Genomic DNA, 54,595 nt, shown 5'->3' with positions numbered 1-54,595 from the left:
TATTGCATGACAACCTGTGAAAACGAGAAAAGCCGGCGCATTTTACCGGCCTCGCGCGACCGGCCGCTTTACGAGGTTTCACAAATCGGGGACACAGGTTAACGAGGCTTGCACGTGACTTCATAGTTTTCGCGGCTTGGATCCCTAGAATTCACTCGTGTTCTGGCCGGCAGAAGGCGGCGCCGTATTTCATGAAAATTCGACGAGGCCCTGCGCATACTGCTTGCCATAGTGTCCTGTATTACGAGCGAAAGCGTCATATGCACATCCAATTCCGGTCCGATCCGATCCCGCAGCAAGTGTTGACCAAAGCGTATCCCTTGGAGTCGCTCTGGTCTTCCAAGGTGGCGGCCGTGCCGTATGACACTTGCGTGACGTGCGTCATTCCCTGCCTGAACGAGGCCGAGAACCTGCGCATCCTCCTGCCCTTGCTGCGCAGCCGGCTGTCCGCCTTGTGCACCAGCTGGGAAATCATCGTGGCCGACGACGGCAGCACGGACGGCACCGAAGCGCTGATGGCCGAATGGACGCAGCACGAAGGATTCCGCTACGTGCAGCTGTCGCGCAATTTCGGCAAGGAAGCCGCGCTGAGCGCAGGCCTGGAAGCGGCGACGGGCAATGCCGTGATCTGCCTGGATGCCGATCTGCAGCATCCTCCCGCCTTGATCGAGCAAATGCTGGCGCGGTGGGCCGCGGGCGCTGAAATGGTCTATGCCGTGCGTGAATCCCGCGCCGACGAATCCTGGGTGAAGCGCGCTGGCGCGCGCTGGTTCTACAAGTTGCTGAGCAGCGCGCGCGGCGTGGACGTGCCCGCCCACGCGGGTGATTTCCGCTTGATGGACCGCGGCGTCGTGGACGCGCTGATCGCCTTGCCCGAACGCACCCGCTTCATGAAGGGCCTGTACGCCTGGGTCGGCTTCAAGGGCGAGGCATTGCCCTACACCCCCGACGAACGCCTGCACGGCGATAGCCGGTTCAGCGGCCTGCGCCTGTTCCGCCTGGCGCTGGACGGCCTGACCGCGTTCACGACCTGGCCCTTGCGGCTGGTCAGCCTGGTCGGTGCGGCCTTCGCCGTGCTGGCCATGTCGTATGCCGCCTATCTGGTCGGTGAATATCTGATGTCGGGCAACGCCGTCTCTGGCTGGACCACGATCGTCACGGCCGTGCTCTTCTTTGCCGGCGTCAACCTGATTTCGCTGGGTGTGGTGGGCGAGTATGTCGCCCGCATCTTCGACGAGGTGAAGGGCCGGCCGCTATACGTCGTGCGCCGGCGCCAGGGCAAGGCCGCTCGCGCAGGTAAGGCGACGGGCTGACCATGGCCAGCGGCACCCTGTCCCCCGCGCGTTCCGATTGGAACCCGCGGGCGGGGCGACTATTGCTGGCCGTTGGCCTGTGGCTGGCGTTGCTGGCGTGGATCCGCCCCTTGACCCTGCCTGACGAAGGCCGCTACGCGGGCGTCGCATGGGACATGCTGCGCAGCGGATCGCACGCCGTGCCCTTGCTGGACGGCATGCCGTACTTCCACAAACCACCGCTGTATTACTGGCTGGCGGAACTGTCCTTTTCGGTGTTCGGTGTCCATCCCTGGGCGGCGCGCTTGCCGTCGTGGCTGGCGGCATGGGGATCTGCCGCCGGGCTCTACTATTTTGTGCGCCGCTACCGCGACGGCGCTGCGGCCGCGTTGACCGTACTGATCCTGTCGACCATCCCGTTTTTCTACGGCGGCGCGCAATTCGCGAACCTGGACATGCTGGTGGCCGGCATGATCTCCCTGTGCGTGCTGGCCTCGGTGGACACGGTGCTGCGCGCCGAGCGCGGCCAGCCTTATCGCGGGATGTCTTTGGCCGCCTCGGCGCTGGCCGGATTGGCGGTGCTGGCCAAGGGGCTGATCGGACTGGTGCTGCCCGGCGCGATCTTGCTGATCTGGTTTGCCTGGCGCCGACGCTGGCGCGGCCTGGCCGCGTTGCTGTGGCTGCCGGCGTTATTGGTCTTCGCAGTCGTTGCCGTGCCGTGGTTCGTGCTGATGCAGCTGCGGTTCCCGGGCTTCTACGATTACTTCTTCGTGTACCAGCACTTCCAGCGCTTTGCGGCCAGTGGCTTTAACAACGCGCAGCCGTTCTGGTTCTACCTGCCCGTCGTGGCCGGCCTGAGCCTGCCCTGGTCCTTGTGGGCCGGCGGCATCATGCGGCGCACGTTCTGGCAGGAAGGGCACGCGCGTGATCTGCGCCGCCTGGCGCTGGTCTGGTTCGCCGTGGTGCTGGTGTTCTTTTCGTTGCCACAGTCCAAGCTGGTCGGCTATGTGCTGCCCGCGCTCGCGCCGCTGGCGTTCCTGTTAGCCGAAGTGATTCTTGGCGCGTGGCGCGAACCCGGCGACCCGGTATCGCCGCGGTTGGTGCGCACGAGCGCGGCTGTCGCCGCCGGCATCTGCGTAGTGGCGGTGGGAGTGGCGGCCAACAACGTGCGGGGCAGCGCCGCGCCGATGGCCGAGGTGGTCCGGGCGCAGGCGGGGCCAGCCGACACGTTCGTCGCCCTGCATACCTATCCGTTCGACCTGGCGCTGTACGCCCGCGCCCCGCACCCCATGTGGGTCGTGGACGACTGGCTGGACCAGGAGGTGCCGGTGCGCGACAACTGGCGCAAGGAACTTTATGACGCGGCAACGTTCGATCCCGCTCGGGGCAAGGAACTGCTGATTGGTTCCGCCGAGTTCAGCGCCCGGCTTTGCGCGGCGCCCGACGGGTCCCGCTATTGGGTGTGGGGCACGAATTCGGACGGGCCGGTGTACGCGCCGTTGCGCGGCCTGGAGCCCGCGGCCAGCAGCGTGAAGTACGTGATGTGGCGGGTGGACGTGAACGAGGCTTTCAGACAGCGGGCTTGTGGCGGAACGCCCAAAGTCGGCTAGCGGCGAAGGTGGCGAACGCCAGCCCGATCAGGATCAAGGCAAGCAGCAGGTCGTAGGGAAGGGTGGTGATGTGCAGCAACAACGCGTAGGCGGATTCGTTGATCACGAAACCAATGGCTGAAATCAAGAAGAAACGACGGGCTGCTACGGTCCAGGGTGTGCGGGAATGTCGGAAGGTAAGCCGGTAGTGTCCGGAGAACGAAACCACGAAGGCGATCAGCCAGCCGACCAGGTTGGCCGCCAGTGGCGGCAGGCCGAACCCCTCGACGCAGCCCACGGCAACGGCCCAGTGGGTCGCGGCGGCAGCGCAGCCGACGGCGACGAAAAGGCTGATCTGTTGGAGCAAGGCACGCATGGAAGTCGTGGTGAAATGGAAATTCGAGGTGACGCAATGAGCAAACGTATCGTCGTCTGCGGTGACGATTTTGGCATGAATGCCGACATCGATGAAGGCATGATCGCGCTGGCCGCCATGGGCCGCGTCAGCGCTGTCAGCTGCCTGTCGCTGGGGCCCACGTTTGTGTCGAACGCCCGCCGCCTGGCCGTGCATGACGTGGACGTCGGCCTCCATGTGAATTTTTCCGAATCGCTTGGCGCGGATGCCGAACCGATGCCCTCGCTTGGCGCGCTGATCTTGCGCGCCTACGCTGGCCGGCTGGACCGCGCCTGGATCGATGCGCAACTGACCCGCCAATTCGATGCCTTCGAAGCCGCGTTCGGACGCGCGCCCGATTATGTGGATGGCCATCAGCATGTGCATCAGCTGCCCGGCATCCGTGAACAGGTGCTGGCGCAATTGAAACGCCGCTACGGCGACCACCGGCCTTGGCTGCGTCAGACGGCGCCCGGCGCGCTGTGCGGCATACCGTTGAAGGAATCGATCAAGGCACGCATCATCGGTGCCCTGGGTGCGGCGGCGCTGGCTCGCCAGGCCCGCCGCGATGGGCTGCGCACCAACCGCCGGCTGCTGGGCGTGTACGGGTTCGACGGCGGCAAGCGGCGCTATGCGGACCTGTTGCAGAACTGGCTGTTCAATGCGCATGACGGCGACCTGCTCATGTGCCACCCCGCCATGGATTGCAAGGAAGGCAGTCCGATGTCGCGCCAGCGGCGCGCCGAATTCGATGTATTGGCCAGTGCCAAGCTGGGCGACTGGATGCGCGCCAACGGCGTGCGCATCGCGCGCTTGCCGGCAGTGGCTCGCTGATGTCCCATCCTGGCGCGGCTTATTCGCGCGTCAGGCTTTCCAGCAACCACGCGCCCGCGGGGCCCAGCGCACGCCGCGTGGACCATACGACGTCGACCCGGATATGGCGCGGCCAGCCGGGCGCGTTCAGTTCCACCAATTGATCGCGTCCGAAGCGCTGGATCATCCAGCGCGGTAGCTCGGCCCACCCGAATCCCAGGCTGGCCATTTCCAGCAGCATCAGATAGCCCGGCGCCGACCACGTCGAGTGCGGCGGCGCGGCGTCCTTGTCGTCCAGCTCGTAGGTGCTCAGGCGCAATTCGCGTTCGGCCTTGAGCTCGTCGCCCGTGACCCGCTTACGGCCCGCCAGCGGATGGTTGCGCCCCACGCATAGGACGATTTCGGAAAGCTCGGTCAGCGTCGCGTGCGCCACGTCGGGCGGGTAGGTGTCCTGCGCCGCCATCAGTCCCACATGCGCGCGGCCTTGCTGCACCAGCGCCACCACGTCCTCGTATTCCGCGATCAGGCATTCGAAGCGCAGCGCCGGGTAGCGCTGGTCGATCTGGCTGAGCATGTTTTCGAAGGTCTCGGACTGGAACGTGTCCGACAGCACAACCGTCAGGCGGGGCTCCAGCCCTTCGGCCAGCTGGCTGGCGCTGCGGTTGAAGCGGTCATTCGCGGCCAGCACCTGCAAGGCCTGGCCCAGCAGCACCTGGCCAGCCTCGGTCAATGCGGGCTGGCGTTGGCTGCGGTCGAACAGCGCAACGTTCAGATCCACTTCCAGGTTGGCGATGGTTTCGCTGATGGTGGACTGGCTTTTGCCCAATTTTCGGGCGGCGGCGGAAAACGAGCCTTCGGAGGCGACCTGGGCGAACGCCGCCAGGGATTCTAGGGAGTGGCGCATGGGCAGTGGGACTGGGTATCGGTTTTTCCGATGGATATGATCTTTATCGTACCGGAAATATCGTCGAAAATCGTCTCCATTCTGTAGCAACCGACCTCAGGTGGGTCATGACGCAAGCCACTAAAACCCTTAAAGAACGTTTCTTTCACGCTTTCCTGTTCGAAATCCTCGCCATCGGCCTGTGCGCGCCCGCTGCCGCCTGGGCCATGGGCAAATCTCTGTTTGAAATGGGGGTGCTGACCGCGGTCATCGCTTGGATCGCGCTGGTCTGGAACATGATCTACAACGCCGGTTTCGACCGCGTCGAGAACCGCTTCGGCTGGACCCGCAACCTGCGCGTGCGCATCGTGCACGCCTTCGGGTTCGAACTGGGCCTGATCCTGATCGTGATCCCGCTGGCGGCCTGGTGGCTCAGCATCAGCCTGTGGGAAGCCTTCGTGCTGGATATCGCCCTGGTGCTGTTCTATCTGCCCTACGCGTTCCTGTACAACCTGGCCTACGACCGGTCGCGCCCGCGCGTCATGCAGTGGCTGAACCGGGGCAAGGCGGGCGCCGTGCCCCCGGTTGCGGTCCCGGCCGCTACGCGTCAATAACCTTGCGGGTGAACATCTCCAGGTAGTCCATCAGCGAATCCGCGCCCTTGATGGCGGCGGATTCGTTGCCCGTGGCAATGCCCTGCGCCATGAGCATGTGGCGGCGGGCGCCTTCGGCGATATCGCCTTCGTGCTGATAGGCGTACCAGAAGCGCCGGCACTGGATGATCAGAGGTTCCACGGCATTCACGGCAGACGCATTGCGGCACGCCTCGTGGCAGACGTAGTCCAGCAACTGGTCGGCATGCATGTATTCATCCAGGTTGCCGCCTTCCGAGGCGCGGATCATCTGCGCCGCGCAGTCCACGATCTGGGTGCGTTGCGCAGGCGTGGCGCGCCGCGCCGCGCTGGCGGCGATCAATTGCTCCAGCGCGCGGCGGGTTTGGATCAGGTCCATGTGGTCCGCCAGCTGGATCATCGACACGCGCAAGCCCCGCCGGGGCTCCTGGCGGATCAGCCCGGCCGCCACCATGCGCAGCAGCGCCTCGCGCAGCGGCGTGCGCCCCAGGCCGGTCTTTTCCACCAGATCCGCTTCCACGACCGCGCTGCCAGGCTGCAACTGCAGCGTGGCGATCATGCTCTCGATCTGGTCGTAGGCGACGTCCGCGGCGCGTCGTTTGGGTTCTGCTCCTGCCATCAATTATTGTTTTCCTTCGTTTTGCGCCACTGCGTGTAGGCCAGCCATTCGCCGACGAACCCGCGTCGGAAGAACGACACGCACAACACGAAAATCAGCCCGATGACGATCGTGACCACGTCGCCCAGGGTGGCAAGGTAATTCTGCAAGCTCACAACCAGCGTCGCGCCGACCACGGGGCCCCACACCGTGCCGATGCCGCCCAGGAGCGTCATCAGCAGCACTTCGGTGGAGGTGGCCAGCGACACGTCGTTCAGCGCCACCAGTTGAAGCACCAGCGCCTTGAGCGAACCGGCCAGACCGGCGACCGAGGCGGACAGCACGAAGGCCAGCAGCTTGCACCGATCCGTATCGTAACCTAGCGAAATCGCGCGCGGCGCGTTGTCCCGGATGGTCTTGAGCACCTGGCCAAAGGGCGAATGGATCACCCGGTAGACGAACAGGAAGCCCAGCACGAACACCCCCAGCGCGAAGTAATACATGTTCGTGTCCACGCTCAGGTCCACCAGGCCCAGGAACTTGCCGCGGGGGATGCCCTGCATGCCGTCCTCGCCCCGCGTCCAGCCTACCTGCACCGCCATGAAGTACGCCACCTGCGACAGCGCCAGCGTGATCATCGCGAAATAGATGCCGGTGCGCCGGATGGCCAGCCAGCCGATCGCATAGCCGATGGCGGCGGCCATGGCCACGCCGCAAAGCATGGCGATTTCGGGCGGCAGGCCGCGCGCGCCGAACAGGATCATCATTTCGCCGGCGGCGTATCCGGCCCAGCCGAAGAACGCCGCGTGGCCGAACGACACCAGGCCCGTGAAACCCGTCAGCAGGTTGAAGGCCAGCGCAAACAGCGCAAAGCACAGCACCTTCATCACGAACACGGGGTAGACGATCTGGGGAAAGAAGGGCACCAGCAGCGCGGGCACAAGAAGCAACGCCAGGATGCGGATCGAAAGGGGAATGCGCGGCACCTTATTTCTCCTTGCCGAACAGGCCGGCCGGGCGCATCAGCAACACGATGGCCATCACGATGAACACGACCACGGTGGACGCTTCGGGATAGAACACTTTGGTCAGGCCCTCCAGCAGGCCCAGCGCCAGGCCGGTGACGATGGCGCCCATGATGGAGCCCAGCCCGCCGATCACCACCACGGCGAACACGATGTTCAGCAGGTTCGAGCCCATCAGCGGATTGATCTGCATGACGGGCGCCGCCAGCACGCCGGCCACACCCGCCAGCGCCACGCCGAAGCCGTAGGTCAGCGTGATCATCACCGGCACGTTCACGCCGAAGGCCTGCAGCAGCTTCGGATTTTCCGTGCCGGCGCGCAGCATCGCGCCCAGCCGGGTGCGTTCGAACAGGTACCAGGTCGCGATGCACAGCGTCAGCGACGCCACCACCACGAAACCTCGGTACGCCGGCAGGAACATGAAGCCCAGGTCGAACCCGCCCTGCAGGATCTCGGGCGGCTCGTAGCCCACCCCCGAGATGCCGTAGAAGTAGCGGAACCCGCCCTCCATCATCAGCGCGATGCCGAACGTCAGCAGCAACCCGTACAGGTGGTCCAGGTGATACAGCCGTTTAAGCAGCGTTTTCTCGATCACGACGCCGACCGCACCCACCAGTAGCGGCGCGAGGATCAGCGCGGCCCAGAAGTTGATCTGCACGCCGGGCCCCAGCAGCTGCGGCAGCTGCGTGAAGCCGATCCACGCCAGGAACGCCGCCATCATGAACTGGGCGCCATGCGTGAAGTTGACGATGTTGAGCAGGCCGAAAATGATGGCCAGGCCCATGCTCAGGATGGCGTAGAAGCAGCCGTTGATCAGCCCCACCAGCAGTTGGGCGAGCAGGGCGGGAAGGGAGATGTCGAACATGATGGGCGGCGGGCGGCGTGGGTGGCGTTACGCCTTGTTCAACGGGCAGGCGGCCTGGGGCTTGGGGAAAACGTCTTCGCCCTTGAGTACCGATTTCACGTTGTAGTAGTCCCACGGGGCCTTGGATTGCGCCGGCGTCTTCACCTGCAACAGCAGCATGTCGTGCACCAGGGCGCCGTCCGCACGCAGTTTCCCGTTGCGGATCACGGCGTCGTTGATGGTCATCTCGCGCAGCTTGGCCATCACGGCGGGCGCGTCGTCCGTGCCCGCGGCTTCGATCGCCTTCAGGTAGGACCGCGTGGCGGAATACACCCCGGCCTGCGAGGCCGTCGGCATCTTCTTGGCCTTCTCGAAGAACTTCTTGGCCCAGGCGCGCGAGGCGTCGTCGTAGTCCCAATAGAACGCCTCGGTCAGGTACATGCCCTGCGCCTTGGGCAGGCCCATGCTGTGCACGTCCGAGATGTATGTCAGCAGCGGCGCCACGATCTGCTTCTTGTTGATGCCGAATTCGTTGGCCTGCTTGACGGCGTTGACGGTGTCGTTGCCGGCGTTGGCCAGCGCGATCACGTCCGCCTTCGAGGCTTGCGCCTTCAGCAGGAAGGACGAGAAGTCATTGCCCGGGAACGGGTGGCGCGACACGCCCACGACGGTGCCGCCGTTTTCCTTGATGACCTCGGTCGCGTCCTTTTCCAGCGAGTGGCCGAAGGTATAGTCGGCGGTGATGAAGTACCAGGTCTTCTTGCCTTCCTGGACCAGCGCGCGCGCCGTGCCGGCCGCCAGCGCGTAGGTGTTGGTGGTCCATTGCGCATTCAGCGGCGAGCACTTCTCGCCCAGGATGGCGGTGGACAGCCCGGCCGACGGCATCGTCACGCGGTTCTTCTGCTTGGCGATCTCCATCACGGCCAGCGCGGTGGACGCGGTGGGGAAGTCGGTGATCATGTCGACCTTGCCCTGGTCGAACCATTCGCGCGCCAGGTTGGCGGCCACGTCGGGCTTGTTCTGGTGGTCGGCGGCCACCACTTCCACGGGCTTGCCCAGCACCTTGTTGCCCATCTCTTCGGCGGCCAGGCGGGCCGCGATCACGGAGCCATTGCCGGCCAGGTCGGAATACACGCCGGACAGGTCGGTCAGCACGCCGACCTTGACGACATCGTCGCTGATCTTGGCCTGCGCATGGACCGCGCCGGCCGCGCCCAGGGTAAGCAGCGCTGCTGCGATTCGATTCAATTTCATCTGACTACGCTCCGTGTAGGAAGGGGGACTGCGGTCGGAAGGAATACAGCGGGGACATCAAATGCCGAGCAACGCGTTCAGCCTGTCCTGCGATTGCTGGACCTCGGCGCGGTCGATCACGGCCACCACCTGGCCGTGCTCGATGACGTAGTGGCGGTCGGCCAGGTGCTGGGCGAAGCGGAAGTTCTGCTCGACCAGCACGGTGGTGTAGCCGCGCTCTTTCAACTGCCGGATCACGCGGCCCAGCGACTGCACGATGACAGGGGCCAGGCCTTCGGTGATTTCGTCCAGCAGCAGCAGGCGGGCGCCGGTGCGCAGGATGCGCGCCATCGCCAGCATTTGCTGCTCGCCGCCTGACAGCCGCGTGCCGGGGCTGTGCGCGCGCTCTTTCAGGTTGGGAAACATCGTGTAGATCTCTTCCACTGACATGCCGCCCGGCCCGACAGAGGGCAGCAGCATGAGGTTTTCCTCGGCGCTCAAGGACGCATAGATGCCGCGCTCTTCGGGGCAATAGCCGATGCCGCGGCGCGCGATCTTGTGAGTGGGCATGCCCACCGTTTCCTGTCCCTGGACCTTGATGGAGCCGCTGCGGCGGCCCACCAGGCCAAGGATGGATTTCAGTGTCGAACTGCGGCCCGCGCCGTTGCGGCCCAGCAGCGTCACGCATTCGCCCGGCTTCACGTCCAGGTCGATGCCATGCAAGATGTGCGATTCGCCATACCACGCGTGCAGGTTGCGGATTTCCAGCAGGTTCGCGGATGCGCCGGCCTGGGTTTCACTCATCTTCGGCTCCCATGTAGGCTTCGCGCACCGCGGGGTTTTCCGACACGGTCGCGTAGGGACCTTCCGCCAGGATCTCGCCTCGCTGCAAAACGGTGATGGTGTCGGAGATGTCCGCCACCACTTTCATGTTGTGTTCGACCATCAGGATCGTGCGGCCGGCGGATACTTGCTTGATCAGGTGCTTGACCCGGTCCACGTCTTCGTGGCCCATGCCCTGCGTGGGTTCGTCCAGCAGCAGCAGTTCGGGCTCCAGCGCCAGCGTGGTCGCGATTTCCAGGGTGCGCTTGCGGCCGTAGGGCAGGTCGCCCGCTGCCACGTCCAGATGGGTGCGCAGGCCGACCTGGTCCAGCAGTTCCTCGACGCGGTGGTGCAGGCTTTCCAGCGTGCGCTCCGACCGCCAGAAGCAATAGTCCACGCCCAGCTTGCGCTGCAAGGCCACGCGCACGTTCTCGCGCACCGACAGCTGCGGGAACACGGCGGATATCTGGAATGAACGCACGATGCCGCGACGCGCGGTCTGCGCGGGGCGTTCCTGCGTGATGTCCACACCGTCGTACAGGATCTCGCCGCGCGTCGGGATGTGGAACTTGGTCAGCAGGTTGAAGAAGGTGGTCTTGCCCGCGCCATTGGGGCCGATCAGCGCATGGATGGCGCCGCGCCGCACGCTCAGGTCGACGTTGTTGACCGCCACGAAGCCGCGGAATTCCTTGGTCAGGCCCCGGGTCTGAAGGATGATGTCGCTTTGCATGTTGTCCGATAGGCGTGCTTGGGGACAGGCCCCTCCGCGCACGGCGGTCTTGCCGCGCGGCGGAGGGTTCGTGCTGCGGGGTGCTGCGTCCGGGAAGGGGCGCTTACGTCGACTGGTATTGCTTGGGGCGCTTGGCCAGCGAGGCCTGGATGATGGCCGTGCAACGTTCGCGCTCGGCGCCGACCAGCGGCAGGCGCGGGCGGCGCACATGCTCGTTGCCCACGCCGGCCAGGGTTTCGGCCAGCTTGATGTTCTGCACCAGCTTGGTGGACACATCCAGGTGCAACAGCGGCGTGAACCATTGGTAGAGTGCCAGCGCCTCTTGCCACTTGCCGGCCTTCATCAGGTCGTACAGCGCCACGGTTTCGCGCGGGAAGGCGGTAACGAGGCCGGCCAGCAGCCCGTCGGCGCCCAACGCCAGCGCCTCGAACGACAGGTCGTCCACGCCGATGAACAACTGGAAGCGCGTGCCCAGCGCATTGCGCAGGTCGGTCAGGCGGCGCACGTCGTCGCTGCTTTCCTTGATGGCAACCAGCCACGGGCAGTCGGCCAGTTCGACCATGTGCTCGGTCTTCAGGTCCACGCGGTAGGCGACCGGGTTGTTGTAGATCATGCAGGGTTTTTGCGCCGCTTCCGCCATGGTGCGGATGCTCTGCATCGCTTCGCGCGCGTCCGCCACGTAGATCAGCGACGGCATCAGCATGAAGCCGTCCACGCCGATGTCGACGGCGGCCTTGATGAAGCGCAGTGCTTCGCGGGTGCTGGTTTCCGACACGTTGGCCAGCACCGGGATGCGGCCGGCGCTGACTTCCACCGCGCACCGCGTGACCTCGAGCTTTTCTTCCAGCGTCAGGGTGCTGGCTTCGCCCAGCGAGCCGCAGGTGACCAGGCCGTGGACCCCGTTGTCGATCAGGAAGCTGAAATGCTTGCGCATCGCTTCGAAGTCGAGGGTTTCGTCGGCATGGAATTTACTGGTGACGGCAGGAAATACGCCCTGCCAACGCACGTTGTTCAACTGGCTTCTCCTCAAGATGCCGTCGCTTCAATGGCGGAGCGGCGAGCAGGAGCAAAGTCTAATATTCGTTAAATATATTTAATAGATATTTTTAGTTGGGAATTTCCCGAGATCGGGTTTTCCCGGCGGGTCGGCGTGAAAGGCGCGGGCAAGAAAACGCCCCGCGCAAGCGGCGGGGCGGCGTAGGGCGGGTGGGCGTCAGCCGGCTTTGCGCGTGTAGGCCCGGGTGGCGTCCTGCATGAAGGTCTTGACCGCGGCGTCGTACTGCGGACCGCTGCGGAAGGCGCCCGAGTGCGAGGCGCCTTCGATCTTCACCAGCCGCTTCAGGTCCGGTGCCACGTTGCGGGCGGCGGCGAACAACTCGTCGCTCATCGTGTGCGGCACCACGCGGTCGGCCGTGCCGTGCATGAACAGCATGGGCGTGTGCATGCGGGCCAGCTTGTCCACCGAATCGAAGGGCTGCGTGACCAGCAGCCCGGCGCCCGGCACCTTGCCCCAACGCAGGGTGCCCAGCATGGCGCCGATGCTGGTGAAGCTGGATTCCACGATCAAGCCCGCAAATTCCGGCTGTTCGGGGCGCGCAGCCAAGTCGATGGCGATGGCGCCGCCCAGGCTATGCCCGTAGACAAAGCGGCGCGCGGGGTCGGGCTGCAGCCGGGCCAGTTCCTTCAGCCCGGCCATCGCGTCTTCCAGCGCGCTTTCTTCGGACGGCAGGCGCGGGGTCGAGGCGCCAAAACCGCGGTAGTCGATGGCCAGCACCGAATAACCCATGCGCGTCCAGCCGTCGATGCGGAAGGCGCTGCCGTTCAGGTTCCAGCGCGCGCCATGCAGATACAGCACCGTGGGCGCGCCCGCCTTGGGGCTTTGCCAGTACCAGGCGCGCACCTTGTCGCCGTTGGCCAGCGCCAGGTCGTAGACCTCGGTGCCGGCGGCGGGTTCGCGCCACCAGGTCTGCGGTTCGGATTGGGGCGAGAAGATCGTCTGGCGTTGCCAGGAGTCCAGCTGCGAGCAGCCCACCACGCTGGCGGCGGCAAGCAGGGCGGCGACGAAAAGCCGGCGGGCGGAGAGTCGGGGCAAGGCGGGCATGAAAACTATGACCCTGTCGGGCCGATTGGGTTCCGGCATCAGGATACTCCGGGATGCTCCTCCCGCGTGAGCGCCAGCCACGCCTGCGCGGCATGCGACAGGTAGCCGCCGCGCCGCCAGACCAGCACCATTTCCCAATCGGTGCCGGGGTCGCGCAGTGGTACGCGGCACACGCCTGCGGGCAGGGCGTCACGCGCCTTGAGCCGCGGCAGGAAGGCCACGCCCAGTCCGGCGGCTACCAGCGCCACGATGAAATCGATCTGGCCGCTTCGGGCCGCGATGGCCGGGGTAAAGCCCGCGCGCTGGCAGGCGTCGTGGAGGATGCGGTTCAGGGCGAAGCCGGTCTCGAACAGGATGAACGGCGACTCGCGCAGATCGGCCAGTCCCACCGACTCGGCATGCGCGAACGGGTGGTCGGCGGGCAACAACGCCATCAGTGGCTCACGCGCCACAGGCTGCCATTCCACGTTGTCGGGCACGGGTTGCAGCGACGCCGCCAGCTCGATTTCCCCGGCCATCACCATTTCCTCCAGCCGGCGGCTGCCGTGCTCCACCAGGCTGATCTCGATCTGCGGATAACGGCTGCGAAAGCGGGCAAACATCGGCGCAAACAGCGAACTGCTGCCCAGCGGCGGCAATCCCAGGCGCAGTACGCCGCGCTTCAGACCCTTCAAGTCGTCCAGTTCGGCGTACAGGTCGTCGCGTTCGGCCAACATTGCCACGGCGCGCCGGTAGACGATCTCGCCCGCCTCCGTCAGCCGGACGGGCTGCGCCTGGCGGTCTAGCAACGGCAGCCCAAGCTCGTCTTCCAACTGGCGCACGGCCTTGCTGACCGTGGGTTGCGTGGCGTAGATGGTCTTGGCGGCCTGGGAAAAGCCGCCTTGGCGGACGACTTCCACCAAGGCGCGCAAGGGGCGCAGGTCCATGGGTATGCCTATATGGAATAAGTTGGATTCTTCGAATTCATTTTATCTATGGGGCACGCAGGCGTAAAACATCAGCTTGTCGCTGGAACCCGTCTGATGTCTCGCCCTAGTCCTCGCACCGCCCTCGTCTTGCGCCTTGCGCTGCGCCGCAGCCGCTTGCTGCAAATCGCCCTGATCGTCCTGTTCTCCGTGCTGGGCCAAGTCCTGGCCAATGCCTTGGGCCTGCCTGTGCCGGGCGGCGTGATCGGCATGGCGCTGGTGCTGGCGTTGCTGGCGACGCGGCGGCTGCGCGTGCGCAACGTCCATCGCGGCGCGAGCTGGCTGCTGGGCGAAATGCTGCTGTTCTTCGTGCCCGCGGTCATGTCGCTACTGGACCACCGCGAGTTCCTGGGGATGCTGGGCGTGAAGCTGCTGGTCGTCATCTTGCTGGGCACAGCGCTGGTCATGGCCGGCACCGCGCTGACCATCGAGCTCTGCTATCGCTGGATGAATCGCCATGCCGCTTGAATTCAACCAGGTCTTCTGGCCGGCGGCCACGGTCGCGGCCTACGTCTGTGCGCGCCTGTTCTACCGCCGCCATGCGTACTGGTGGACATCGACCCTGGTCGTGGCGCCTGCGTTGCTGCTGGCCTTGGCGATCGTCCTGCACACGGGGTATAGGGACTACATGTCCGGCTCGCATTGGCTGATGGCGATGCTGGGGCCGGTCATCGTGGCCTTCGCCTTGCCGCTGTACGAGCAGCGCGTGCTGATCAGGCGCTACTGGCCGGTGCTGGTGGCCGGGGTGGCGGTGGGCAGCCTGATCGCCGGCGTCAGCGCCTGGATGCTGGGCAGCCTGCTCGACCTGCCGCCGGACCTGCGGCTGAGCCTGCTGCCGCGTTCGGTCGCCACGCCCTTCGCGGTGGCGGTGTCTTCCCACGTGGGCGGCGTGCCGGACCTGACCGCGGTGTTCGTGATCGTGACCGGCGTGTTCGGCGCGGCCATCGGTCAACTGATGCGGCGCTGGCTGCCATTGCGTTCGGCGCTGGCGCGTGGTGCGCTGTTCGGCATGGGCGCGCATGGCGCCGGAACGGCAAAGGCCCGCGAACTGGCGGCCGAAGAGGGCGCCGTCGCGGGCCTGGTGATGGTGATGGCGGGCTTGTTCAATGTGCTGGTCACCCCCGCCGTCGTGGTCGGCCTGCGGGCCTGACCCGGAAGCGTCAGTGCAGCATTTCCAGCGCCACCGGGTACAGGGACGCCACCAGCAGGAGCGCCATGCTCACATTGAAGGCGCGCACCGCCCAGGGCTTGTGCAGCACCCGGCGTAGCGCGGTGCCGAAGGTCACCCAGACGCCAATGCTGGGCAGGTTGACGATGCCGCAGACCAGCGTGGCAATCACCAGGTTGGCGAAGAAACCGTTCTGCGGCGTGTAGGTCGCCACCACGCCTACGGCCATCACCCAGGCCTTGGGGTTGACCCACTGGAACGCTGCGGCCTGCAGGAACGTGAAGGGCTTGCCGCGCGCGTCGCCGTCTTCCATGCCGCCCGAATTGGCGATCTTCCAGGCCAGGTAAAGCAGGTACGCGGCGCCGGCGTACTTCAGCACCGTGTACAGCTCGGGCACTTGCTGGAACACCGAGCCCAGCCCGATGCCCACCAGGAAGATCATCAGCGTGAAGCCCAGGTTCACGCCCAGCAGATGCGGCATGCTGCGGCGGAAGCCGAAGTTCAGGCCGGACGATGCCAGCATGACGTTATTGGGTCCCGGCGTGATCGAGCTGACCAGCGCGAACAGCGCCAGCGGGCCCAGCAGCGATGCGGAAGCCAAGGGCACGTCGGCCCAGTTGGTAGGGAGCAGATTCATTTTTTGGTCCTGATAATGGCACGGCGTCCGCCGGCGATAACGGCGATCACGGCAGCGGCGAACACGAAGGTCGACGGCTCCACGGCTTCGCCAAAAAAAGCTGCCGCCGCCACGACCGTCAGGAAGGGCTGCAGCAATTGCACTTGTCCCACGCGGGCGATGCCGCCCACGGCCAGGCCGCGGTACCAGGCGAAGAAGCCCAGGAACATCGAACCGAACGCCAGGTAGGCGCAGGCGGAAACGACCGTGGCGCTGGGCCAGTGCGCCTGTGCGGCCATCCAGCCGACCGGCGCCACCACGACTGGCGCACTGATCGCCAGCGCCCAGCAGATGGTGCGCGAGCCGCCCAACGTGCGCGCCGCGCGGGCGCCTTCTGCATAGCCCATGCCGCCCAGCACCACCGCCACCAGCAGCCACAGGTCGCCTGTGGATAGCGTGCCGTGGCCCTGGCGCAAGGCAAAGGTCGTGACCAGCGCGGCGCCCACCACCGCCCAGCCCCAGAACGAGGCCGATGGACGTTCACCGCTGCGCAGCGCCGCAAACGCCGCCGTCGACAGCGGCAGCAAGCCGTTGAACACCGCGCCGTGCGAGGACGACACGCTTTGCATCGCCAGCGTGGAGGCCAGCGGCCAGCCCACCACGATGCCAAGCGCGGCCAGGATGACTCCAGGCCATTCCTGGCGGTTCGGCCGCCGGCTGCGCGTCAGCCACAGCAGCGCGATCGCCGGCACCGCCGCCACCAGGGCCCGCCCCAGCCCGACCAGCAGCGGGGCCAGTTCCGAAACGGCCAGCCGCGTCATCGGCAGCGTCAGGGAAAAGACCAGTACACCCAGGAAGCCGTAGCCATAGCCCTCCCAGACGGAGGGGGGAGCGAGGGACGCCGCCTGGGGGGACGGATAAAGCGTGGATCGGGTCATGACAGCTGCCGGGGAAAGTATGACGGTGATGAAGTTCTGGGGGCGGGTAAAGCCCGCAGTTGCGGGCTTTTCGTATTGCTGTCACTCTACGCATAGTTATCGGTACAGTACCGGTACACTTAGGCATATCACTTTAATCACTGGCCTGGTCGAATCCCCATGACAGTTGCTGCCCCTTCCGCCTCCGCGCCTTCCATGCCCTGGCAGCCCGTGCGCCAGGCCGACGCGTCCCTGGTGACCCAGCTGGCCGATGGCCTGGCCCGCCGCATCGACGAACAGGGCCTGCGGCCGGGTACCCGGCTGCCCTCCATCCGCAAGATGGCCGAACAGTCGGGCGTCAGCCGCTTCACGGTCGTCGAAGCGTATGACCGGCTGGTGGCGCGTGGCCTGGTGCAGTCGCGCCGCGGCGCGGGGTTTTTCGTCCGCGCACGCAGCGGCCCGCTGGCGGCCGTGGCCACCGCGCCCGCCACCACGCTGGCGCCGCCCGCCCGCGTGGACATCGCCTGGCTGCTGCGCAGCATGTTCCGTGAAACCAACGCGCCGGGCATGCCGGGCGGAGCCGGCCTGCTGCCGGCCGAATGGCTCGACCCGGACATGGTGGCCAGCGCCGTGCGCGCAGTGGGCCGTTCGGTGCGCGCCAACCTCGTCAGCTACGGCCATCCGCAGGGCTTTGCGCCCTTGCGCCAGCAGATCGCCGCGTCGCTGCAGAACGACGGCGTGCCGGCGCATCCGGAACTGAATCTATTGACCACCAACGGCGTGACGCACGGCCTGGACCTGATCGCGCGCCACCTGGTCAAACCGGGTGACACCGTGCTGGTCGAAGACCCCGCCTGGTTCGTCATCTTCGGCCGCCTGGCCGCATTTGGCGCGCGGCTGATCGGCGTGCCGCGCGGGCCCGACGGCCCGGACATCGCCATGCTGGAACGCATGGCGGCCGAGCACAAGCCCAAGCTCTTCATCATCAACAGCGCCGTGCACAACCCCACCGGCCACACGCTGTCCGCCGGCGTGGCCTACGACATCCTGCGCATCGCCGAGCGCCACGATTTCATGGTGGTCGAAGACGACACCTACGGCGAACTGCATCCCGGCGGCGCCATGAAGCTGGCGGTGCTGGACCGGCTGAACCGCGTGATCCTGGTCAGCGGCTACTCCAAGATGCTGGCCGCCAGCCTGCGCGTGGGTTATGTGGCCGCCAACCCCGACATCCTGCAAAAGCTGGCAGACCTGAAAATGCTGGCCGGGCTGACGTCGCCCGAACTAGGCGAACGCGTGGTCCACCGCGTGCTGATGGAAGGGCAGTACCGGCGCCACATCGAGCGGGTGCGCGCCAGGGTGGACGACGCGCGCCAGCGGTGCCTGAAAGGGCTGTTGAAGCTGGGGTTGACGGTGCCGCACGAACCCAACGCGGGCATGTTCGTCTGGGCCGATTGCGGGCGCGACACTGAAGTGCTGGCGCGCGAAGCCGCCGACCGGGGCATGCTGCTGGCGCCGGGCACGCTGTTTTCACCGTCCCAGGCGCCCTCGACCATGCTGCGCTTCTCGGTCTCGATCGCGGACGACCGCGGCGTCTGGACAGAATTGGAAAAACTCTTCGCGCAAAACGGCTCCTACAATCAATAATATGCAGCTGTCTATCTGAAGGAACCGCCATGTCCGCACCCATCAAACCCCTGACCGAAAACTTTGCCGTCGCGCCTCAACTGGGTCCCGACGACATGGCCGATGTCGCCGCCGCCGGCTACAAGAGCGTGATCATCAACCGCCCCGACTTCGAAGGCGGCCCTGACCAGCCCACCGCTGCCGATGTGTCCAAGGCCGCCGCCGCAGCCGGCCTGGCAGTCGAATACCAGCCCGTCGTGGGCAGCGCCATGACCGTGTCCGACGTCGTGCGCTTCGCCGAATTGCTCAAGACCCTGCCGGGCCCCGTGCTGGCCTACTGCCGCACGGGCACCCGCTGCACCAATCTGTTCGCCGCCGCCCAGCAACTGGGCTGACCCGGCGCTTGACGCGCATCAAGCCCGCCAGGTTCCCTTGATGTGAACCTGGCGGCTTTCCGGTAGCATAAAGATTCCTCTCAAACAGGAGCAGGCAAGATGTTCAAGAAGATCCTGATTCCCACCGACGGTTCGCCGCTGTCGGCCCAAGCCGCCAACGCGGGCATTTCCTTCGCACGTTCGGTCGGCGCCGAAGTCGTCGCCCTTTACGTGACGCAGCCCTTTGCGGCCACGATCGGTTTTGACGGCATGGCTGCGGCCTATGCCATCACCGACGAAGACTACGAAAAGGCCTCGGCCGAGCAAGCCGACAAGTACCTGAAACAGATCACCGACCGCGCCGACACCGCCGGCGTCAAGTCCGAATCGCGCGCCGTGTCCAACTTCAATGTGGCTGACGGCATCGTTCAGGCCGCCACGGACGCCGGTTGCGACCTGATCTTCATCGGCAGCCACGGCCGCAGCGGCCTGTCGCGCCTGCTGCTGGGCAGCGTCACCGCCAAGGTGCTGTCGCTGGCCGGCACCGCCGTGCTGGTGTATCGCGTCAAGGAAGAAAAGAAGTAAGCGCCGTCCCGCCCGGCACTACGCCGGTGCATGCGCCGCAAAGCCCCTCCATGGCGAGGGGCTTTTTTTGTCTTGTGCCGGCGGACTAATTTTTCCTATGGCAGCCATGAATATCTTTTTCCTGGCGCCTCTTTTCAAGGAAAACAGGGCTTTACGGGGCCAATCTGCCGTGCAGGCCGGAACCGGCACCGATTGGTTCTTGTATCTTGCCGCGCGGCGCGTAATATTTACGCATCAGCGCGGGCGCGGTTACGCATTCCCCCAGTACCTCACGCGGCATGGCGCCCGCCGCGGCAGCGCCCGGTCGGGCTTGCCGTATGTGCACAAGTGGTTCACTGCAAGGAAGAGGCCATGACTCGCAAGACGCGTATCGAGCTTTACCGCAATATCGGCATCAGCGCCCATATCGACGCGGGCAAAACGACGACCACCGAGCGCATCCTCTTCTATACCGGCATCACCCACAAGATCGGCGAAGTCCATGACGGCGCCGCCGTGATGGACTGGATGGAGCAAGAGCAGGAACGCGGCATCACCATCACGTCGGCCGCCACCACCGCCTTCTGGAAAGGCATGGCGGGCAACTACCCCGAACACCGCATCAACATCATCGACACGCCCGGGCACGTGGACTTCACCATTGAAGTCGAACGGTCGATGCGCGTGCTGGACGGCGCCGTCATGGTCTATGACGCGGTCGGCGGCGTGCAGCCGCAGTCCGAAACCGTCTGGCGCCAAGCCAATAAGTACAAGGTGCCGCGCCTGGCGTTCGTCAACAAGATGGACCGCGTGGGCGCAGACTTCCTGCGCGTGCAGCGCCAGATCGCTGAACGCCTGAAGGGCGACGCCGTGCCCATCCAGTTGCCCGTCGGTGCTGAAGACCATTTCGAAGGCGTGATCGACCTGGTCAAGATGAAAGCCATCATCTGGGACGACGCCAGCCAGGGCGTGAAATTCCAGTACGAAGACATCCCCGCGTCCTTGCAGGACGAGGCGCAGAAGTGGCACGACAAGATGGTGGAAAAGGCCGCCGAGGCCAACGAAACCCTGCTTGAAAAGTACCTGTCGGGCGAGACCCTGACGGAAGACGAAATCAAGCTGGGCTTGCGCATCCGCACCGTCGCCAACGAGATCGTGCCCATGCTGTGCGGCAGCGCCTTCAAGAACAAGGGCGTGCAGGCGATGCTGGACGCAGTCATCGACTACATGCCGTCGCCGCTGGACGTGCCCGCCATCAAGGGGCACGACGAGCGCGACCGCGAAATCGAACGCCATCCGGCCGACAACGAGCCGTTCTCGGCGCTGGCCTTCAAGATCATGACGGACCCCTTCGTCGGGCAACTGGTGTTCTTCCGCGTCTACTCCGGCGTGGTGAAGTCGGGCGATTCGGTCTTCAACCCGATCAAGGGCAAGAAGGAACGGCTGGGCCGCATCCTGCAGATGCACGCCAACGAGCGGCGCGAGATCACCGAGGTCTACGCCGGCGACATTGCCGCGGCGGTCGGCATCAAGGACGTCACCACCGGCGACACGCTATCGGACCCGGCGCACCTCATCATCCTTGAACGCATGGTCTTCCCCGAACCCGTCATTTCCCAGGCGGTGGAACCCAAGACCAAGGCCGACCAGGAAAAGATGGGCATCGCGCTGAATCGCCTGGCGCAGGAAGATCCGTCCTTCCGCGTACGCACCGACGAGGAATCGGGGCAGACCATCATCTCGGGCATGGGCGAGCTGCACCTGGAAATTCTGGTCGACCGCATGAAGCGCGAGTTCAACGTCGAAGCCACCGTCGGCAAGCCGCAAGTGGCCTACCGCGAGACCATCCGCAAGGCCTGCAACGAGGTCGAAGGCAAGTTCGTCAAACAATCGGGCGGGCGGGGCCAGTATGGCCACGTGGTGCTGAAGCTGGAACCGCAAGAACCGGGCAAGGGCTACGAGTTCGTCGATGCCATCAAGGGTGGCGTGGTGCCGCGCGAATTCATCCCGGCGGTCGACAAGGGCATCCGCGAATCGCTGAATGCCGGCGTGCTGGCGGGTTACCCGGTGGTAGACGTGAAGGCGACCCTGTTCTTCGGCTCGTACCACGACGTGGATTCCAACGAAAACGCCTTCAAGATGGCGGGTTCGATGGCGTTCAAGGAGGGCATGCGCCGCGCCGATCCCGTCTTGCTTGAACCGATGATGCAGGTCGAAGTCGAGACACCCGAAGACTTCACCGGCAACGTGATGGGCGACCTGTCATCACGGCGCGGCATGGTGCAGGGCATGGAAGACATCGCGGGTGGCGGCGGCAAGGTCGTGCGCGCCGAAGTGCCGCTGGCCGAAATGTTCGGCTATTCGACGTCGTTGCGCTCGCTGACGCAGGGGCGCGCGACCTACACGATGGAGTTCAAGCACTACGCCGAAGCGCCGCGCCAGGTGGCGCAGGAAGTCATCGCGGCCCAAGGCGCGGGCCGCTGACTCCCTGCCGCGGGGTTCAGGCCGGGGCGGCCACGCTGGCTGCCCCCGCCCGCATGCGCGAAGACGCCATCTTCACGCCCATCAAAATCATCACGAAGCCGTAGGCGTGGAACAGTTGCGGGGTCTCGCCCAGCAAGGGCCACGCCAGCAATGCGGCATACACCGGCACCAGGAACATGGACAGCCCCGCCGTGGCGGGTCCGGCCTGGCTGATCAGCCGGCCATACACGTAATAGGCGCCCAGGCTGGGCACCACCGCCAGGAACAGCAGCACGGCCGCCAGGCGCGGATCCGTCCACGGCGGCGTGGCGCCTGCCGCGGCTTCGATGCCGGCAAACGGCGCCAGCGCCAAGACGCCGCCCAGCATCATCGTGGCCAGCCGGGCGCTGTCCGGTACGGCGGGCAGGGTCAGGCGTTTCTGCAAGACGGTATAGAACGCCCAGCCCGTCGCGGCCAGCAGCACCCACAGGTCGCCCTGGCCGAACGCCAACCGGGTCAGCGCCTGGAGATCGCCGCGCGACAGCACCACCAGCACGCCGCCCAGCGCCAGGCCCAAACCGGCCGCCCGCAGCGCGGACAGCGGCTTGCGCCAGATCAGCGCTTCCAGCAAGGCCACCAGGATGGGGCTGCACGAAAAGATCAGCGCGATGTTGGTGGCGCTGGTGGTCTGCGCGCCGATGTATTGCGGCGCCACCGCCACGCCCATGCCCAGCACCGCCAGCGGCAGCAGGGCGGGTAAACCGCGCCACAAGGCGCGGCGGTGCGCGCGCAGGGCAGGCGCCGCGAGCGGCAGCAAGATCAGCAAGGCCAGCAGCCAGCGGCCGAAGGCAAGGAAAACAGGGGGAAGGCTGGCGTCGTGCGCCCAGCGGGCGGCGACCATATTCGATGCGAATAACGCCGGGGCGGTCAGGAGCATGGCGGTGTCGGACAGGCCCAGACCGGTTCTTACGGGTACTGCTGCTGCGTGAGACATGGTTTCCAGCCGCGCGGATCGGCGCACGGGTTGCTGCATTGGAACTGCCGGCGCGCACGCCGAGTTGTGCCGCGGTGCATGCGCCGAAATCCGACGGGCGGGGTAGGGCCCGTCTTGCTGGAAAGTCTACGGCCGAGGAAACAAAATAGGTTTCCTGATTCACGCCGAATTCACGAGTTTTGGGGAATATCTATCTTGTAGAATTCGCTTCTACAGGGATATTCTCTTTATCGATCCGCCAACCATGTCCGCTACCCCGAAAATCGACGAAACTGACCGCAAGATCCTGCGTGCGCTGCGCGCCGACGGCCGGCTGACCAATCTGAAGCTTGCCGAGCAGGTGGGCCTGTCGCCCACGCCTTGCTGGAACCGGGTCAAGGCGCTGGAAGAGGCCGGCGTCATCGAGGGCTATGCGGCCTTGCTGAACCAGAAGGCGCTGGGGTTGCCGGATACCGTCATGATCGAGGTAACGCTGGAACACCACGACGACGAGTCGCTGGCCCGCTTCGGCGAAGAGATCACCCGGCTGCCGGAAGTGGTCGAAGCCTTTCTGGTCACGGGCGAATACGACTATCTGATCAAGGTGGCCGTCGCGGGCACCGAGGGCTACGAGGAATTCCTGCGCAAGCGGCTGTACAAGCTGCGGGGCGTGCGCCACAGCCGCTCTACGTTCGTCCTGCGGCGCTTAAAGCACACGCCGTCGGTGGAACCGTGATCGGGGCGGGGCTTAGCCGCCGATGAATGCTTCGATGGCGCCGTTGAACGCGCGCGGGTTGCCCAGGTTCATGCCGTGCGACGACCCGACGACCGTTACGCGGTGCGCGTGCGGCACCCATTGCGACAGGGCGTCCAGCACGGCGGGATAGGGAGCGGGGCTCAGCGCGCCGCCGATCAGGAGCGTCGGCAGTTTCAGGGTGCCGATCTGCTGGGGCGTCAGGGCTTCGGGCTTTTCTTCCGCCTGGCCGAAAAGGGTGCCGACGTTGTCGCGCACCATCTCCTTGAACCACGGCACCATGCGTTGCCAGGTGTCCGGCCCCGTCACCGTGTCCACAAACAGCGCCAGGCCTTCCTCGACGTCGCCCTGGCGGATCAGCGCCAAGGCGCGCTGGCGAAAACCGCCGCGCGAATCATCGCCGCCGGGCAGCGGCAGGCCGGGATCGGCCAAGGTCAGGCTGCGTAGCGCGTCGGGCTGGCGCAGCGCGGCTTCCAGCGCCACGCGCCCGCCGCGGGAATGGCCCACCAAGTGGGCGGGGCCGCCGGCGACGGTGTCGATGAATTCCAGCACGTCGCTGGCATGCTGCTCGATCGAAAAGCCGTCGCCTTCGCCGTCCCACGTTTCCGGCCAGTAGTGGCGCAGGCAAACCGCCAGCACCCGGAACGACTTGCCCAGCGGCGCCATCTGCGACTTCCAGTAGCGGCAGTCCGACAGCGAACCATGCACCAGCACCAGCGGCGTGCCGCTGCCGTACTCGGTGTAGGACATGGCGTAGCCGCCGATCAACGCGGTTTGCAGGGGTAGGACGGGTTCGGAACGCATGGAGGGCAGGAAGGGGAAAGCCAGGTCCGCATTCTAGCCCGTCGCCGCGGCACGCCATCGCCGGCGGCCGCTGATAAACTCGTCCGCAGTCTTTCACGGAGTCCGTCACGATGTCCCCCGAGTCCCTCGCCGCTTTGCCCGAATCCGCCCAACGCGTGGCCCGTCTTCTGCTGGAGATCGGCCACGACAAGCCCGTCGTCGTCCTGCCTCAGTCGGGCAAGACCTCGGCGGAAGCGGCGGCGGGCCTGGGCTGCGAGGTGGCGCAGATCGCCAAGTCGATCATCTTCCGGCGGGCCTCCGATGACGCGCCGGTGCTGGTCATCGCCAGCGGCGCCAACCGCGTGGACGAGGCCAAGGTGGCCGAGCAGGTGGGGGCGTTGGCCAAGGCCGATGCCAAGTTCGTGCGCGACAACACGGGTTACGCGATCGGGGGCGTCTGCCCCATCGGCCATGCCGTCAAACCGGTCATGCTGCTGGATGCCGATCTGTTCAATTACGACAGCCTGTGGGCGGCCGCGGGCCATCCGCACGCCGTATTCAACCTGACGCCCCGGCAATTGGCGGACATGACCGGCGCGCCGGTCGTGGACGTCGCCCTGCGCGCCTGAATCCCCCCGCCCGAACGACCCGCGTCCGACGCATGGGCGCGGTCAGCGCGGGTGTTCGTCCAGCCCGTCGATCAGTACCTGCCGCAAGCCGCGCGAGCAGGCTTCCACCCGGCCCTGCACGCCATACACGGCGGCCAACGACGCGGGCGTGATCACGTCCGCGGGCGCACCCTCGGCGTGCAGCCGGCCGCTAGAGATCATCACGGCGCGGTCGGCGTGCTGCAACGCCACGTTCAGGTCATGCAGCACGATGATGCTGATCAGTCCGTGCTCTTGCGTTTCCTGTTTCAGCAGCCGCATCACATGGAACTGGTAGTTCAGGTCCAGGGCGGACAGGGGCTCGTCCAGCAGCAGCACGCGCGGATGCCGGATCAGCGCTTGCGCCAGCCCTACCAGTTGCTTTTGCCCGCCGGACAGGGCGTCCAGGTAATGCAACGCCAGATGCGCGATGCCCAGCCGGTCCAGCAGGCGCTCGATGTCCGCCATGGCAACAGGCGGCGCCAGCGCATCCTGCGTCGCCTTGGCCGCGACCAGCACCGATTCGAACACCCGCAGGTGTACGGCGGCGGGCAGGCTCTGCGGCAGATAGACCATGTGCCGGGCGCGTTCACCCACACCCAGCCGGGTCATGTCCTGGCCGTTCAGCAAGACGCTGCCTTGCCGCGTGCGGACCAGTCCGGCCAGCGCTTTCAGCAAGGTGGATTTTCCGCTGCCGTTCGGGCCCAGCAGGGCGGTCACGTGGCCCGGGGCAAGCGCCGGCACCGTGAGCGCGTGCAGCACGTCGCCGCGGCCATAGCCGGCGGCCAACCCGTGGATGTCCAACGCGGCGTCGCGCGTCATGGCAATTGCCGGCGCAACACCACCGCCACGAAAAAGGGGATGCCGACCAGCGCCGTCACGATGCCTACGGGCACCACCACGCCTGGCAGCAGGTTCTTGGAAACGACGGAAGCCAGCGACAGGATCAGCGCGCCGACGAGAGCGCTGCCGGGCAGATAGAAGCGGTGATCCTCGCCGAACAGCCGGCGTGCGATGTGCGGCGCCACCAGCCCGATGAATCCGATGGTGCCGACAAACGCCACGGCCAGCGCCGACAGCAGGCTGACGCGCGCCAGCGCCGCCACACGCACCCGGCGCACGTCCACGCCGAAGCTGGCGGCGCGGTCTTCGCCCAGCCGCAGCGCCGTCAGCTTCCACGATTGGCGCATCGCCAGCGGCAAGGCGATCGCCACGGCCAGCGCCACGACGCCCGTCGTCGTCCAGCTGGACCGGGCCAGGCTGCCCATCGTCCAGAACACCAGGTTCTGCAACGCTTCGGCGCTGGCCAGGAACTGCACCAGCGACACCAGGGCATTGAAAGTGAACACCATGGCGATGCCGAACAGCACGACACCCGACGTATTCATGCCGCTCCACCGAGCTACCGCATCCAGCAGCAAGGCCGCCACCAAGGCAAACAGGAACGCGTTGCCGGCGATCAGCCAGCCGCTGGGCACGCCCGGCAGCCCCAGCTGCAGGACGATGGCCAGCGACGCGCCAAACGCGGCGGCGGACGACACGCCCAGCGTAAACGGGCTGGCCAGCGGATTATTCAGGATGGTCTGCATTTCGGCGCCGGCCAGGCCCAGGGCCATGCCCACCAGGGCCGCCATCAGGGCGGAAGGCAGCCGGATGTCCCACACGATCACGCGGTAGGTGGGGTCGGCGGAGGCGGGGGCGCTCAAGGTGCGCCACAGGTCGCCCCAGGGCAGGCCCGACGGGCCTACCGTGAAGTCGACCAGCAGCGCCATGAAAATCGCCGCCAGCAGCAGGGCGAGTAGCCCTGCGCGGCGGCGCAGGATGTGCCGGTAGGCGCTGACCGCGCTTGCGGCGGGGAGCATTACTGCAGCAGTTGCAGGCGGCTCTTGGCGGTGGCCGCCGCCGGGGCGTTCGGATAGTCGCGAACAATGCGCTGCAGCGACGCTTTGGCGCCGGCGCGGTTGTTCAGTTCGATCTGGCCGCCGGCGATGATCAGCAGGGCGTCCGGCGCCCGGGCGTTCTCGGGCGACTTCTGAACCATGCTGGTCAGTTGCTCGATGGCGCCCTTGAAGTCCTTCATGCCGTAGCGGCTGCTGCCCAGGTAGAACTGCGCGCTGGGGGCCAACTGGCTGTTCGGGTAGAGCGAAGTGAAGGCGGCCAGCGATTCGGCGGCGTCCTTGTACTGGCCCTTGCGGAACAGATCCATCGCGCCGTCATAGGCGGCTTGCTCTTGCGGGTCGCCTGCGGCGGTGCCCGGGGGATTCGTGCCGCTGGGCGCGCCCGGCTTGGCGCTGGGCTGCTGGCGCGACACCAGTTCCAGCTGGTCGCGCAACTGCGCCACTTCCTGCTGCAGGGATTGAATCTGGTCGGCCAATTGCAGCTTGGCGCGTTGGCTTTGCTCGTTCTGCTGCTGAACCTGCTGGCGCAAATCCAGGATGGCCTTACGGGCTTCATCATCGGAAAAAGCGTGAGCGGGCGCCGTCAGGGCCGCAAGCACCAGGCCAGTGGCCACAATCAGAGGACGCAGGGACAGAACGTTATCGCGCATGAATATTCCCGGGTATAAAAACAAACGTCGGGACGGCCGGCTGACCGTCCCGACGCGTGGTAGGGCTCTTGGACTATACGAAAATCTTAACGCAGATAGTTGATATCGGCGCGGCGGTTTTCAGCAAAGTCGGCTTCCGACGTACCCGTCGACTTCGGCTTTTCTTTGCCGAAGCTGATGGTTTCGATCTGGTTGTCGCTGACGCCCAGCAGGGTCATCATGCGACGCACGGCGTCTGCACGACGCTGGCCCAGGGCCAGGTTGTACTCAGCACCGCCGCGTTCGTCGGTGTTGCCTTCGATCTTGACCTTCTGCTGCTGGTGCGAAGCCAGGTAGCGGGCGTGGGTTTCGACCAAGCCGCGGTACTGGTCCGACACGGTGTAGCTGTCGAAATCAAAGTACACCGAGCGCTGTTGCGCCAGGATGCTTTGGGGGTTAAAGGGATCAAGGATCTGGCCTGAACCAGCTGATCCTTGGCCTGCGCCTCCGCCCTGACCCGCTTTATCGTCGAGAGGGACGGAGCTGCAAGCTGCCAGGGTGGCAGCCAGAGCGGCGATGGTTAGGCTTTTGGCAATGCGCGACTTCATGATAGTTCCTTTGCAAAGAGAGTCACACGTGTTATCGGGTAAATGGGCCCCAAGTCGGTTCACGTATTTCCCCGTTCAGTACCGAAAGCGTCTGCCGTACGCGGCCATCGCTCGAAACACCCGCAAGTACGCTACGTCCATTTTGGATGGCGGCGTAAAGGACTTGCATGCCATTCGGCGCGAAACTTGGCGACTGATCGTCACGACCATCAGTGATCAAGGATTCGGAGCCTGAGGACAGGTTCAACGACGCGATTCGAAACGCGCCGTCGCGTCTTGCAACGTACAGCAGCGTCGATCCATCGGGGGAAATTCGGGGTGATATGTTGTAACCACCATTAAACGTGAGGCGGCGTGCTTCGCCACCTGTCGAGCCGGTCTGATAGATTTGCGGCCCGCCGCTGCGGTCACTCGTAAAGATAATGGAAGCACCGTCTGGCGTAAAGGTCGGTTCGGTGTCAATCCCGGGAGAACGCGTAACTCGGCTGGGATTGGACCCGTCGGACGCGCCAACGATGTAAATTTGCGACAAACCGTCACGCGTCAACGCCACGGCCAGCTTGGAGCCGTCAGGCGACCAGGCGGGAGCGCTGTTGTTGCCCTTGAAGTTGGCGACAGGCACGCGGGCGCTGGTGGCCAGAGTGTGCACGTAGACGACCGGCTTGCCGGACTCAAAGCTCACGTAGGCCAGCTTGGCGCCATCGGGCGACCAGGACGGCGAGATGATGGGCTCGCGCGAACGCAGGGCCACTTGCGGGTTTTGCCCGTCAGCATCGGCCACTTGCAGTTCGTAGGTGGCGCCCTTCTTCAGCACGTAAGCGATACGGGTCGAGAACACGCCGCGAACGCCGGTGATCTTCTCGTAGATGCGGTCGGCGATCTGGTGGGCCACGCGGCGCAGTTCCTGCTCGGTGCCCGAGAATGCCACGCCGTCCAATTGCCCCTTCTTGACCGTGTCGGCAAGGCGGTAGCGCACGTCGTAGCGGCCATCGGCGCCACGGGTGATGCTGCCATAAGCCAGGAAGTCGGCGCCTTTGCCGCGCCAGTCGTCATGGGCGATGGGCGAGTCGACGTTCAGGCCGGAGCCGGCGGCGTTGATCAGGCGGAACTGGCCCGTACGGGTCAGGTCGGCACGGATCACTTCAGCCAGGGCGCGGCCGTGGGTGTCGTCCACCGCGAAATCGGCGATGGCTACGGGGTACTGGGTTGCGCCAGTACCGGAAATATCAACGCGCAACTGGGCATGGACCGGTTTCATTGCCATCAGGCAGGCCAGCGTAAGCATCAGCAAGCCGAGTCCATACGATCGCCAGAGAGCGAGGAGGGAGCCTCGTCGGCTATAAGCGGGAGTCATATTCATCAATCTCCTGTCAATCATACATTTTGTGCACTACGTCAATGAACTTTTCGTAGCTGCCCGTGGAGGGCTTCGGGAAGGGGTTGCAGCGGCGGATACCGGTCTCGACCGCACGGTCGAACGCCGGATTGCCAGAGGATTCGGTCAGCGAAACGCCGTTAACCTTCCCGTCAGTACCTAACTGTACCCGGTATTGTGCGGTCGGATTCCCGGAGCCGCTGCGGGGCGGCGGCTGATAAGCCACGCCCGGAAGAATGCACGCGCGCACCTTGGCGGCATAGCCGTTGTCGCGTCCGCCGCCTGCCTGGTTGCGGTCGGCCGTGCCGCCGGGGATGCCGGCGGCGCCCAGTGCATCGTTGCGGAACGCATCCTTCAAGGCCTTGTCCGCGGCCGCCTTCTTGGCGGCGGCAGCCTTCTCGGCGGCGGCCTTTTCAGCCGCGGCCTTATCGGCAGCCGCTTTCTCGGCGGCCGCCTTGTCGGCAGCAGCCTTTTCCGCGGCGGCCTTCTTGGCAGCGTCGTCCTTGGCCTTCTTTTCGGCGGCGGCCTTGTCGGCAGCGGCTTTCTCTGCCGCAGCCTTGTCGGCGGCGGCCTTGTCAGCCGCGGCTTTCTCGGCAGCCGCCTTCTCGGCAGCCTGGCGTTCCTGCTCCAGGCGCTTCTTTTCCTTCAATTCGGCCTGCTTGCGCTCTTCTTCCAAGCGCGCCTTTTCCTTGGCCGCTTCAGCGGCCTGGCGTGCCTTCTCTTCCTGTTCGCGCTTCTTCTTGGCTTCCTGGATCGCGATCTCGGGATCCACTTCCTCGGTCTTGGGCTGAACCTCGGGTTCAGGCTTGGGCGGAGGAGGGGGAGGCGGCGGCGGCTCGGGCGCCTTTTCAGGCTCGGGCTTGGGCTCGGGCTTGGGGGCCGGCTTGGGCTGTTCGGGCTGGGGCGTGGGCGGCGGGGCGACAGGCGAATTGCCGTCGGCCCAGAGCTGAACCTCGACGGGGCCAGGGGCCTCCGTGCGCCAGCTCACGCCAAAGATCAAGGCGACCAGCAGCAGCAAATGCACCGCCACGGCCAGAATGAGCGCATTCCGGTTGTCGTTGTTGGGCGGGGTGGCCGGCGGGCCGCTGCGGTGTCGAATTATGGGTGGCGTCATGGGCGTTGCATGCCGGGCAAGCCGGCGGAAGGCGTCGCGTTAGCGTTTTTTCGCGGATGCGGGCTGGGAAGCGCCGGCGGCGGACTGGTCCACCAGCAGGCCCAGGCGGGTGATGCCGTTGGTGCGCAGTTCGTCCATCACCTTCACGACCGTCTCATAGGGCACCTTGCCGTCGGCGGCGATGACCACCGGCGTTTCCGCGGTAATGCGCGAGCGCACTTGCGCCACCAGCTCGGGGCGGGCGATGTCCTGCATCGTGGCGCCGGGTTCGCGCATGCGCAGGGCGATCTTGCCGTCTTCCGAAATCTGGACTTCCAGCGGTTTCACGGGCACGTCCGATGCCGCGCCGACCGAGGGCAGCTGGATCAGCCCGGGCGTGATCAGGGGCGCGGTCACCATGAAGATGACCAGCAGCACCAGCATCACGTCGATGTACGGCACCACGTTGATGTCGGCCTTCATGCGGCGGCCGGACCTGCCGCGTGAGCTTACCGAGGGCATTAGCGCACCTGCCGTTGCAGAATGTTCAGGAATTCGTCGACGAAGCTGTCGAAACGGATCGAGATGCGATCGATGTCATTCGTGAAGCGGTTGTAGGCGACCACGGCCGGGATGGCGGCGAACAGGCCGATCGCGGTGGCGATCAGTGCTTCCGCGATACCGGGGGCCACCGAGGCCAGCGTGGCCTGCTGCATGTTCGACAGGCCGATGAAGGCGTGCATGATCCCCCATACCGTGCCCAGCAGGCCGATGTAGGGCGATACCGAACCGGCCGATGCCAGGAAGTTCAGGTGCGATTCCAGCGAATCCATTTCGCGCTGGTACGCGGCGCGCATGGCGCGGCGCGGGCCGTCCAGCAGGGCGGTGGCGTCGCCGGCCGAGTTGCCGCGGCGGGCCTTCAGGAATTCGGTCATGCCGGCATCGAAGATGCGGGCCAGGGCGCCCTGTTCGTCGCGGCGCGAGGCCACGGCCTGTTGCAGCATGGACAGGTCGCCGCCCGACCAGAAGTCGTCTTCAAAGCGGCGGGTCTGGGTATGGGCGCGCTTGATGGCAAGGCGCTTGGAGAAAATGTAGGTCCAGGACATGATCGAGATGCCCAACAGCATCAGCATGATCAGCTGGACCGGCACGCTGGCGTGCGAAATCAACGAAAGCAACGACATGTCGCTGGTGGCTTGCATGGTTATTCCTGAATGGATTCCAGTTTGGCGCGGACGTCGGCCGGCAGTTCCGCCGGCCGCATGTTCACGGCATCGACGCAACAGACTTGGATGTTGCCTTCGGCAAGCAGTTCCCCGTCGCGTTCCGCGCGCTGCGCGAAGTGTATCGAAGCGCGGCCCAGTTTGGTGACTCGGCTGCGTATGGTAAGCAAATCGTCCAGTCTGGCCGGCTTGCGGTAAGACATGTCCAAGGAGCGGACAACGAATAAACGCTGCTCGCTCGCGGCCAGCCCGGACTGGTTGACTCCCAGGTTGCGCAGCCATTCGGTGCGTGCGCGTTCCAGGAATTTCAAGTAGTTAGCGTAGAAAACCACCCCGCCCGCATCCGTGTCTTCGTAGTAGACACGGACTTGCAGGAGGGATTCGGCGGACTTCAGATCGGTCACGATACGGATAGGGAGTGATGCGGGTCGGGACGCGAAAAGTCCGTACTAGCTATAAGGTTAGAGGGTGTCGAGTTTTGCCAGCACCGTTTCCAGCGCGGACTCTACCGGAATCTTGGCCGCTTCGGATTCCCGGCGGGCCTGCAATTCCACCACACCATCGTTCAGGCCGCGTTCTCCAACTGTTACACGCAGCGGAGCGCCGATCAACTCCCATTCAGCAAACATGACGCCCGGGCGTGCATCGCGGTCGTCCAGGATGACGTCCACGCCGCGCGCCAGCAGCGATTCATAGAGCTTCTGGGCGGTGTCACGCACGGTTTCACTTTTGCCCCAGCCCACCGGGCAGATCACTACTTCGAACGGGGCGATCGCACGGGGCCAGATGATGCCGCGGGCGTCGTGGTTCTGCTCGATGGCGGCGCCCACGATGCGGGTCACGCCAATGCCGTAGCAGCCCATTTCCAGGACGGCCGGTTTGCCAGTTTCGTCCAGGAAGGTGGCCTTGAGGGCTTCGGAGTACTTCTTGCCCAGGTAGAAAACGTGTCCCACTTCAATGCCGCGCTGGATGGAGAGCGTGCCCTTGCCATCCGGCGACGGGTCGCCCGCGACCACGTTGCGCAGATCGGCCACGAGCTCGGGCTCGGGCAGGTCGCGGCCCCAGTTTACTCCCTCGATGTGGAAATCTTCCTTGTTCGCGCCGCAGACGAAATCGGCCATGTTGGCGACCGTGCGGTCGGCGATCACGTGCACCGGCTTGGCCGTCTTGACCGGGCCCAGATAGCCGGGCTTGCAGCCGAAATACTCGACGATCTCGCTTTCCGTGGCAAAGCGGAAGCCCGCCAGGCCCGGCAGCTTGCCCGCCTTGATTTCGTTCAGTTCGTGGTCGCCGCGCAGGAGCAGCAGCCAGATGTCGACTTTGCCCTTGTCGCCGTCGGTGGCCAGGACGATCGACTTGATCGTCTTTTCCAGCGGCAGGCCCAGCAGCTTGGCCACGTCTTCGCACTTGGCCGCGCCCGGGGTGGGCACGTCGGCCATGGCCTGGGTGGCTTCACCGCGCACCGGGTACAGCGAAACGGCTTCGGCCAGTTCGATGTTGGCGGCGTAGTCGGTCTCGGCGTTGTAGACCAGCAGGTCTTCGCCGGTGTCGGCGATCACCTGGAATTCATGGCTGCGGGTGCCGCCGATCGAGCCCGTGTCGGCCGCCACCGCGCGGAATTCCAGGCCCAGGCGGCCGAAAATGCGCATGTAGGCGGCGTACATGGTGTCGTAGCTTTTCAGGGCGCCGGCTTCGTCGCGGTCGAAGGAGTAGGCGTCCTTCATCGTGAATTCGCGGCCGCGCATCAGGCCGAAGCGGGGGCGGCGTTCGTCCCGGAACTTGGTCTGAATGTGATAGAAATTCAGCGGCAGCTGGCGGTAGCTGTGGATTTCATTGCGCGCGATGTCGGTGATGACTTCCTCGGACGTCGGCTGCAGCACGAAGTCGCGCTGGTGGCGGTCCTTGATGCGCAGCAGTTCGGCGCCGTACTGCTCCCAACGGCCCGATTCCTGCCAGAGCTCGGCGGGCTGGACCACCGGCATCAGCAGCTCGATGGCGCCGGAGGCGTTCATTTCCTCCCGGACGATCGCCTCGACCTTGCGGATGATCTTCAGGCCCAGGGGCATGTAGGTGTAGATGCCGCCCGCGAGTTTGCGGATCATCCCGGCCCGGGTCATCAGCTGATGGCTGGCGACTTCGGCTTCGGAAGGGGCTTCTTTGAGGGTGTTGATGTGGTAGTTGGATGCGCGCATGTTTAAAGGTGGCAGCAGATACGTATAATCGACTGTAATTGTATTGAATTCGGTGGGGGTGGCCCATGCTTGACCGCGAAGGCTACCGCCCCAATGTCGGCATCATTCTCGTCAACAGTCGAAACGAGGTCTTTTGGGGCAAGCGTATCAGGGAACATGCATGGCAGTTCCCCCAGGGCGGCATCAAATATGGCGAAAGCCCGGTGCAGGCCATGTATCGCGAACTCCATGAAGAGGTGGGCTTGAAGCCCGAGCATGTCCGTATTTTGGGGCGTACACGCGATTGGTTACGTTATAACGTGCCCGATCACTTCGTCCGGCGTGAGTGGCGTGGCCACTATAAAGGACAAAAACAGATTTGGTTCTTGTTGCGCCTGGTGGGACGTGACAGCGATGTGTGCTTGCGCGCGACGCAGCATCCGGAATTCGATGCCTGGCGCTGGAGCCAGTATTGGGTACCCCTGGACGCCGTGATCGAGTTCAAGCGCGATGTCTATACCCAGGCGTTGAACGAGTTGTCGGCGATCCTCTTTCGGCGTCATCATGAAACCCGCTACCTGCGCCAGCGCGTGCACGGGCAGCGGGCAGCAGAGAATTTGCCCGAAGGAACGGACGGTCATGCGCATATTGTTGGTTGAAGACGAACGGGACATGGCGTCCTGGTTGATGCGCGCGCTCGCTCAGAGCGGGTTCGTGCCGGATCACGCGGCAGATGCCCGCACGGCCGAAGCATTCATGGCGGGCACGGAATATGACGCCATCGTCATGGACCTGCGCCTGCCCGACAAGCACGGCCTGGTCGTCCTGCGCGAAATGCGCAACCGGGACGACCGCACGCCCGTTCTGCTGCTGACTGCCCAAGGCGCGCTGCAGGACCGGGTGCGCGGCCTGAACCTGGGGGCGGACGACTTCCTGACCAAACCCTTTGCTCTGGAAGAACTGGAAGCGCGGCTGACCGCGCTGGTGCGCCGCAGCCGCGGCCGCCAGCATCCGCGCCTGCAGTGCGGGTCGCTGTCCTACGACAGCGAAAGCCGTGCCTTCACGCTGGACGGCTCGCTGCTGTTCCTGACCCCGCGCGAACATGCCGCCCTGGCGGCGCTGCTGACCCGCAGCGGTTACCCCGTGGACAAGTCGCAGTTGTTCGGCAAGGTCTTCACGCACGACAGCGAAGCCAACCCCGACGCCATCGAGGTCGTGCTGCACCGCCTGCGCAAGAAGCTGGCCGGCAGCGACGTGCGCATCGTGACCGTGCGCGGGCTGGGCTACATGCTGGAAAGCGTCACCAGCGAGTCGGCCGCATCGGAATCCTGAGTGAGCTTGCGGATACCCGGGTTGCCACGCGTCGGCATCCGCGCGCTGCTGATCATCCTGCTGCTGCCGGGCGTGGTGGTGCTGCTGGTCATCGACAGCCTGAACGACTACCGCACCCTGTCCGAGATCACCAACGAGGCCTATGACAGCGCGCTGGTGGAACCCGCCCGCGTGCTGGAAAGCAGCCTGGAGTTCACGCCGGACGGCAACCTCCAGGTGGCCACGCCGCTTTACGCGCAGGTGATGCTGGAATCCCGCGCGGGCCTGCGCAAGTATTTCCGCATCGAACAGATCGATCCGCCGCTGCCGGACGGGGCGCCGGTGCCTACCGAGCAGGGCAAGACGTTGCTGGGCATGCCCGAGATGCCACGCCCGCCCACCTGGCCGCGGTCGAACGGCCAACCTATCTTCTACGACGGCGTCTACCGCAATGACCCGGTGCGTGTGGTCTCGGTCGTGCGCGATCTCTACTATCAGGGGCAGCATCGCCAGGTGCTGGTCGTGGTGGCGGAAAGCACGGGCAAGCGGATCGAAGCCGAAAACAATGCGCGACGCCAGGAAATCCTGCGCGACGCGCGCATGCTGGCCCTGGTGGTGCTGCTGGTGTGGTGGGGCGTGTCTTGGGCATTGAAGCCCTTGCGCCGCCTGCGCGCCGATATCCGCAACCGTCGGCCCGACGACCTGACGCCGCTGGACGCGTCCCGCGTGCCCAGCGAGGTGTCACCGCTGGTCGACGCCGTCAACCACCATATCGCCCGCTATCGCCGGGTGCTGGACGAGCAATCGCACTTCCTGGCCGACGCCTCGCATCAGTTGCGCACGCCGTTGGCCATCATGCTGACGCAGGCGCAGTACGCGCTGCGCGAGCGCGATCCGGCCCGCACGCGTGAAGGCTTGCGCGCCATCGTCGATCAACTGGGCCGCACGCGCCGCCTGACCGAGCAGCTGCTGTCCCTGGCGCACGCCAATCAGGCCGACCAGCTGCCGCGCCAACTGCTGGACATGAATGCGGTGTCGCGTGAGGTCGTCTTGCAGTACCTGCCGCTGGCGCATGAAAAGCAGCAAGACCTGGGCTGGGTGCAGGCGGCGTCGCAAGACGGGCTGGAAATCCCCGTGCCGGTCCTGGGCAGCGAGGCCGAACTGCACGAAGCCCTGTCCAACCTCGTGCACAACGCCATCCACTACGCACCCGTCGGGGCGCAGATCACCGTGTCGGTCTTCCGGCTGGAAAATCGGGCCGAGGTCTCGGTGTCGGACAACGGCCCCGGCCTGGAGCCCGTCCTGCGCAGCCGCGCCTTCGCGCGTTTCGAACGGGTCGGTACCGACAAGCCCGTCGCCTCGTCGGGCTCCGGCCTGGGCCTGGCGATCGCCCGCGCCTACGCCCGCCGCAACGACGGCGACATCGAACTGCGCGATGGCGAGCCCAACGCGCAGGGCGGCGTGGGCCTGGCTTCCGTGCTGTGGCTGCCGCTGGCGCCGACGGTCTCGCAATACCCGCGTCCGCTCGATGTCGAGCTCAAGGGCGACCAGTAAAGCCGCCTGGCTTTCAAATTTTTTTCCACTTTCCTTCCTGCCCGCGGGGCCTGCACTCAGGGATAACCCCCGAATTCAGGAATGCGACAGCGCATAGAAAGCGAATTAGCAGCTTCCCTCCGTAATCTGCGCTCCGGCTCGCTGTTAAGGGCCGGGCGAAGCTCGTTTCGAGCAGCGCATCCAGGGCCGGCACGGTCCTGCACCAGGAAGGAGGATGGAAGTGCAAAAAAATATCAACAGAAAGGACTACTACGGCGGTGCGCTGATGGTCCTGATCGGGTTGGGGGCGATATACGGGGGCACCGATTACCACATCGGCACGTTGAGCCACATGGGGCCGGGGTTCTTCCCCGCCGCGCTTGGCGGCCTGTTGGCGCTGACCGGCGTGCTGATCGCCATTTCTGCGCGTTCGGGCGAGGCGACGCCGCCTGCGCCGGGCGATGGCCACGCGCATGGGTTGCCCGATTTCCGCGGCAGCGCCTGCATTCTGCTGGGCACGCTGGCGTTCCTGCTGCTGGGCCACTACGGCGGCCTGCTGCCGGCGACGTTCGCCATCGTATTCATCTCGGCACTCGGTGATCGCAAGAACACCATCAAGCAAGCCATCCTGCTGTCGCTCGCGATGTCCGCGATCGCAGTCGTCGTGTTCTGGTGGGCGCTGCAACTGCAGCTGCCGCTGTTTCGTTGGGGTTGAAGCGCCATGATCTCTCAATCTTTGATGGACCTTTGGTACGGCTTCGGCGTCGCGTTCCAGTGGCACAACCTGATGTGGTCGTTCTTCGGCGTGCTGGTGGGCAACCTCATCGGCGTGCTGCCCGGCATGGGCGCCTTGTCGGCGATCTCCATCCTGCTGCCGCTGACCTACGTGATGCAGCCCGTGCCCGCGATCCTGATGCTGGCCGGCATCTTCTACGGCTCGCAGTATGGCGGCGCCATCGGCGCAATCCTGCTCAACCTGCCTTCGCATCCGCCGCACGCGGTCACCTGCCTGGACGGTTATCCACTGACCAAACAGGGCAAGGGAGGAACCGCGCTGGGCATCACGATGATCTGCTCGTTCTTCGCGGCATCGGTCGGCATCATCGTCATGATCTTCGCGTCGCCGCTGCTGGTCGAAGTGGCGTTCAAGTTTGGCCCGACCGAGATCTTCTCGATCATGCTGCTGGGCTTGCTGGCCGGCGCGACGATGTCGCGGGGCTCGCCGCTCAAGGGCGTTGCGATGACGCTGTTCGGCCTGATGTGCGGCGTGGTCGGCACCGACGTGAACACGGGCACCATCCGCTTCTCGTTCGGCCTGCTTGACCTGTCCGACGGCCTGGAGCTGGTGGCGATCTCGATGGGCCTGTTCGGCGTGGCCGACTTCCTGATGAGCGTCAACCGCATGACCATCATCGGCAGCGGCGCCAAGCTGCGCATCCGCGACATGCGTCCTACCAAGCAGGAACTGAAGACCGCGTTCTGGCCGATGGTGCGGGGCACGGCGGTCGGCACGCTGTTCGGCGCCATGCCGGGCACGGGCCCGACCATCACCACGTTCGTCGCCTACGCGCTGGAGCGCAAGATTTCCCGCACGCCCGAGAAGTTCGGCACCGGCATGATCGCTGGCGTGGCGTCGCCGGAAGCGTCGTCGCACTCGAAGACGCAGGTCGACTTCATCCCGACGATGAGCCTGGGCATCCCTGGCGATGCGGTGATGGCGCTGATCCTGGGCGCGCTGCTGATCCAGGGCATCCAGCCCGGCCCGCAACTGATCACCGAGCATCCGGACATCTTCTGGGGCCTGATCGCCAGCTTCTGGGTGGGCAACGTGCTGCTGATGGTGCTGAACGTGCCGCTGATCGGCGTGTGGGTCAAGCTGCTGCAGGTGCCGTACCGCTACCTGTTCCCGTCCGCGCTGTTCTTCATCGCGGTGGGCGTGTACAGCACGCAGAACAGCCTCTTCCAGATCTGGGAAGTGCTGGCCTTCGGCGTGATCGGCGCCATCCTGATGACGCTGGAATTCTCCGTGGCGCCCATCCTGCTCGGCTTCGTGCTGGGGCCGATGGTCGAAGAGAACTTCCGCCGCGCGTTGCTGTTGTCGCGCGGTGACCTCGCGGTGTTCGTGCAACGCCCGATCAGCGCCTGGTTCATCGGCGCAAGCGCCTTGCTGATCCTGCTGCAGGTCTGGGCCTTCCTGCGCCGCGGCAAGGGTAAAGGCAAGGGCAAGCCTGAAGTCCCGCAGACGGTCTGAACGCTTATTCAAGGCATGAACGAACGGCCCGGCGATCTGCCGGGCCGTTTGATTTGTGGGGCGTCATCCTGCATGCTTCATGCTTTCCGAAAGCCTCGCAGAGCCGCCACCATGCACATTCTCTTTGCCTGCCCCCTCCATGATCCCGACGTCTGGGTGCCGCGCCTGGAAGCCTCCATGCCCGGCTGCCGCATTTCCGTATGGAATCCCGATGGTCCGCCGTCAGGCGCGGACGTGGCGCTGGTGTGGCGCCCGCCGGCGGAGCTGTTCAAGCACGAGACCGGCATCACCACGCTGTTCAATCTGGGCGCGGGCGTGGATGCCCTGCTGAAGATGCCCGAGATTCCCGCGCACGTGCGGATCGTGCGCCTGGAAGATGCAGGCATGTCGGTGCAGATGGCCGAGTACGCCTTGTACGCGCTGCTGCGCGTCTCGCGCGATTTCGAGGCCTTCGATCAGGCACAGGCGCGCCAGCATTGGGATACCCGCGAAGGCACGCGCCAGGCCGATTGGCCGGTTGGCGTGCTGGGGCTGGGGCAGGTCGGGGCGCGCGTGGCGCAGACGCTGGCCGGTTTCGGCTATCCCGTGGCCGGCTGGTCGCGCTCGCCGCGCGAGATTCCCGGCGTGGAGTCCTTTGCCGGAGAGGCCGCCTTGCCGGCGTTCCTGGCCCGTACGCGCTTTTTGGTGAACGTGCTGCCGCTGACGCCGGACACGCGCGGCATCCTGAACCGCGAAACGCTGTCGAAACTGTTGCCGGACGCGCATCTGGTCAACGTCGGTCGCGGCGAGCACCTGGTTGAAGAAGACCTGGTGCAGATGCTGGAAGAAGGCGAGATCGCCGGCGCCACGCTGGACGTGTTCCACACCGAGCCCTTGCCCACTGACCATCCGTTCTGGCGCGACCCGCGCGTTCACGTCACGCCTCACATCGCCGCGCGCACGTTGCGCGACGAGAGCATCGAGCAGATCGCGGGCAAGGTCGCCCAGTTGATGCGCGGCGAACCCATCACGGGTGTGGTCGAGCGTACCCGCGGCTATTGAGGCACGGGCGTGACGGCTTTTTCCAGCCGCTGATACATCGTCGGCAGGCGCTCCGACAGGAAATCCAGCAAAGTCCGGACGGCGGGCATCATGCCCCGCCGCGACGGATAGATGCAATGCACGATGCCTTCCGGCGATTGCCATTGCGGCAGCACCGGCACCAGTTGGCCGCGTCGCAGTTCTTCCTGCGTCGCGATCGACGGCAGCAGCGCAATGCCCCGGCCGCGCACCGCGGCTTCGGTCAGCACGATGAAGTCGTTGCAGGACAGCTGCGGCTTCAACTCGATCTGCACCTCTTCGCCCTTGTCGTTGCGCAGCGGCCACCGCACGTCATGCTGCGGGTCCGAAAAGCTCAGCGTCGTGTGAGACGCCAGGTCCTGCGGCGTGTCCGGCGTGCCGTGGCGCTGCAGATAACCCGGGCTGGCCACCAGCGTGCCGCGTGCCGATCCCAGGTGGCGGACCACCAGTTCAGCATCCGTATCCAGCTTGGTGCGCACGCGCAGCGCCAGATCGACCCCTTCGCGGATCAGGTCCACGCGCCGGTTGGTCACCAGCAGCTGCACGGAAATCGCCGGCCACGCATCCAGAAATTCGGGCAGGATCGGCGCCAGCACGTCCTGGGCAATGGAGACGGGGCAGCTCACGATTACCGGCCCGGCAGGCTCTGACTGCAACTGCCGCATGGCGTCGTCCGCAGCGCGGGCGGATGCGGCCATTTCACGGCAATAGTGCAGGTAGCGTTCGCCGGCCGAAGTCAGCCGCAGGCGGCGCGTCGTGCGTTGCAGCAGCCTGACACCCAAACTTTCCTCAAGGTGAGAGATCCTGCGCGACAGGCGGGATTTCGGGATGTCCAGCGCCCTGGCTGCCGCGCTGAAGCCGCCTTGCTCGACGACTTGGGAAAAATAGTAGAGGTCATTGAGATCTTGCATGATTGTTCTATGTCTGGAACGAACAGTTCATCATACCCCGGTTTATGTGAACAATGAACCGGTCTACAGTGAGCCCATGCATTCGGGATCTGCCAACGCCACCCGGCGCCAAGCTCCAGTCCGAACTCCTTGAAGAGTCGGGCGTGGCGCTGACAGATCCTGGCCGCCCGCGTATGGCGGGCCACCCCTGGAGATATTTGCAATGAAGACCCTCGTTATCCTTTCCTCGATTCTCGGCGACCGTTCCAACAGCAAGCAATTGGCCGATCACCTGATTGCGCGCGTCAAAGAAGCCAACCCCGCCGCGGCCGTCAAGGTGCGCGACATCGGCGCGCAACCCATTCCCTATTTCGACGGCAACACGGCCGGCGCGCTGTTCACCCCGGCGGATGCCCGCAGCGTCGAGCAGCAACGCATCGTCGAACTGAGCGATACGCTCGTCGCTGAACTGATGGAAGCAGATCGCATCGTTTTCGCGGTGCCCGTGTACAACTTCAATCTGCCCGCGCAGTTCAAGAGCTATCTGGACTACGTGGCCCGTGCGGGCGTCACGTTCCGTTATACGCCGGAAGGCGTGCCGGAGGGCCTCGTCAAGGGTAAGCAGGTGTTCGTGTTGACGGCGCGCGGCGGCAAGGCTGAAGGCACGCCGACCGACACCCTGACGCCGTACCTGCGCCAGATGCTGGGCTTCCTTGGCATGAACGACGTCACGTTCATCGCGGCCGAAGGTATGGCGATGGGCGAAGTGGCGGCGCTGGAAGGCGTGGCGCTGGCCAAACAACGCATCGACGCCTTGGTGCTGGAAACGGCGCAAGCGAGCCTGGCTGCATAACCGCGCCGGCGCCACGAAAAAAGGCGAGCCCGAGGCTCGCCTTTTTTTGTCAGCGCCATCGCCGTGCCGAGGGGCAGGGCGATGCAGCAAGTTCAGTCGCGCAGTCGCTTCACCAGGCTCGACGTGTCCCAACGGCCGCCGCCCATCTTCTGGACGTCGCCATAAAACTGGTCCACCAGGGCGGTCACGGGTACGCGCGCGCCGTTGTGGCGCGCTTCGGCCAGCACCAGGCCCAGGTCCTTGCGCATCCAGTCCACCGCGAAGCCGAATTCGAACTTGTCGTCGACCATGGTGCCGCCGCGGTTCTCCATCTGCCAGCTTTGCGCCGCGCCCTTGCTGATCACGTCCAGCACCAGCTTCATGTCCAGATCGGCCGCCTGGCCGAAGGCCACGGCTTCCGACAGGCCTTGCACGATGCCGGCGATACAGATCTGGTTGACCATCTTGGCCAACTGGCCGGCGCCCGGCGCGCCCACCAGCGTCACGGCGCGGCCGAAGCTTTGCGCCACCGGCTTGATGGCGTCGAAGACGGGGGGTTCGCCGCCGCACATGATGGTCAGCACGCCGTTGACCGCGCCGGCCTGTCCGCCCGAGACGGGGGCATCCACGAAGTTCAGGCCCAGTTCCTTGGCTTGCGCATAGAGCTCGCGCGCTACATCGGCCGAGGCGGTCGTGTGGTCGACGAATACCGCGCCCGGCGCCATGCCCGAGAACGCGCCGTCCGGGCCCAACACGATGCTGCGCAGATCGTCGTCATTGCCCACGCAGGCGAATACGATCTGCGCGCCCGCTACCGCTTCGCGCGGCGTGGGGGCATGGTGGCCGTGGAACTCGGCGGCCCAGGCTTGCGCCTTGGCGGGGGTGCGGTTGTAGACGGTGACGTCGTGCCCCGCACGGGCCAGGTGGCCGGCCATGGGCAAGCCCATCACGCCCAATCCGAGGAAAGCGACTTTCTGGGCTACGACCGCGTCGTAGCTCTTGGTACCGATCGTTGCCATGCAGGGAACTCCGCTCTATGTAGGTAAGGTCAGTCTCAGGACAGTAACCTTAACGCAATCAAAAGCCGGCGGCGAGTCCATCCCGTCGACTGTCGCTGGCGCTGACATAGCCGTCCACCGCCGGGTCGCCTAGCCGCCAGATGAACTGGCCCGAACCGAAGTCCATATAGGGGTCGTCGATGCCTTCCAGCACATGGCCGCGCGTGCGCAGGCCCTGGGCCACGGCCGGGTTCAATCCCGTTTCCACGTCCACCGCCAGGCCGTGGTTCCATTTCCAGCGAGGCGCGTCGCAGGCGGCTTGCGGCTGCTGGCCGTAGTCCAGCATGCGCACCAGCGTCTGCACTTGCCCCTGGGGCTGCATATTGCCGCCCATGACGCCAAAGCTCATGACGGGTGCGCCGTCGCGCATCAGGAAACCAGGGATGATGGTTTGGAAGGGGCGCTTGCCGCCCGCGACCACATTGGGATGGTCGGGTTGGGTGCTGAAGCAATGCCCGCGGTTCTGCAGGCTGACGCCCGTGCCCGGCACCACCACGCCCGAACCGAAACCCATGTAGTTCGACTGGATGAAGCTGACCATCATGCCGCTCTTGTCGGCGGCGGTCAGGTAGACGGTGCCGCCTTGCGGCGCATGGCCCGAGGCGAAGGCCTGGGCCACGTTGGGGTCGATCATCCGCGCGCGTTCGGCCAGGTAATCCGGCCGCAGCATCTGCTCGGGCGTCATCCGCATGTGGCGCGCGTCGGCCACGTGCGCATAGACGTCGGCGAACGCCAGTTTCATGGCCTCGATCAGCAGGTGCTGGGTGTCGGGATGGTCGACTGGGCGGGCAGGCAGGTCGAAGTTCTGCAAGATGCCCAGCGCGATCAACGCCGCGATGCCTTGGCCGTTGGGCGGGATTTGATGCAGGGTGTGGCCGCGGTAAGGCTGGCTGATCGGCGTCACCCATTCCGGCGCGTAGTCGCGCAGATCGGCCAGGGTCAGGGCGGCGTCGTGCGCCTGAGCGTGCGCCACCAGCTTGTGGGCCGTTTCGCCTTCATAAAAGTCGCGCCCGCCGCTGGCGGCGACGCGCTTGAGCGTCGCGGCTGCGCCCGGCAGCACGAAGTGTTCGCCGATGTGGGGCGCGCGGCCGCGTGGCAGAAAGTGTTCGGCAAACCCCGGTTGCGGTTGCAGGACGTCGGCTTGCGCCGCCCATTTTTCCTGCACGACGGGCGACACGGCGTAGCCGCGTTCGGCATATTCGATGGCGGGTGCCAGCACGTCGGCAAACGCCAGGCTACCCAGCTTTTCGTGCAGGGCCGCCCAGCCGGCCACACAGCCTGGCACCGTCACGCTGTCCCAGCCCCGCATCGGGATCACGCCCTGATGCTTGCGGCGGAAGTAATCCACGTTCCAGGCGCCGGGGGCCGTGCCCGAGGCATTCAGGCCATGCAGCTTCGAACCGTCCCAGATGATGGCGAAGCAGTCCGAGCCCAGGCCGTTGCTGACGGGTTCGGTCAGCGCCAGCGTGGCGGCTGCAGCGATGGCCGCATCCACGGCATTGCCGCCGCGGGCCAGAATCCGCAAGCCTGCCTGGGCGGCGAGTGGCTGCGAGGTGGCGACCACGTTGCGGGCGAACACCGGAATCCGGGTGGTGGGGTAGGGGTTCTTCCAGTCGAAATTCATGCCGAATCATCGCGTGGGGTAAACCCGTAGCTTAACGTAGATGCCGGCGAGAGCCCTACGCCTCGTAGTGTGTCGTATCTATTAGTAGCTTTCCAGACAGGCATTCCGGGCGCGCAAAGAAAAACCCCCGGGACAGGCCCGGGGGTTTCGTTAAAGGCGAGACCGCCGCCCGCAGGCGGCGTACCGCGCTTTAGTCTTCTTCGACGAAGGTCTCTTCGCGCTTCTTGCGGATGGCCGGCAGGGCCACCAGGATCACCAGGAACACGGCGACGGCCAGCAGCGAAGCCGACAGCGGACGGGTCACGAAGGTGGTGAAGTCGCCACGCGACAGCAGCAGGGCACGGCGGAAGTTTTCTTCCATCATGGGGCCCAGGACCAGACCCAGCAGCAGCGGCGCGCCTTCGCACTTCAGCTTCGACCACACGTAGCCCACGATACCGAACATGGCGGTGGTGAAGATGTCGAACGCGTTGTAGTTCAGCGAATACACACCGATCGTGCAGAACACCAGAATCGCCGGGAACAGGATGCGGTAAGGCACCTTCAGCAGCTTGACCCACAAGCCGATCAGCGGCAGGTTCAGCACCACCAGCATCAGGTTGCCGATCCACATCGAGGCGATCAGGCCCCAGAACAGCTCCGGGTGGCTCGTCATGACTTGCGGGCCGGGCTGGATGTTGTGGATCGTCATTGCACCGACCATCAGCGCCATCACGGCGTTACCCGGGATACCGAGCGTCAGCAGCGGGATGAACGAGGTCTGGGCAGCAGCGTTGTTCGCCGATTCCGGGCCAGCCAGGCCGGCCGGGTGGCCCTTGCCGAAGCGTTCCGGATTCTTCGAGATCTTCTTTTCCAGCGTGTAGGAAGCGAACGACGACAGCACGGCGCCACCGCCCGGCAAGATACCCAGGGCCGAACCCAGGGCCGTACCACGCAGCACTGCCGGGTACGATTCCTTGAATTCCTGCTTGTTCGGGTACAGCGAGCCGATCTTGTCGGTGATGTCGACGCGGTTTTCCTTCTGCTCCAGGTTGGTCATGATTTCGGCAAAGCCGAACACGCCCATGGCCACGATGGCGAAGTCGATACCGTCTTGCAGTTCCGGCACGCCGAAGTCGAAGCGGGCGACACCCGAGTTGACGTCGGTACCGACCATGCCCAGCAACAGGCCCAGGATGATCATCGAGATCGCCTTGGGCAGCGAGCCCGAGGCCAGCACCACGGCGCCGACCAGGCCCAGGCACATCAGCGAGAAGTACTCGGCGGGGCCGAACTTGAAGGCGACTTCAGCCAGCGGGGGCGCAAAGGCGGCCAGCAGCAGCGTGGCCACGCAACCGGCGAAGAACGAACCCAGCGCGGCGATTGCCAGCGCGGCGCCAGCACGGCCGTTGCGGGCCATCTGGTGACCGTCCAGCACGGTCACCACCGCGGACGTTTCCCCTGGCAATGCCACAAGAATCGCCGTCGTGGAGCCGCCGTATTGGGCGCCGTAATAGATACCTGCCAACATGATCAGGCCGGCCACCGGGGGCAGCACGTACGTGATCGGGAGCAGCATCGCGATGGTCGGGACGGGGCCGATGCCCGGCAGCACGCCAATCAGCGTACCCAGGATGCAGCCCAGCAGTGCGTAAAGCAGGTTCTCGGGCGTAAACGCCACCGAGAAGCCCAACATCAGGTTGTCAAACAATTCCATGACCGGTTGCTCCTTAGTTCATGCCCAGAAAGGACGGCCACAGCGGGAAGATCAGCCCCAGCCCCTTGACGAATGCCAGATACGAGAAGATCACCAGGAAGATCGCGTTGGCGACGGCGACCTTCAGGCTGAACTCGTGGCTGGCCAGGCTGCTGACCACAACCAGGAGGAACACCGAGATGTAGATGCCCAGCAGTTTGAGGACCAGGCCGTACAGGACGACGGATCCCACCACCAGGAAGACGATGCGCCAGTCGAACTTGTCGACGTGCGTTTCATGGGCTTTCTTGGACATCGAGCCAAGCAGCACGATGGCGCCCAGCAAAGCCAGAACAATGCCTAGCCAGAAAGGAAAGTACCCTGGGCCCATTCGGGCAGCAGTACCCATTTGGTAGCTGCTGGCCTGCCAGGCGAATCCCAGTCCAAGGGCGATGAACATCACCCCAGACCAGAAGTCCTGTCGATTGCGTAGCTGCATGATTGGTTGGCTCCTGTTTACAGCATGTAGATAAAAAAGTTTGTAGCCGGATGGGGCTCGCCGAAAGGCGAGTGACAGGCACAAAAAAGGCACTTCGGGGTGCCATTAGTTCTTCTGAAAGCGACGGCGTGGTTTCTTGAAAGGGCGAATGGTAATGGACGCCTGCCACGCTGCAAACCCTGTAAGCTCGGTGAAAGCCTGGGGTTTTCCCTAGAATTCGGGTACTCCCGATCCCCAGATGTAACCGCGCGGGAAGATTGAGGGCTTTTTGAAAGCTAAGTGAAAGTTTATAGAAAGAAATGCGAAAGCCGGATCGGCCGGATGCGGGGAATTTGGAGGAGGGGCCAGGCTTTTTTCTTTGAAGGTCACCGGTTGGCGTTGCACCACCGGAATCACTCGCCTATTTCCTACCGAATATTGCCGGGTTTCTCACCTTGCGTGAAGAGGCCCGATTGCACTCAGGATGGTTTACGATAGCGCCCATGCTGCAAGATCTAGACCAACTCGCCGCCCGAATCGGGCAACTGGTGCAACGCACCCGCCAACTCCACGCAGAGCGTGACGCGTTGCGCCTCCGCCTGAACGAACTCGAAGCTGACCAGCGTGTTCTGAAGCAGCGCGCCGCAGAGCGCGAGGCCGACATCGTCACGCTGCAAAGCAAGCTTCAGGATCATGATGGCGCCGTCAGCGCCATGCTCGAGCAGGCCCAGCAGGCCGAAGCCGCCTTGCGCGAACAGCTCGCCCGTGAATCCACCGAACGCCAGTCGCTCGAATCGCGTTTCTCTGCCCGGGAAACCGAATTGCAGGGCAACCTGCAATCTCGCGACACTGAACTACAGCGCTTGCGCGTGGCCGCCGCCGCGGCCCGCGAGCGCATCGACGCCGTGCTGGCCCGCCTGCCGGGCGCACCGTCTGGAGAGCAACACTGATGGAACGCGTAGATGTCACCATATTGGGACGCGATTACTCCCTGGCCTGCTCCGCTGAAGAGAAGCCTACGCTCATGGCCGCCGTGCGCCATGTCGACCAGCTGATGCTGCGCATCCAGGGAACGGGCAAGATTTCCAGCAACGAACGCATCGCCGTGATGGCCGCTTTGCAGGTGGCGGGCGAGCTCCTTGCCATGAAGGCGCCGGATGGTCCGCTGGGCGGTTTGGCAGTCGGCGACTTCAAGCGTAGAATTGAGGACATGAACGCAGTACTCGATGACGCCTTGTCGGGTCAGGAAAAACTGCTCTAACCGTTCATAAGCAGTATTCAAGAATTTTCAGTTTGTCCCTGCCGTGTCCGTGACTAGGCCATACATTCTCTGAACCTATGCTTTCGGCATATGGTTGCGGGAGTGTAGAGCTGGAGTGATCGTCTCTCGTAGACGAACCCGACGCTCTGCGGAACGCGACCACCTCTTACCTTAGGGTTCGAGATGCCGGCCTTGACGGCACAGGCGGGGCATTTATCCCAGCGGGCCTGCCATAAGCGCAGGTCCGCGTCGGGCGCCTCACCATCCCCCCTTGCCCCTTCCTTTGTCCTCCCTCCTAGGACCAGTCCATGTTTAAACACCCTGTTTTTTCGCTGACGAAACTCGGCGCAGCGTGCGCAGCCGTGGCCGCCATCGCCGCCGTCCAACCCGTTTATGCGCAAGCGCAGACGCCCGCCGCGCCCGTCGCTACGGAATCGTCCACGAATCGTTCGCCGGAAATGACGTTGCAGGCCACCGCGTCTTCCGAGGTCAAGCAGGACACCGTCCGTATTTCGCTGTCTGCCGAAGTCGAAGCGCCGGATCAGCCCGCTGCCGGCAAGAAGCTGACGGCCGCACTGGACGACGTCATCAAGCGCGCACGCGACACGAAGGGCGTCGAAGTGCGCACGGGCGGCTACAACGTCTGGCCCAATACCAACAGCAAAGGCAAGATCGGCACGTGGCGCGGCCAGGGCGAAGTTGTTCTTGAATCGAAAGACTTCGAAGCTGCCGCCGCGTTGGCGTCCAAGCTCTCGGACAAGACCGCCATTTCGAACATCAGCTTCTCGCTGTCGCGCGAAGCGCGCGAGGCCGAAGAGCGCAAGCTGCTGAAAGAAGCGGCCCAGGCCTTCAAGGATCGCGCGCTGGCAGCGGCCAACGCGTTCGGTTTCTCGGGCTATCGCCTGTCCAAGCTGGAATTGGGCGGCGCGGGCGGCCCGGTGCCGATGCCCCGCATGTTGGGCGCCGCGGCCATGGCCAAGGACGCCTCTGGCGGCTACAGCCCGGACGTCCCGCTGGAAGCGGGAGACGTCACGGTCAGCATCGCCGTCAACGGGACGATCGTTTTGCAGTAAGGCTGAACATGATGGCGCCCAGGGCGACCATCGGCAGGGACAGCCACTGTCCCATGCTCAAACCACCCGCGAGCAGGCCCAGGAAGTTGTCTGGCTCGCGGGTGAACTCCACCAGGAAGCGGAACGTTCCGTAACCCATCAGGAAAAGCCCGCTCACCTGTCCGAGTGGACGCGGCTTGCTCGAAAACCACCACAGCAGTGCAAACAGCACGATGCCTTCCAGGCCCAGCTCATAGAGTTGGGAGGGGTGGCGCGCCAGCCCGTCGCCGCTGTCGGGGAACACCATGGCCCACGGCACGTCGGTCGGCCGGCCCCACAGCTCGCCATTGATGAAGTTGCCCAACCGGCCGAAACCCAGGCCCAGCGGGATCAGCGGGGCGATGAAGTCGCTGACCGCGAAAAAGGGCAGCTTCTTCTTGCGCGCAAACAGCAGCATCACCAGGATCACGCCGATCAGGCCGCCGTGAAACGACATGCCGCCTTGCCACAGGTACGCCACTTCCAGCGGGTGGGCCAGGTAATAGCCCGGCTTATAGAACAGCACATACCCCAGCCGGCCGCCCAGCACCACGCCCAGCACGCTATAGAAGATCAGGTCTTCCAGGTCGCGCACATTCAGTGACGTGGTGTGGCCGCTGGTGATGCGCCGGCGGCCAAGCAGGTACACCAGGGCGAAGCCCGCCAGATACATCAGGCCGTACCAGTGGATGGCTAGCGGCCCGATCTGCAAGGCGATGGGGTCGAATTTTGGATATTGCAGCATGTTCTGCCCGACACAATAAAGTTGAATGATAATAACCGGCGAGCACTGAAGATTCGCATGCATGCATGCAAGCGAGCCAGCTTCCCAGGGTGCGTTCGCCATGTCCGCGCCCCGACGGCCGACAGGAGAGACAGACCATGCCGAACAATGAACGTTCCCGCCATATCACCCACGGCGTCGCGCGCGCGCCCAACCGCGCCATGTACTACGCGCTGGGTTATCAGGAAGCCGATTTCGAAAATCCCATGATCGGGGTGGCCAACGGCCATTCCACCATCACGCCATGCAACAGCGGCCTGCAGCGCCTGGCGGATGCGGCCATCGACGCCATCCGCGCCTCGCGCGCCAACCCTCAGGTGTTCGGCACGCCCACCATCTCGGACGGCATGTCCATGGGCACCGAAGGCATGAAGTATTCACTGGTGTCGCGCGAAGTCATCGCGGACTGTATTGAAACCGCCGCGCAAGGCCAGTGGATGGATGGCGTGGTGGTGATCGGGGGCTGCGACAAAAACATGCCGGGCGGCATGATCGCCTTGGCGCGGACCAATGTGCCCGGCATCTACGTCTATGGCGGCACGATCAAGCCGGGCCATTACAAGGGCAACGACCTCACGATCGTGTCGGTGTTCGAAGCCGTGGGCGAATACACGATGGGCCGCATGCCCGAGGCCGACTTCAAGCAGATCGAGAAATGCGCCATCCCCGGCTCAGGCTCCTGTGGCGGCATGTACACGGCCAACACGATGAGCTCCGCATTCGAAGCCATGGGCATGAGCCTGCCGTATTCCAGCACGATGGCCAATGAAGACGATGAAAAGGTGGTCTCGGCCGCCGAGTCGGCGCGGGTGCTCGTCGATGCGGTCCGGCGCAACCTGCGGCCGCGCGACATCATCACGCGCGAATCCATCGAAAACGCCGTTTCGGTCATCATGGCCACCGGCGGTTCCACCAACGCCGTGCTGCATTTCCTCGCCATCGCGCATGCCGCCGAAGTGCCGTGGACCATTGACGACTTCGAACGCATCCGCAAGCGCGTCCCCGTGCTGTGCGACTTGAAGCCGTCTGGTAAATATGTCGCGACCGACCTGCATCGCGCAGGCGGCATTCCGCAGGTCATGAAGCTGCTGCTCAACGCCGGGCTCCTGCATGGCGACTGCATCACCATCAGCGGCAAGACCATCGCGGAAACCTTGGCCGATGTGCCGGATGCACCGCGCGCGGACCAGGACGTCATCATGCCGATGGACCGCGCCTTGTACCCGCAAGGGCATTTGGCCATCCTGAAGGGCAACCTGTCGCCCGAAGGCTGCGTGGCGAAGATCACGGGCCTGAAGAACCCAGTCATTACCGGTCCCGCACGCGTGTTCGATTCCGAAGACGACGCCATGACGGCGATCATGGCGCGCCAGATCAAGGACGGCGATGTCGTCGTCATCCGCTACGAAGGCCCGAAGGGCGGTCCCGGCATGCGTGAAATGCTGGCGCCCACTTCGGCGCTGGTCGGGCAGGGCCTGGGCGAAACCGTGGGCTTGATCACCGACGGCCGCTTTTCCGGGGGCACCTGGGGCATGGTCGTCGGCCATGTCGCGCCCGAGGCTTTCGTGGGCGGCCCGATCGCCCTGATCCAGGAAGGCGATTCGGTTACCATCGATGCCCACAAGCTGCTGTTGCAGCTCAATATCAGCGACGAAGACCTGGCGGCTCGTCGACAGGCCTGGGTTCAGCCCAAGCCGCGTTATACACGCGGTGTGCTCGCCAAGTTCGGCAAGCTCGCCAGCACCGCGAGCCGTGGGGCAGTAACCGATGCATTTGAAGATTAGTCTGTGGGTGGCCGTGGCCGGCGTCTTGGGCGCCGGCGCGGTCCAGGCCCAAACCACCGGGTTGGACCTGGCCAAGAGCAAAGCCTGTATGGCCTGCCACCAAGTGGAAGCCAAGCGCGTCGGGCCACCGCTGAAAAGCGTGGCCGAACGTTATGCAGGTCAGGGTGACGCCATGGTGGACTACCTGGCGGGCAAGATCCGCGGCGGCGGCCGCGGCGCCTGGGGCGCCGTGCCCATGCCCGCGCAAACCCATGTCAGCCAGGAAGATGCTCGCCTGCTGGCCGAATGGATCTTGTCGCTGGCGCCGCCCAAGCAGTAGTCTTATTCTCTATGCCCCGCGCATGAAGCCGGGGGCGCCGGCCGCAGGCAGCGGCCGTCTACAGGAAAGGAATCGTCATGGCAGAACAAGCATCCCCGGGCAATGAAGTCGCCGTTCTTGGCGGCGGCTGCTTCTGGTGCGTCGAAGCGGTCTTCACCGAATTGAAGGGCGTCAAAAGCGTGCTGCCCGGCTATAGCGGCGGGCACGTGGACAATCCCAGCTACGAGCAGGTCTGCGGCAAGGACACCGGCCACATCGAGGTCGCTCGCGTGGAATTCGATCCCGCTGAACTCTCCTACAGCGATCTGCTCCGCGTCTTCTTCGCCACGCACGACCCCACCACGCCGGGGCGCCAGGGCAATGACATCGGCCCGCAGTACGAGTCGGCAATTTTCTGGCAGAACGAAGCACAGCGCGAACAGGCCGAAGCGGTAATCGCCGAAGTCGAGGCTCAGCAGGTCTACGACGCGCCGATCGTCACCAAGCTGCTCGCGCCCGTCAAGTTCTGGCAAGCCGAGGACTACCACAGCAACTATTTCGCCCTGCATCCCGAACAAGGCTACTGCCAGTTCGTGATCGCGCCCAAGGTCGCCAAGTTCCGCAAGCAGTTCCAGGACCGCCTGCAGCGCTGACTTCCTTTTATCTGGGCGAAAAAAAACCTCACCACCAGGTGAGGTTTCAAAGCCGGCGCGAGTGCCTGGGCACCGCACGCCGGCGGGGGAAGCAGTTAGTCGACGTTCTTCACCACGCCGCGGCGCATCTGGTCCAGTTCGATCGATTCGAACAAGGCCTTGAAATTGCCCTCGCCGAAACCGTCGTTGCCCTTGCGCTGGATGATCTCGAAGAAGATCGGGCCGATCTGGTTTTCGGTGAAGATCTGCAAGAGCAAGCCGCCGCCGGGGGCGCCGTCAAGCAAGATGCGGTTCTTCTGCAGGCGGGCGACGTCTTCGCCGTGGTTGGGCAAACGGCGGTCCAGCAGCTCGTAATACGTTTCCGGCGTATCCAGGAACACCACGCCCGACTCGCGCAGCGCTTCGATGGTGCCGTAGATGTCTTCCGTGGCCATGGCGATGTGCTGGATGCCTTCGCCGCGGTACAGGTCCAGGTATTCCTGGATCTGGCCTTTTTCTTCCGTGCCTTCCTCATTGATCGGAATGCGGATGTTGCCGCAAGGCGAGGTCATCGCCTTGGACTTCACGCCCGTCACCTTGCCTTCGATGTCGAAGTAGCGCACTTCGCGGAAGTTGAAGAGGCGCTCGTAGAATTCCGACCACTCCGCCATGCGGCCCTTGTGCACGTTGTGCGTCAGGTGATCCACCAGCGTCAGGCCGGCGCCGCGGTGATTCAGGTCGGCTTGCGCGTTGTCCGGATCGACCGGCACGAAATCCACGTCATAGATGCTGATGTCGCCGATGCCGCCGTGGCCTTCCTTGCCCGTCCAGCGGTCAACCAGGTAGATCAGCGAATCGCCGATGCCCTTGATGGCCGGGATGTTCAATTCCATCGGGCCGCTATGCGAGTCGAAACCCCAGGCGCCCAACTCCAGCGCGCGCTTGTAGGCGGCATTGGCGTCTTGCACGCGGAAGCCGATCGCACAGATCGACGGGCCATGCAGGCGCGCGAAGCGTTGGGCGAAGGAATCGGGTTCGGCGTTGATCAGGAAGTTGACGCCGCCTTGGCGGTACAGGGTCACATCCTTGTGGCGGTGCTTCGCAATGGCTTTGAAGCCCAGCAGCTCGAAAACCTTGCGCAGCGCAGCGGGGTCCGGCGCGGCGTACTCGATGAATTCGAACCCGGCGGTGCCCATCGGGTTGTCCCAGGGTTGGAAAGCGCTGCTCATGTGTCTGCTCCCTTGCATCATTTTTCAGGACGACTTGTTGTTCAAGTCTAGACGGAGATTGTAGGAAGGAACGCCGGGCAGACAATTGCAAACATGGCGCGAAAGCCAACCTTCTGAGCAATAATATTGCCGTACTGAAAAATATAAGGGCAAAAAATGTCTGAGATCGAGCTTGATAGGACAGATCTAAGGATTCTGGCTGAATTGCAGCGGGACGGGCGCCTCAGCAACCAGGAATTGGCCGACCGCGTGTCCCTGTCGCCCAGCCCCTGCCTGCGCCGGGTACGCCGCCTGGAAGAAAAGGGCTTCATCAAAAAGTACGTCGCGCTGATCGACGCCGAAAAGGTCGGGCTAGGGCTGCTGGCGTACGTGAACATTCGGTTGAACAAGCACAGCGGGTCCAGTCACGCCCCAATGAGCGACTTCGCGCGCGATGTGCAGCTTTGGCCGGAAGTGGTCGAGTGCTATGCCATGTCTGGTGACATGGACTATCTGCTGCGGATCCAGGTGGCGGATCTGGCCCACTTCTCCCGCTTTGCCATGGACACGCTGATGCGCCACCCGGCCGTGATCGACATGCGCTCCTTCTTCGCCATGCAGCAGATCAAGGAAACTACCGAGCTTCGGATCTGATGCGGTCCGCCTCTCTCTATATATAGAGGGATGGAGGAGGGGTGTCGTCCGATTGGTTGGGTGAGCGGGGAGGGATCCTCTATATAGAGGGCGCCAACGATAGGGCGTCTACCGCAGGATCCCGTCCATCTGCGGGGCATCGGCGTCTATATATAGAGGACAGCAACCAGGCTGGAGTGAGTGCGTCCCCAAAAAATTCATCTTTCTGCAAATCAGGCGTCATGTTGGCCAGTACCCTGAAAATTCTGTGCTATAGTCTCGCTCCTTCGCAGTTCAGACGTTTTTGAACCGCGAAGCCAAGCAAGCACAACAGGCGAAACCGGGGCAACCCAGCCAAGCCTGCCGCGAAGAGTTCAGGAATGAGCGCCC

At 64.8% G+C, this 54,595-nt stretch carries 58 protein-coding genes and 1 other RNA gene; 27 read left to right on the top strand and 32 right to left on the bottom strand.

All coding sequences use genetic code 11. From position 1 onward, the window contains the following. Window positions 1-260: 260 nt before the first annotated feature. Both AC27VE_RS21235 and AC27VE_RS21230 read left to right on the top strand, forming a co-directional pair. A complete protein-coding gene (locus AC27VE_RS21235) occupies window positions 261-1,313 on the top strand; it encodes a glycosyltransferase family 2 protein (protein WP_006225950.1) in 1,053 nt (350 codons plus the stop codon). Window positions 1,314-1,315: 2 nt separating this feature from the next. Continuing rightward, window positions 1,316-2,902 (top strand): ArnT family glycosyltransferase, encoded by a 1,587-nt coding sequence (locus tag AC27VE_RS21230; protein WP_488704894.1) that lies wholly within the window; start codon window positions 1,316-1,318, stop codon window positions 2,900-2,902. Here the strand turns inward: AC27VE_RS21230 and AC27VE_RS21225 are convergent. After that, window positions 2,862-3,257 carry a GtrA family protein gene (locus AC27VE_RS21225; RefSeq protein ID WP_088590334.1) on the bottom strand — a complete coding sequence of 132 codons (396 nt, stop codon included), beginning with the start codon at window positions 3,255-3,257 and terminating at the stop codon, window positions 2,862-2,864. The two genes, AC27VE_RS21230 and AC27VE_RS21225, sit on opposite strands and share 41 nt — an antisense overlap. A 36-nt stretch (window positions 3,258-3,293) precedes the next feature. Here AC27VE_RS21225 and AC27VE_RS21220 point away from each other — a divergent pair, with 36 nt between their 5' ends. Beyond that, a complete protein-coding gene (locus AC27VE_RS21220; RefSeq protein ID WP_488704893.1) occupies window positions 3,294-4,109 on the top strand; it encodes a ChbG/HpnK family deacetylase in 816 nt (271 codons plus the stop codon). A gap of 19 nt (window positions 4,110-4,128) precedes the next feature. On the opposite strand, the gene AC27VE_RS21215 is transcribed toward AC27VE_RS21220, so the two are convergent. Further along, entirely contained in the window at window positions 4,129-4,992 is an 864-nt protein-coding gene (locus AC27VE_RS21215; RefSeq protein WP_315138969.1) for a LysR family transcriptional regulator, read from the bottom strand. A 107-nt stretch (window positions 4,993-5,099) separates the two neighbouring features. Here AC27VE_RS21215 and AC27VE_RS21210 point away from each other — a divergent pair, with 107 nt between their 5' ends. Then, window positions 5,100-5,585: a multidrug/biocide efflux PACE transporter gene (locus tag AC27VE_RS21210; protein WP_006225955.1), complete on the top strand. Its 486-nt coding sequence runs from the start codon at window positions 5,100-5,102 to the stop codon at window positions 5,583-5,585. Here the strand turns inward: AC27VE_RS21210 and AC27VE_RS21205 are convergent. From AC27VE_RS21205 to AC27VE_RS21165, 9 genes are all read right to left on the bottom strand, one after another. After that, complete coding sequence (locus AC27VE_RS21205; protein WP_006225956.1) at window positions 5,572-6,222, bottom strand: GntR family transcriptional regulator; 651 nt, start codon at window positions 6,220-6,222, stop codon at window positions 5,572-5,574. The two genes, AC27VE_RS21210 and AC27VE_RS21205, sit on opposite strands and share 14 nt — an antisense overlap. Next, window positions 6,222-7,187, bottom strand: a complete 966-nt coding sequence (locus AC27VE_RS21200; RefSeq protein ID WP_006225957.1) for a branched-chain amino acid ABC transporter permease — start codon at window positions 7,185-7,187, stop codon at window positions 6,222-6,224. Before AC27VE_RS21200 ends, AC27VE_RS21205 begins: the two co-directional genes overlap by 1 nt. A gap of 1 nt (window position 7,188) precedes the next feature. Further along, the gene (locus AC27VE_RS21195) at window positions 7,189-8,091 is read right to left on the bottom strand and encodes a branched-chain amino acid ABC transporter permease (RefSeq protein WP_006225958.1); all 903 of its coding nucleotides are present in this window, start codon (window positions 8,089-8,091) and stop codon (window positions 7,189-7,191) included. A 27-nt stretch (window positions 8,092-8,118) separates the two neighbouring features. After that, window positions 8,119-9,324: an ABC transporter substrate-binding protein gene (locus AC27VE_RS21190; protein WP_488704892.1), complete on the bottom strand. Its 1,206-nt coding sequence runs from the start codon at window positions 9,322-9,324 to the stop codon at window positions 8,119-8,121. Window positions 9,325-9,381: 57 nt separating this feature from the next. After that, window positions 9,382-10,107 carry an ABC transporter ATP-binding protein gene (locus AC27VE_RS21185; protein ID WP_280028840.1) on the bottom strand — a complete coding sequence of 242 codons (726 nt, stop codon included), beginning with the start codon at window positions 10,105-10,107 and terminating at the stop codon, window positions 9,382-9,384. Then, window positions 10,100-10,855 (bottom strand): ABC transporter ATP-binding protein, encoded by a 756-nt coding sequence (locus AC27VE_RS21180; protein WP_006225961.1) that lies wholly within the window; start codon window positions 10,853-10,855, stop codon window positions 10,100-10,102. Before AC27VE_RS21180 ends, AC27VE_RS21185 begins: the two co-directional genes overlap by 8 nt. A 103-nt stretch (window positions 10,856-10,958) precedes the next feature. Continuing rightward, the gene (locus tag AC27VE_RS21175; protein ID WP_488704891.1) at window positions 10,959-11,870 is read right to left on the bottom strand and encodes a dihydrodipicolinate synthase family protein; all 912 of its coding nucleotides are present in this window, start codon (window positions 11,868-11,870) and stop codon (window positions 10,959-10,961) included. Window positions 11,871-12,068: 198 nt separating this feature from the next. Continuing rightward, entirely contained in the window at window positions 12,069-12,956 is an 888-nt protein-coding gene (locus tag AC27VE_RS21170) for an alpha/beta hydrolase (RefSeq protein ID WP_035213653.1), read from the bottom strand. A gap of 38 nt (window positions 12,957-12,994) precedes the next feature. Next, entirely contained in the window at window positions 12,995-13,882 is an 888-nt protein-coding gene (locus tag AC27VE_RS21165) for a LysR family transcriptional regulator (RefSeq protein ID WP_427958895.1), read from the bottom strand. Between the two features lie 96 nt (window positions 13,883-13,978). On the opposite strand from AC27VE_RS21165, the gene AC27VE_RS21160 reads away from it, so the two are divergent. Together AC27VE_RS21160 and AC27VE_RS21155 are read left to right on the top strand one after the other, a co-directional pair. Beyond that, complete coding sequence (locus AC27VE_RS21160; protein WP_488704890.1) at window positions 13,979-14,389, top strand: CidA/LrgA family protein; 411 nt, start codon at window positions 13,979-13,981, stop codon at window positions 14,387-14,389. Further along, window positions 14,379-15,071, top strand: a complete 693-nt coding sequence (locus AC27VE_RS21155) for an LrgB family protein (protein ID WP_488704889.1) — start codon at window positions 14,379-14,381, stop codon at window positions 15,069-15,071. The genes AC27VE_RS21160 and AC27VE_RS21155 overlap by 11 nt, the downstream gene beginning before the upstream one ends. A gap of 10 nt (window positions 15,072-15,081) precedes the next feature. On the opposite strand, the gene AC27VE_RS21150 is transcribed toward AC27VE_RS21155, so the two are convergent. Then, a complete protein-coding gene (locus tag AC27VE_RS21150; RefSeq protein WP_315138945.1) occupies window positions 15,082-15,726 on the bottom strand; it encodes a LysE family translocator in 645 nt (214 codons plus the stop codon). After that, a complete protein-coding gene (locus AC27VE_RS21145; RefSeq protein WP_088590344.1) occupies window positions 15,723-16,643 on the bottom strand; it encodes a DMT family transporter in 921 nt (306 codons plus the stop codon). Before AC27VE_RS21145 ends, AC27VE_RS21150 begins: the two co-directional genes overlap by 4 nt. Window positions 16,644-16,853: 210 nt before the next feature. Between AC27VE_RS21145 and AC27VE_RS21140 the strand changes: the two genes are divergently transcribed. The 4 genes from AC27VE_RS21140 (at window position 16,854) to fusA (ending at window position 21,670) form a co-directional block, all read left to right on the top strand. Continuing rightward, entirely contained in the window at window positions 16,854-18,269 is a 1,416-nt protein-coding gene (locus AC27VE_RS21140; protein WP_085946958.1) for an aminotransferase-like domain-containing protein, read from the top strand. A 29-nt stretch (window positions 18,270-18,298) separates the two neighbouring features. After that, the gene (locus AC27VE_RS21135; protein ID WP_006225970.1) at window positions 18,299-18,643 is read left to right on the top strand and encodes a protein tyrosine phosphatase family protein; all 345 of its coding nucleotides are present in this window, start codon (window positions 18,299-18,301) and stop codon (window positions 18,641-18,643) included. Between the two features lie 99 nt (window positions 18,644-18,742). Beyond that, a complete protein-coding gene (locus tag AC27VE_RS21130; protein ID WP_488704888.1) occupies window positions 18,743-19,207 on the top strand; it encodes a universal stress protein in 465 nt (154 codons plus the stop codon). A gap of 351 nt (window positions 19,208-19,558) precedes the next feature. Continuing rightward, window positions 19,559-21,670: an elongation factor G gene (gene fusA / locus AC27VE_RS21125; protein ID WP_488704887.1), complete on the top strand. Its 2,112-nt coding sequence runs from the start codon at window positions 19,559-19,561 to the stop codon at window positions 21,668-21,670. A gap of 16 nt (window positions 21,671-21,686) precedes the next feature. Here fusA and AC27VE_RS21120 read toward each other — a convergent pair whose 3' ends face one another. After that, a complete protein-coding gene (locus AC27VE_RS21120) occupies window positions 21,687-22,643 on the bottom strand; it encodes a DMT family transporter (RefSeq protein WP_488704886.1) in 957 nt (318 codons plus the stop codon). A gap of 244 nt (window positions 22,644-22,887) precedes the next feature. Here AC27VE_RS21120 and AC27VE_RS21115 point away from each other — a divergent pair, with 244 nt between their 5' ends. Beyond that, entirely contained in the window at window positions 22,888-23,358 is a 471-nt protein-coding gene (locus AC27VE_RS21115; RefSeq protein WP_006225974.1) for an Lrp/AsnC family transcriptional regulator, read from the top strand. A gap of 12 nt (window positions 23,359-23,370) precedes the next feature. Here the strand turns inward: AC27VE_RS21115 and AC27VE_RS21110 are convergent, their stop codons facing one another. Beyond that, window positions 23,371-24,180 (bottom strand): alpha/beta fold hydrolase, encoded by an 810-nt coding sequence (locus AC27VE_RS21110; protein WP_488704885.1) that lies wholly within the window; start codon window positions 24,178-24,180, stop codon window positions 23,371-23,373. 110 nt (window positions 24,181-24,290) lie between these two features. On the opposite strand from AC27VE_RS21110, the gene AC27VE_RS21105 reads away from it, so the two are divergent. Continuing rightward, complete coding sequence (locus tag AC27VE_RS21105) at window positions 24,291-24,788, top strand: YbaK/EbsC family protein (protein WP_315527776.1); 498 nt, start codon at window positions 24,291-24,293, stop codon at window positions 24,786-24,788. Window positions 24,789-24,830: 42 nt separating this feature from the next. Here AC27VE_RS21105 and AC27VE_RS21100 read toward each other — a convergent pair whose 3' ends face one another. The 10 genes from AC27VE_RS21100 to AC27VE_RS21055 form a co-directional block, all read right to left on the bottom strand. Next, window positions 24,831-25,628, bottom strand: a complete 798-nt coding sequence (locus AC27VE_RS21100) for an ABC transporter ATP-binding protein (RefSeq protein ID WP_488704884.1) — start codon at window positions 25,626-25,628, stop codon at window positions 24,831-24,833. Next, window positions 25,625-26,668 (bottom strand): FecCD family ABC transporter permease, encoded by a 1,044-nt coding sequence (locus AC27VE_RS21095; RefSeq protein WP_315138921.1) that lies wholly within the window; start codon window positions 26,666-26,668, stop codon window positions 25,625-25,627. The genes AC27VE_RS21100 and AC27VE_RS21095 overlap by 4 nt, the downstream gene beginning before the upstream one ends. After that, window positions 26,668-27,354 carry a tol-pal system protein YbgF gene (gene ybgF / locus AC27VE_RS21090; protein ID WP_006225979.1) on the bottom strand — a complete coding sequence of 229 codons (687 nt, stop codon included), beginning with the start codon at window positions 27,352-27,354 and terminating at the stop codon, window positions 26,668-26,670. The genes AC27VE_RS21095 and ybgF overlap by 1 nt, the downstream gene beginning before the upstream one ends. An 86-nt stretch (window positions 27,355-27,440) precedes the next feature. Further along, a complete protein-coding gene (gene pal, locus AC27VE_RS21085) occupies window positions 27,441-27,941 on the bottom strand; it encodes a peptidoglycan-associated lipoprotein Pal (RefSeq protein ID WP_006225980.1) in 501 nt (166 codons plus the stop codon). A 31-nt stretch (window positions 27,942-27,972) separates the two neighbouring features. Further along, a complete protein-coding gene (gene tolB, locus AC27VE_RS21080) occupies window positions 27,973-29,295 on the bottom strand; it encodes a Tol-Pal system beta propeller repeat protein TolB (RefSeq protein WP_035213675.1) in 1,323 nt (440 codons plus the stop codon). Window positions 29,296-29,311: 16 nt separating this feature from the next. Next, window positions 29,312-30,430, bottom strand: coding sequence for a cell envelope integrity protein TolA (tolA, locus tag AC27VE_RS21075; RefSeq protein WP_427958912.1), 1,119 nt, complete (start codon window positions 30,428-30,430; stop codon window positions 29,312-29,314). 39 nt (window positions 30,431-30,469) lie between these two features. Further along, a complete protein-coding gene (locus AC27VE_RS21070; RefSeq protein ID WP_006225983.1) occupies window positions 30,470-30,931 on the bottom strand; it encodes an ExbD/TolR family protein in 462 nt (153 codons plus the stop codon). Continuing rightward, window positions 30,931-31,611 (bottom strand): protein TolQ, encoded by a 681-nt coding sequence (gene tolQ / locus AC27VE_RS21065; protein ID WP_088590353.1) that lies wholly within the window; start codon window positions 31,609-31,611, stop codon window positions 30,931-30,933. Before tolQ ends, AC27VE_RS21070 begins: the two co-directional genes overlap by 1 nt. Before the next feature lie 2 nt (window positions 31,612-31,613). Next, entirely contained in the window at window positions 31,614-32,036 is a 423-nt protein-coding gene (ybgC, locus tag AC27VE_RS21060) for a tol-pal system-associated acyl-CoA thioesterase (protein WP_006225985.1), read from the bottom strand. A gap of 57 nt (window positions 32,037-32,093) precedes the next feature. Beyond that, entirely contained in the window at window positions 32,094-33,824 is a 1,731-nt protein-coding gene (locus tag AC27VE_RS21055; RefSeq protein ID WP_488704883.1) for a proline--tRNA ligase, read from the bottom strand. A gap of 65 nt (window positions 33,825-33,889) precedes the next feature. On the opposite strand from AC27VE_RS21055, the gene AC27VE_RS21050 reads away from it, so the two are divergent. The 6 genes from AC27VE_RS21050 (at window position 33,890) to AC27VE_RS21025 (ending at window position 39,939) form a co-directional block, all read left to right on the top strand. Continuing rightward, on the top strand, window positions 33,890-34,462 hold the full coding sequence (locus AC27VE_RS21050; protein WP_006217428.1) for an RNA pyrophosphohydrolase: 573 nt from the start codon (window positions 33,890-33,892) through the stop codon (window positions 34,460-34,462). Then, complete coding sequence (locus tag AC27VE_RS21045; RefSeq protein WP_006225987.1) at window positions 34,443-35,135, top strand: response regulator; 693 nt, start codon at window positions 34,443-34,445, stop codon at window positions 35,133-35,135. The genes AC27VE_RS21050 and AC27VE_RS21045 overlap by 20 nt, the downstream gene beginning before the upstream one ends. Further along, on the top strand, window positions 35,136-36,668 hold the full coding sequence (locus AC27VE_RS21040; RefSeq protein WP_192816737.1) for a sensor histidine kinase: 1,533 nt from the start codon (window positions 35,136-35,138) through the stop codon (window positions 36,666-36,668). 214 nt (window positions 36,669-36,882) lie between these two features. Next, window positions 36,883-37,362 (top strand): tripartite tricarboxylate transporter TctB family protein, encoded by a 480-nt coding sequence (locus AC27VE_RS21035; protein ID WP_211187804.1) that lies wholly within the window; start codon window positions 36,883-36,885, stop codon window positions 37,360-37,362. Window positions 37,363-37,368: 6 nt separating this feature from the next. After that, window positions 37,369-38,898 carry a tripartite tricarboxylate transporter permease gene (locus tag AC27VE_RS21030; protein ID WP_035213662.1) on the top strand — a complete coding sequence of 510 codons (1,530 nt, stop codon included), beginning with the start codon at window positions 37,369-37,371 and terminating at the stop codon, window positions 38,896-38,898. Window positions 38,899-39,009: 111 nt separating this feature from the next. Further along, the gene (locus AC27VE_RS21025) at window positions 39,010-39,939 is read left to right on the top strand and encodes a 2-hydroxyacid dehydrogenase (RefSeq protein WP_006225991.1); all 930 of its coding nucleotides are present in this window, start codon (window positions 39,010-39,012) and stop codon (window positions 39,937-39,939) included. Here the strand turns inward: AC27VE_RS21025 and AC27VE_RS21020 are convergent. Further along, the gene (locus AC27VE_RS21020; RefSeq protein WP_427958918.1) at window positions 39,933-40,868 is read right to left on the bottom strand and encodes a LysR family transcriptional regulator; all 936 of its coding nucleotides are present in this window, start codon (window positions 40,866-40,868) and stop codon (window positions 39,933-39,935) included. The two genes, AC27VE_RS21025 and AC27VE_RS21020, sit on opposite strands and share 7 nt — an antisense overlap. Before the next feature lie 202 nt (window positions 40,869-41,070). Between AC27VE_RS21020 and AC27VE_RS21015 the strand changes: the two genes are divergently transcribed. After that, window positions 41,071-41,700: an FMN-dependent NADH-azoreductase gene (locus AC27VE_RS21015; protein ID WP_488704882.1), complete on the top strand. Its 630-nt coding sequence runs from the start codon at window positions 41,071-41,073 to the stop codon at window positions 41,698-41,700. A gap of 92 nt (window positions 41,701-41,792) precedes the next feature. Here AC27VE_RS21015 and AC27VE_RS21010 read toward each other — a convergent pair whose 3' ends face one another. From AC27VE_RS21010 to AC27VE_RS20995, 4 genes are all read right to left on the bottom strand, one after another. Next, entirely contained in the window at window positions 41,793-42,698 is a 906-nt protein-coding gene (locus tag AC27VE_RS21010; RefSeq protein ID WP_488704881.1) for an NAD(P)-dependent oxidoreductase, read from the bottom strand. Between the two features lie 58 nt (window positions 42,699-42,756). Beyond that, window positions 42,757-44,361: a gamma-glutamyltransferase family protein gene (locus AC27VE_RS21005; protein ID WP_488704880.1), complete on the bottom strand. Its 1,605-nt coding sequence runs from the start codon at window positions 44,359-44,361 to the stop codon at window positions 42,757-42,759. A gap of 190 nt (window positions 44,362-44,551) precedes the next feature. Beyond that, window positions 44,552-46,057, bottom strand: a complete 1,506-nt coding sequence (locus AC27VE_RS21000) for a tripartite tricarboxylate transporter permease (RefSeq protein WP_427958926.1) — start codon at window positions 46,055-46,057, stop codon at window positions 44,552-44,554. A 13-nt stretch (window positions 46,058-46,070) separates the two neighbouring features. Next, window positions 46,071-46,535: a tripartite tricarboxylate transporter TctB family protein gene (locus AC27VE_RS20995; protein WP_427958929.1), complete on the bottom strand. Its 465-nt coding sequence runs from the start codon at window positions 46,533-46,535 to the stop codon at window positions 46,071-46,073. 482 nt (window positions 46,536-47,017) lie between these two features. Here AC27VE_RS20995 and AC27VE_RS20990 point away from each other — a divergent pair, with 482 nt between their 5' ends. From AC27VE_RS20990 to AC27VE_RS20975, 4 genes are all read left to right on the top strand, one after another. Further along, a complete protein-coding gene (locus AC27VE_RS20990) occupies window positions 47,018-47,464 on the top strand; it encodes a hypothetical protein (protein WP_488704879.1) in 447 nt (148 codons plus the stop codon). Beyond that, window positions 47,464-47,775, top strand: a complete 312-nt coding sequence (locus AC27VE_RS20985) for a cell division protein ZapA (RefSeq protein ID WP_006217444.1) — start codon at window positions 47,464-47,466, stop codon at window positions 47,773-47,775. Before AC27VE_RS20990 ends, AC27VE_RS20985 begins: the two co-directional genes overlap by 1 nt. Before the next feature lie 32 nt (window positions 47,776-47,807). Beyond that, window positions 47,808-47,990: non-coding RNA, 6S RNA (gene ssrS, locus AC27VE_RS20980), on the top strand. Between the two features lie 93 nt (window positions 47,991-48,083). Next, window positions 48,084-48,848, top strand: a complete 765-nt coding sequence (locus tag AC27VE_RS20975; RefSeq protein WP_427958935.1) for an SIMPL domain-containing protein — start codon at window positions 48,084-48,086, stop codon at window positions 48,846-48,848. Here AC27VE_RS20975 and lgt read toward each other — a convergent pair. After that, window positions 48,823-49,611 carry a prolipoprotein diacylglyceryl transferase gene (lgt, locus tag AC27VE_RS20970; protein WP_006226000.1) on the bottom strand — a complete coding sequence of 263 codons (789 nt, stop codon included), beginning with the start codon at window positions 49,609-49,611 and terminating at the stop codon, window positions 48,823-48,825. The two genes, AC27VE_RS20975 and lgt, sit on opposite strands and share 26 nt — an antisense overlap. 137 nt (window positions 49,612-49,748) lie before the next feature. Between lgt and ilvD the strand changes: the two genes are divergently transcribed. The 3 genes from ilvD (at window position 49,749) to msrA (ending at window position 52,385) form a co-directional block, all read left to right on the top strand. Then, window positions 49,749-51,434 (top strand): dihydroxy-acid dehydratase, encoded by a 1,686-nt coding sequence (gene ilvD, locus AC27VE_RS20965; RefSeq protein WP_006226001.1) that lies wholly within the window; start codon window positions 49,749-49,751, stop codon window positions 51,432-51,434. Continuing rightward, window positions 51,418-51,753 (top strand): c-type cytochrome, encoded by a 336-nt coding sequence (locus AC27VE_RS20960; RefSeq protein WP_167390137.1) that lies wholly within the window; start codon window positions 51,418-51,420, stop codon window positions 51,751-51,753. Before ilvD ends, AC27VE_RS20960 begins: the two co-directional genes overlap by 17 nt. A 77-nt stretch (window positions 51,754-51,830) precedes the next feature. Then, complete coding sequence (msrA, locus tag AC27VE_RS20955; RefSeq protein WP_006226003.1) at window positions 51,831-52,385, top strand: peptide-methionine (S)-S-oxide reductase MsrA; 555 nt, start codon at window positions 51,831-51,833, stop codon at window positions 52,383-52,385. A 95-nt stretch (window positions 52,386-52,480) separates the two neighbouring features. On the opposite strand, the gene hppD is transcribed toward msrA, so the two are convergent. Further along, on the bottom strand, window positions 52,481-53,593 hold the full coding sequence (hppD, locus tag AC27VE_RS20950; protein ID WP_006226004.1) for a 4-hydroxyphenylpyruvate dioxygenase: 1,113 nt from the start codon (window positions 53,591-53,593) through the stop codon (window positions 52,481-52,483). A 156-nt stretch (window positions 53,594-53,749) separates the two neighbouring features. Here hppD and AC27VE_RS20945 point away from each other — a divergent pair, with 156 nt between their 5' ends. Next, window positions 53,750-54,226 carry an Lrp/AsnC family transcriptional regulator gene (locus AC27VE_RS20945; protein ID WP_169274097.1) on the top strand — a complete coding sequence of 159 codons (477 nt, stop codon included), beginning with the start codon at window positions 53,750-53,752 and terminating at the stop codon, window positions 54,224-54,226. Window positions 54,227-54,595: the final 369 nt, after the last annotated feature.

Source organism: Achromobacter sp. 18P8.1.1, assembly GCF_057799415.1.
This window is presented reverse-complemented; position numbering and strand designations above follow the sequence as displayed.

Bases quoted from the DNA above. Each gene is read 5' to 3' on its own strand.
- AC27VE_RS21005 (WP_488704880.1), bottom strand. From the start codon at position 44,361: ATGAATTTCGACTGGAAGAACCCCTACCCCACCACCCGGATTCCGGTG.
- AC27VE_RS21220 (WP_488704893.1), top strand. From the start codon at position 3,294: ATGAGCAAACGTATCGTCGTCTGCGGTGACGATTTTGGCATGAATGCC.
- AC27VE_RS21180 (WP_006225961.1), bottom strand. From the start codon at position 10,855: ATGCAAAGCGACATCATCCTTCAGACCCGGGGCCTGACCAAGGAATTC.
- AC27VE_RS20960 (WP_167390137.1), top strand. From the start codon at position 51,418: ATGCATTTGAAGATTAGTCTGTGGGTGGCCGTGGCCGGCGTCTTGGGC.
- tolQ (WP_088590353.1), bottom strand. From the start codon at position 31,611: ATGCAAGCCACCAGCGACATGTCGTTGCTTTCGTTGATTTCGCACGCC.
- AC27VE_RS21015 (WP_488704882.1), top strand. From the start codon at position 41,071: ATGAAGACCCTCGTTATCCTTTCCTCGATTCTCGGCGACCGTTCCAAC.
- AC27VE_RS21225 (WP_088590334.1), bottom strand. From the start codon at position 3,257: ATGCGTGCCTTGCTCCAACAGATCAGCCTTTTCGTCGCCGTCGGCTGC.
- AC27VE_RS21205 (WP_006225956.1), bottom strand. From the start codon at position 6,222: ATGGCAGGAGCAGAACCCAAACGACGCGCCGCGGACGTCGCCTACGAC.
- AC27VE_RS20975 (WP_427958935.1), top strand. From the start codon at position 48,084: ATGTTTAAACACCCTGTTTTTTCGCTGACGAAACTCGGCGCAGCGTGC.
- AC27VE_RS21010 (WP_488704881.1), bottom strand. From the start codon at position 42,698: ATGGCAACGATCGGTACCAAGAGCTACGACGCGGTCGTAGCCCAGAAA.
- AC27VE_RS21070 (WP_006225983.1), bottom strand. From the start codon at position 30,931: ATGCCCTCGGTAAGCTCACGCGGCAGGTCCGGCCGCCGCATGAAGGCC.
- AC27VE_RS21190 (WP_488704892.1), bottom strand. From the start codon at position 9,324: ATGAAATTGAATCGAATCGCAGCAGCGCTGCTTACCCTGGGCGCGGCC.
- lgt (WP_006226000.1), bottom strand. From the start codon at position 49,611: ATGCTGCAATATCCAAAATTCGACCCCATCGCCTTGCAGATCGGGCCG.
- hppD (WP_006226004.1), bottom strand. From the start codon at position 53,593: ATGAGCAGCGCTTTCCAACCCTGGGACAACCCGATGGGCACCGCCGGG.
- AC27VE_RS21160 (WP_488704890.1), top strand. From the start codon at position 13,979: ATGTCTCGCCCTAGTCCTCGCACCGCCCTCGTCTTGCGCCTTGCGCTG.
- tolB (WP_035213675.1), bottom strand. From the start codon at position 29,295: ATGACTCCCGCTTATAGCCGACGAGGCTCCCTCCTCGCTCTCTGGCGA.
- AC27VE_RS21110 (WP_488704885.1), bottom strand. From the start codon at position 24,180: ATGCGTTCCGAACCCGTCCTACCCCTGCAAACCGCGTTGATCGGCGGC.
- AC27VE_RS20985 (WP_006217444.1), top strand. From the start codon at position 47,464: ATGGAACGCGTAGATGTCACCATATTGGGACGCGATTACTCCCTGGCC.
- msrA (WP_006226003.1), top strand. From the start codon at position 51,831: ATGGCAGAACAAGCATCCCCGGGCAATGAAGTCGCCGTTCTTGGCGGC.
- AC27VE_RS21210 (WP_006225955.1), top strand. From the start codon at position 5,100: ATGACGCAAGCCACTAAAACCCTTAAAGAACGTTTCTTTCACGCTTTC.
- ybgF (WP_006225979.1), bottom strand. From the start codon at position 27,354: ATGCGCGATAACGTTCTGTCCCTGCGTCCTCTGATTGTGGCCACTGGC.
- AC27VE_RS21165 (WP_427958895.1), bottom strand. From the start codon at position 13,882: ATGGACCTGCGCCCCTTGCGCGCCTTGGTGGAAGTCGTCCGCCAAGGC.
- AC27VE_RS21120 (WP_488704886.1), bottom strand. From the start codon at position 22,643: ATGTCTCACGCAGCAGCAGTACCCGTAAGAACCGGTCTGGGCCTGTCC.
- AC27VE_RS21035 (WP_211187804.1), top strand. From the start codon at position 36,883: ATGGAAGTGCAAAAAAATATCAACAGAAAGGACTACTACGGCGGTGCG.
- AC27VE_RS21055 (WP_488704883.1), bottom strand. From the start codon at position 33,824: ATGCGCGCATCCAACTACCACATCAACACCCTCAAAGAAGCCCCTTCC.
- AC27VE_RS21000 (WP_427958926.1), bottom strand. From the start codon at position 46,057: ATGGAATTGTTTGACAACCTGATGTTGGGCTTCTCGGTGGCGTTTACG.
- AC27VE_RS21170 (WP_035213653.1), bottom strand. From the start codon at position 12,956: ATGCCCGCCTTGCCCCGACTCTCCGCCCGCCGGCTTTTCGTCGCCGCC.
- AC27VE_RS21025 (WP_006225991.1), top strand. From the start codon at position 39,010: ATGCACATTCTCTTTGCCTGCCCCCTCCATGATCCCGACGTCTGGGTG.
- AC27VE_RS21050 (WP_006217428.1), top strand. From the start codon at position 33,890: ATGCTTGACCGCGAAGGCTACCGCCCCAATGTCGGCATCATTCTCGTC.
- AC27VE_RS21045 (WP_006225987.1), top strand. From the start codon at position 34,443: ATGCGCATATTGTTGGTTGAAGACGAACGGGACATGGCGTCCTGGTTG.
- AC27VE_RS21195 (WP_006225958.1), bottom strand. From the start codon at position 8,091: ATGTTCGACATCTCCCTTCCCGCCCTGCTCGCCCAACTGCTGGTGGGG.
- AC27VE_RS21150 (WP_315138945.1), bottom strand. From the start codon at position 15,726: ATGAATCTGCTCCCTACCAACTGGGCCGACGTGCCCTTGGCTTCCGCA.
- AC27VE_RS21095 (WP_315138921.1), bottom strand. From the start codon at position 26,668: ATGCTCCCCGCCGCAAGCGCGGTCAGCGCCTACCGGCACATCCTGCGC.
- AC27VE_RS21115 (WP_006225974.1), top strand. From the start codon at position 22,888: ATGTCCGCTACCCCGAAAATCGACGAAACTGACCGCAAGATCCTGCGT.
- AC27VE_RS21135 (WP_006225970.1), top strand. From the start codon at position 18,299: ATGTCCGCACCCATCAAACCCCTGACCGAAAACTTTGCCGTCGCGCCT.
- fusA (WP_488704887.1), top strand. From the start codon at position 19,559: ATGACTCGCAAGACGCGTATCGAGCTTTACCGCAATATCGGCATCAGC.
- AC27VE_RS21130 (WP_488704888.1), top strand. From the start codon at position 18,743: ATGTTCAAGAAGATCCTGATTCCCACCGACGGTTCGCCGCTGTCGGCC.
- ilvD (WP_006226001.1), top strand. From the start codon at position 49,749: ATGCCGAACAATGAACGTTCCCGCCATATCACCCACGGCGTCGCGCGC.
- AC27VE_RS21185 (WP_280028840.1), bottom strand. From the start codon at position 10,107: ATGAGTGAAACCCAGGCCGGCGCATCCGCGAACCTGCTGGAAATCCGC.
- AC27VE_RS20990 (WP_488704879.1), top strand. From the start codon at position 47,018: ATGCTGCAAGATCTAGACCAACTCGCCGCCCGAATCGGGCAACTGGTG.
- AC27VE_RS20945 (WP_169274097.1), top strand. From the start codon at position 53,750: ATGTCTGAGATCGAGCTTGATAGGACAGATCTAAGGATTCTGGCTGAA.
- AC27VE_RS20995 (WP_427958929.1), bottom strand. From the start codon at position 46,535: ATGCAGCTACGCAATCGACAGGACTTCTGGTCTGGGGTGATGTTCATC.
- AC27VE_RS21030 (WP_035213662.1), top strand. From the start codon at position 37,369: ATGATCTCTCAATCTTTGATGGACCTTTGGTACGGCTTCGGCGTCGCG.
- AC27VE_RS21020 (WP_427958918.1), bottom strand. From the start codon at position 40,868: ATGCAAGATCTCAATGACCTCTACTATTTTTCCCAAGTCGTCGAGCAA.
- AC27VE_RS21100 (WP_488704884.1), bottom strand. From the start codon at position 25,628: ATGACGCGCGACGCCGCGTTGGACATCCACGGGTTGGCCGCCGGCTAT.
- AC27VE_RS21230 (WP_488704894.1), top strand. From the start codon at position 1,316: ATGGCCAGCGGCACCCTGTCCCCCGCGCGTTCCGATTGGAACCCGCGG.
- AC27VE_RS21145 (WP_088590344.1), bottom strand. From the start codon at position 16,643: ATGACCCGATCCACGCTTTATCCGTCCCCCCAGGCGGCGTCCCTCGCT.
- AC27VE_RS21155 (WP_488704889.1), top strand. From the start codon at position 14,379: ATGCCGCTTGAATTCAACCAGGTCTTCTGGCCGGCGGCCACGGTCGCG.
- AC27VE_RS21105 (WP_315527776.1), top strand. From the start codon at position 24,291: ATGTCCCCCGAGTCCCTCGCCGCTTTGCCCGAATCCGCCCAACGCGTG.
- AC27VE_RS21235 (WP_006225950.1), top strand. From the start codon at position 261: ATGCACATCCAATTCCGGTCCGATCCGATCCCGCAGCAAGTGTTGACC.
- pal (WP_006225980.1), bottom strand. From the start codon at position 27,941: ATGAAGTCGCGCATTGCCAAAAGCCTAACCATCGCCGCTCTGGCTGCC.
- tolA (WP_427958912.1), bottom strand. From the start codon at position 30,430: ATGACGCCACCCATAATTCGACACCGCAGCGGCCCGCCGGCCACCCCG.
- AC27VE_RS21215 (WP_315138969.1), bottom strand. From the start codon at position 4,992: ATGCGCCACTCCCTAGAATCCCTGGCGGCGTTCGCCCAGGTCGCCTCC.